The organism is Iningainema tapete BLCC-T55 (genome assembly GCF_014698965.1).
Classification (GTDB): domain Bacteria; phylum Cyanobacteriota; class Cyanobacteriia; order Cyanobacteriales; family Nostocaceae; genus Iningainema; species Iningainema tapete.
In genome coordinates, this window is sequence record NZ_JACXAE010000111.1 from 1 (window position 1) to 57671 (window position 57671).

Consider the following 57671-nt stretch of genomic DNA (forward strand, 5'->3'; position numbering starts at 1 on the left):
AAGCAATCTGGCTTAAAGTCACGGAAAAATTTCTTTTATATATTAGATAAACTTATCACCAATTAATCTGAAGACCCCAATTGTTTACAGCAGTTTTCACTTATTTAAATCACATTTTTTAGCGTTCTTCTTAGCGTCTAGGCGTCTAGGCGTGAGACAAAAGCTGTAATAAGCTATTTATCATCTATTTAATGAATTAATATGAGAAAATGACAGAATTACTTCGCCAAGTCATTGCAGAAATTGAAAAACTCCCAGAAGATCAGCAAAATGCAATTGCTTCTCGTCTTCTAGCTGAACTAAAACAGGAGCCAGAAAACTTACTGCTACAGCAACTGGCATCGACTGAAGCAGTTGTGTGGTCACCTTATGAGGCATATGAGGCAGCTCAAACATTATCTGAGCTTTTAGCAGCAGCAAAGCAGGAAGACAATGCTTGAGGGTAAGAGGTTTGCTTTTATCGAACGTATAAATAGTCTCGGCGTTTCCAGTAGTATGCCATACTTACCTTTGACGCTGACCTACAGAAACCGCTCTGTGGAAGTTATGGCTTTACTGGATACGGGTGCGAGTGTCAACGTATTACCTTATGATATTGGTCTGCAACTAGGCGCAGTTTGGGAAGAACAAACGACCTCAGTCAGGCTGAGTGGAAATTTGGCTCGTTTACAAGCACGCGGCTTGGTAGTATCAGCCATAGTTGACGAGTTTTCACCTATCCTGCTTGCATTTGCCTGGACAGAATCGAGGGAAGCTCCGTTGATACTGGGACATGTGAATTTTTTTGCCGAGTTTGACGTGTGTTTTTATCGCTCCGATTTAGCTTTCGAGATACGTCCAAGGAGAAAACCTGTGTAAGCGTGAAATTTTGGTCGTGCTACCTTTGGGTTCAATGATCGCTTACCGCCAAAATTAGCTGATCGTCATAGTCAGCCCTATTACTGGGCATCTTTCATTTTAATGCACAGTATGTCACAAAAGGCACACTATCTCATCTTTTGTAAGAAAAGGACTCTTGGCTGAATCCAAAACTCAGAGTTTCCACCACATTGTTTGGTTAGTTCATCCAGAATTGTTAATTAGTTAGCTATTTGAGGGAAATATATAAATAGTAAAAGATATGTTCCTCAAACCAGTTTGACTCAATTAGGAGTGTTGGATGCCTGTAGGACTACCTGAATTCGCCGTAAATCCTGAGAATCGCGTCCCTGTAATTCTATTGCTCGATACATCCGGCTCTATGTCGGGTGAGCCAATTCAGCAATTGAATCGAGGCATTGCTGCTTTTAAAGAAGACATACTGAAAGACACCCAAGCCTCATTGAGTGTGGAAGTTGCTATTGTCACATTTGGTCCGGTGCAGTTAATTCAAGATTTTGTGACGATTGACAACTTTACACCACCGAGGCTAGAGGCAGAGGGCGTAACCCCGATGGGTGAAGCGATTGAGTATGCTTTGTTGGAATTGTTGGAAGACCGTAAAGCCACCTATAAAGCTAACGGTATTCAGTATTATCGCCCTTGGGTATTCCTAGTCACTGATGGAGCACCAAGTGATAACTGGCAAATGGCAGCGCAGCGCGTGAGAGAGGCAGAGGCAAATCGCCGACTCTCTTTCTTTGTGGTTGCCGTTGCTGGTGCCAACATGGAGATTCTTAGACAAATTGCTCCATCTGAACGCCCACCCGTTCTCCTCAATGGTTTAGATTTCAGATCCCTGTTTGTCTGGTTAAGTACCTCGATGAAACGGGTTTCTAGTGGCAAGGTCGGAGAAGTTGTGGCTTTGCCGCCTGTGGGATGGGGTCAAATCACCACTTAGAAACTGAGGAAAATTCGTGGTTTGGAAAGCAATAGCACGTTCTTCAATAGGAATCAGCCACAAAAAGCAGCAGATACCCTGTCAAGATTACGGAGAGTATCGCATCTTGAAAAATGTAATCGTGGGAGCAGTTGCAGATGGGGCTGGTAGTGCCAAATTCGCTGATATCGGTGCTAAGTTGGCAGTCAAGACAGCACTTTCATACCTTTGGGAGTTCCAAAAGGACAAACCCTATTGGCAAGAGCGCTGTAGACCTCGTTCTGAGCAGCCAGTCAGAAAAATGTTTGCCAAAGCAGTCAACAAGGTAGTTACTGCTTTGCAAACAGAAGCTGCAAATGGGGGTTACTCCTTCCAGGACTTGGCTTGTACGCTACTGGTATTTGTGGCGACACCCCATTGGGTTGCAGCTATGCAGATTGGGGATGGATTTATAGTGGTGTGTTCTCAGCAAGGAAATCATCAATTGCTATTTCCGCCAGATAAAGGAGAATTCATCAACGAGACAACATTTGTCACCTCAGCAAATGCCTTAAGTGAAATGCAGGTGTGCGTGCTACCCGGCAAGCAGAAGTTTATTTGTGCGTCAACAGATGGACTGGAGAGAGTGGCAATTCATATGAGCAACTGGACACCTTTTCCACCCTTTTTTAAGCCCTTGGAAGAATACTTGTGGGAAAGCAGTAATCCAGAACAAGAGGACGAATATATTAGGAACTTCCTAGAATCTGACAAACTTAATGCCCGTACTAATGATGATAAGACATTGCTTTTGTGCCTTTACAACCGCTAGTAAAATTTCATGACTATTCTATTTTGTGGCAGTACAGGTGAACAGATAACCTTAACTAATCAAATTAACAGCAGTGGTGAAGGCACTGTTTGGCAAACCGATCGCACTGGCTATCTGGCAAAAGTTTATCACTTCCCAGACCACGAACGGGTTGAAAAGTTAAAAGTGATGGTGGCAAACCCACCTAAAGAGCCAAACTCACACCTTAATCACATTTCGTTTGCTTGGCCCAAGTCCCTGCTCAAAGATAGTAATGGTTGGGTTTTGGGCTTCTTGATGCCAGCAATCACCGGGAGCTTGGAACTCCTCAATGTCTACAACTCAAAGCGTCGCATGGATCTGGGGCTTGGAGTTCATTGGTATTTTCTGCATACAGTAGCCCAAAATATAGCTTCAATTATTCAGGCAATTCATGCTGAGAGCTATGTTATAGGTGACATCAAACCACAGAATATTCTAGTTAATAATCGCGCCCTGCCTTCTATTATTGATACTGATTCCTTTCAGGTTCGCCATCCCCACAACGGTCAAGTGTATCGCTGTTTGGTTGGCTCTGATGGCTTTACCCCTGTTGAACTGCTAGGGCAAGATTTATCTACTGTAGAACAAACTGAAGTTCATGACTGCTTCCGACTAGCAGTTATTATTTATCTATTGCTATTTGGAGAACACCCCTTTAAAGGACAGTGGACAGGTAAGGGGGACTCACCAGAACCAACAGAATTACTCCGCAGAGGTTTCTGGGCTTATGCTTCAAACAGCTTGATTCAACCAGGACCGCACACAATTCCCCTCAATGTTGTCCATCCAGAGATTCAGCAATGCTTTCTCAGATGCTTCAACGATGGACAGACACAACCCGATTTGCGACCTACTGCTCAAGAGTGGAAAAAAGCTTTGGAAGTGGCGCGTAACCAACTCATAGCTTGTAGTTCAGTCGATAGTCATTTCTATAGCCAAAGTTACGGAAGGTGCTATTGGTGTGAACGAGCAAGCAACCTGGGAGTTGATATTTTTCCGGGTCGTGCTATACCAATCCAAATGTCGGTTGTTAATGCACCACAATCGCAATCTAAAATCTTTGCAGCAGATAACGTATCAGAATTACTTAAAGAAAAAGGAAAAGAAATTACAGTAGAAGGAAAAGTTGTCACGACTAATACTCATCCTGATACTAACAAGTATATCCTAAATTTTGGTCGTAGATCACCTAACAGTAATTATGGATATTTTAGAATTGTTATCCTCTCTCCTAATATTCAAAGTTTATCTGAGTTTATTGGCATCCCACTCAATTCATTAACAGAGTTAGTAGGGCGAGATATTGAAGTCAGCGGCGATATCGAAATACGTCAACTCAAAAATCGTTCCTACCCTCAAATTGTTTTAACAGATCCCAAATTGCCGACAGAAAAAAAAGAGAGCAAGCCGATAGTAAATACAAAACGCACCAGAGTGTCTCATCAATATCCTTCTACAAATAAGGCGACAGCCGCTAATAAGCCATTGGCAAAAGTCAAAACGCACAAAACTCCTAATCAACCTTCTAATCAAGTAATAAATTTAGATCAAAACTACTATAAACAGGGTAGTGACTGTGTAAAATTAGGAGATTATCATGGAGCGATTCAATTTTATAATCAGGCAATAAAACTTAATCCTAATAATGCTTTATTCTATCGCCGTCGTGGTAATTCTTTCTTTTACCTCAAAGATTATAATATGGCTATTGGAGATTATCAAAGAGCGTTACATCTCGCTCCAAGTGATATTAAAGCAAAATCTAATTTAACTATAGCTCTGGAAAGATTACGGAATCAAAATAAAGGCAATTTATAATTTATATAAAATTATAAAATTAATAATGTTACTTTACATTTTTCTTCCCAACAGCCAAAGTTGCTGCCAATTATATTTCACACTTGTCACAGCCTCTGGATATCGATGGAAGGGACGACGTACATAACGAATATTGCAATTATTGCTAGAAACCTGTTCTGATTCAGGCACTTCCACCAAAGCTAATATAAAGCTATCTGGTTTATTCAATGCCGTGATTATTTCATTCCTCGTGACAGTCACACTACTTGCACCATAAATCCGACTCTTTACCTTAATGAAACGCAACTGACCTGTGTTTAAAACATGCGATTCTATATCGTAGCCACACCTAGATGCGCTCACATCTTTTGGCTCAAAACCCTGTCTTTTTTCATCTGCTATTACTGCTGCAATAGCCAGTTTCTCTACAAGCTCTTTTTCTCTAGCTAATTTGGTAAAATCAGCTAGATTATCACTTTGGAGACGCTGAATTAGACCACCCGGCACAATCAAGGTCCCTCCAACAATAACAGGCGGCTGAGCTAATAATTGACGCTCTTGTTCTAACTCTTGCAACCGTTTTTGCAATCGCCCTTTGAGTTCATCTACCCTGCGTTGAGCATTATCATAATTGAGTCTGGCATTCAACTTTCCTGCTTGTTCTTGTAGCTTCAGTTTCTCAGCTTTATTTTCCCAGTAGCTAATTTCTGTACTAAGCCGAGCTTCAACAGCATTTATTGTCTTTGTAATCCGCTCTCTCCGGCGCTGCTGTACTTCTTGGTAATGTTGGCGACCCAAATGATCGCTCGCATACCCCTGCGCCTGTTCCTCAATTCCTTTTTGTAAGATTGAGGAAGCCTCCTCGATTATCTGAGAAACTAATGATTTTTCCGATTCTTGTAACGGGCGATAATCAAGATAAGGAGAGTAACCTGCACTGTGGGCTTGACCTTGTGAATCAATTTCCACATACAGCATCTGCATAGATACTAATCGTAAATTACCAGCAGCGTCTTGACGAGCATCCCTAATCGCGTGTTCTAGGTAAACTAAAATGCGGACTGCATCACCAGGATCATTCTCATCTACAAGGATGCTTCCTTGTTTGAGGATATCGCGGTGAGGTTCCAAGGTTAAATCAATAGTGGCATCTAATAATGGATGACCAGGATAGACAAATTCAGCAGTAGATTTTCCCCTTACCTGAGTCTGTTGTTTATCAAAACAAATATGACGGTAAGATTTTGTTAATCGGTTACGAATATTAACTGGAATAAAACTAATTTCATAACGTCCAAATTCCTCTTTCTGTACTCTGCCCCCTAGCCGTTGAAACGCTTCTAGGAAAAAGTCAGATGTATAAAATGGTTGCAGTTTACGAGTTTCAGCCCGCTCCATTTCTTCACGGATTTGACGAATCTTGGAAACATCCATCGAATCATGGGTTAACGAGCGTTCTTGCAGTAATTCCTGAAGACGCTGAAGATTGAGTCGCTCCTCAATAACTTGTTCTAGTCGCCCTTGTACATCTGGACGCTCGCCATAGCGGATGGCATCGATCAACAAATCCTTTAGTTCTTCGCCATTTATAGCCTCTCCTAAAATATCAAATACCTTGCCTCCCAACGCTTTTCGTGCTTCTTCTAATTTTTCCAGTAGCGTTAAGTAAACATCCCCCTCTCGCGTTTCCTCTGCTACCAAGTTCCAAAGATGGCAAACTTCTGTTTGTCCAATTCGGTGAATGCGACCAAATCTTTGTTCTATACGATTGGGATTCCAAGGCAAGTCATAATTGACCATTAAATGGCAGGATTCTTGAAGGTTGATGCCCTCCCCCGCTGCATCCGTAGCCACCAGAATTTGTCCGCTTGGATTTTCATTAAATATCTTCTGTATTTGCCGACGCTGCTCTAGATTCATTTTACCGTGAATCGTCACTACCGCTTGTTCACCTATTATTTTCTTCAAACGATAGACTAAATAATCCAGTGTATCCCGGTGTTCCGTAAAGACAATTATTTTCCGTCTTTGCCCCTGGGAATTAAACATTTCGGCGTTATTTTGCAGTAGCTTTGAAAGTTCTTCTCGTTTCCTATCTATCCCACTGTCTAATACTTGCTGCGCTATAATTTCCAGTTGCTGTAAGCAATAAATCTCTTGTTGGAGTTCTGCAATATTGCGGGCGGCTGTTGCCCGATCAACAAACTCATCTTCTAGTTGTTCTAGTTCACTATTTGGTAAATCTTCTAACTCATCCCAATCTGGGCAAATTTTGTCTTTAAGTAGCTCCTCTTGCTGACGTAATTTATCTTCTAATCGTTTTCTTCGCCGTTGCAAGGACTGGTATATAGCTCCTGGAGAAGATGCTAACCGCCGTTGCAAAATCGTTAGGGCAAAACTAATACTCCTCTTGCGTCCTTCCTCTAGAGTTTCAGCCCGGTTGAATTCTTCCTCTACATATTTTGTTACTTCTTGATAAAGACGATATTCCAAATCTGAGAGACAATAGGTAACAGAATAGGCTTTGCGTTCTGGGAGTAGGGGTGTACCGTCTAACTTCACCAAATCTTCTTTGACCACACGGCGCATGATGTCGTTCGTGTCAGTGACTTGGAAACCATTGCGAAACTTTCCCTCAAAGCGATCGCGATCCAAAAGCGCCATAAAAAGTTGAAACTCTGGCTTTTTGCCGTTGTGAGGTGTAGCAGTCATCAGGAGGAAATGCCTGGTAATACCCGACAGTAACTGTCCTAGTTTGTAGCGTTTGGTTTGCTTCACCTCATTGCCAGAAAACGAAGCCGACATTTTGTGAGCTTCATCACAAATAATTAAATCCCAGTTAGTCTCCTTCAAATTTTGTTGGAGTTTTTTATCCTCGCTTGATTTGTCACGTTTTAATTTATCCACCCTGGCAATCAGTAAGGGCATTTTTTCAAAAACGTTTCCAGTGTTGGCTGTCTTGATGTGTTCGTTAGTTAAGACTTCAAAATCTAGCTGGAATTTTTCGTACAGTTCTAGCTGCCATTGCTCCGCTAAATTACCAGGTACGACAATCAGGCAACGCTGTAAATCGCCTCTAATCATTAACTCTTTAATCAGCAACCCTGCCATAATGGTCTTACCTGCTCCTGGGTCATCAGCTAGCAAGAAACGTAAGGGCTGGCGGGGCAACATTTCTTGGTAAACTGCCGTAATCTGGTGGGGATACGGATCAACGAGTGAGGTATGAATTGCAAGAAATGGATCAAATAAATGGGCCAGACGGATGCGCTGTGCTTCCGACACTAGGCGAAATAAAGCCCCGTCTGCATTGAACCGCCAACGAGATTTCTGTCGGACAATTTCCAACCTTGGCTCATCTGATCGATACAGCAAGCAACTACCTGGGCGACCGCTGTTATCTTCTGTATATATAACTGCTACAGCATCTGAGCCGGACCATCTAACATCAACCAATGTGACCGCCCCGTTCGGCAGAATCCCTCTAAGCTTAATGCCACGAATTAGTTCCTGAAGTTGAACCATGATTAGGAGTATCTGCTCCCTCATTAAAATTGAAAAAAAATGTATCTAATTATAGATTTTCACTCATTTAATGTTAATTGCCCACAGAGAAAAACTTTGATTTCAGTTAATAGTGAAGCGCTTACTTACCTTAGTAGCTGCGTTTAGTTTGACACTCTGTTTCCCAGAGGATGTGAACAAAGAGAGTGGCGGTTGTGCTGATGCGTAAAATGGAAATACTACGCCTGCCAGAATAAATGCTGCTTTAATATCAGCTTTTGCTGCCGGAACAACAATGACTTGGTACTTCATTCCTCATGAGAGCGATTTCACGATCTCATTGAATGCTTGATGCGCAGGCTCTCCTTTTCCTGCCTTCATCTCTTGGATCGCCACCCTTACTGCTTCAATGGTTTCAAGCCTTTCAACAAGCTCTAGAAGCTTTTGGTACGACTCTACACCTTGCACCACAAGCTCAGCTTTACCATTGACGGTTAGAACTATGGGCTGTCCCGTCTCCCGTAGCTGCTCCATGAACTCTGTAGTGTTCCGCTTGAAGTTTGAGAGGGAATTAATATCCCGGCTGATATTCAACACATTACCTCCTATGCACGTTCATGCAATCAACTAAATTTGATGCTAATTTAGTGTACATTTACCACAAGTGTAATGCATCGATAATACCCGCATCAACAGTACAGTCCCGACAAAGTTTCCTTATTCTGGCGATATGAGGTGAGTTAAAATCCAACAATGATAGACTGGGAAGAATCTCCTAAAAATTGCGATCCTTATGAGAGCTATGGAAAATAGAGAAGGTCTATCAATGCCCAATGATTCCGATCGCACTCATATTCGCTTGCTATGTAAACAATTGGATGACATTTATCAAGTCATGAAAGCAGAGCGTAGAGCGATCGCTTGTTGGGAGGAAGAGCAAGATTTCTCGATTTTGGGCGTGAGCGAGTTATTTTCAACAGACATTCAGGGTTATGCCGAACAGGTGCTGTTTAATGATTCAAGCGTATCCTTTAACAGTAACAGCGTGAATCATCTGCGACAACTGAATGTATTTAACATTGACTACTTTACAGGGTGGTATTTCAATAACTTAGAGATGTATCCCTATACTAAAGAATATATTGAACAACTTGACCACTTACGTTTATTGCTAATTGAGTACATTAGTCAGCGATCGCTGAAAGTTGCTGCATAAACTGTTGCTTATTCCTACCCCTTCCTCATATCCATGACAACAACCACTGACATCCTCAGTCACCTCAACCCCAGTCAACGCCGCGCTGTTGAACATTTTTGTGGTCCCTTACTAGTTGTTGCTGGTGCGGGTTCCGGTAAAACACGAGCGCTGACTTATCGGATTGCTAACTTGATTGTGCAACACCGTGTCGATCCAGAAAATATCCTGGCGGTAACATTTACTAACAAAGCCGCACGGGAGATGAAAGAGCGGATTCAGAAACTATTTGCCGAACAGTTGGCAATGACACAATACGAGCAGCGTTTTGATTTATTGCCAGAATACGACCAATTGCAGTTGAAATCACAAGTTTACAAAACTGTGATTAAAGACTTGTGGTGTGGTACTTTCCACAGTTTGTTTTCTCGCATTCTCCGCTTTGACATTGACAAATACCAAGATGAAAAAGGACGCCGTTGGAATCGGAATTTTTCCATCTTTGATGAATCTGACGTGCAAAGTGTGATTAAAGAAATTGTCACTAAACAGCTAAACCTGGATGACAAGAAGTTTGAACCTCGTTCAGTGCGCTACGCTATTAGTAACGCCAAAAACCAAGGTTTATCGCCTAAAGATTTTGAGAGAGAACAACCAAATTATCGCGGACGGGTGATTGCAGAAGTATACAATCACTACCAAAATAAATTAGCAGAAAACAACGCTCTTGATTTTGATGACCTCATCCTTGTTCCTGTCAAACTGTTTCAGCAAAACGAGCAGGTATTGAGTTACTGGCACAGCAAGTTTCGTCATATCCTTGTAGATGAATACCAAGATACTAACCGTACTCAATATGACCTCATTAGTATATTGGTTACGAACGGGGAAAAGAAAAAGAGTGAGTGGGATTGGCGCGATCGCTCAGTATTTGTAGTGGGGGACGCTGATCAATCGATTTATTCATTTAGAATGGCTGATTTTACCATATTGTTGAATTTTCAGCAAGACTTTGGTGATGGGTTGCCAGATGAAGATACCCAGACTATGGTGAAGTTAGAAGAAAATTATCGCTCTTGCGAAAACATTTTGCAAGCAGCTAACGAACTGATTGAAAACAACACTCAACGCATTGATAAAATCCTCAAGCCTACACGCGGTGCTGGTGAGGAAATTTACTGTTACAGAGCAGATGATGAAATTGCCGAAGCAGAATTTGTCATCAATCAAATTCGGACTTTAGAAAACCAAAATCCAGAGTTAAACTGGGGAAGTTTTGCCATACTTTATCGTACTAACGCTCAATCTCGTCCATTTGAAGAATGTTTGGTACGCTTGGGAATTCCCTACAATGTTGTGGGTGGATTAAAGTTTTATGACCGTAAAGAAATTAAAGATATACTCGCATATTTAAGAGCTATTGCTAACCCAGCAGATACGGTAAGTTTGTTACGAGTAATTAACACTCCCCGACGCGGTATTGGTAAAGCGACTATTGATGCTTTGGTTAACGCTTCCCAACAATTAGGTACAACTGTGTGGGAAATTCTTAAAGACGAGACATCAGTTAATACCTTAGCAGGAAGATCGGCTAAAGCTGTCAATGGTTTTGCCCAGATGATTAACCGTTGGCTAGAACAAGTAGAAACGGTTCCAGTTTCGGAAATTGTACAAGCAGTGCTAGACGAATCTGGTTACGTGCAAGATTTGCAAACTCAGAGTACAGATGAAGCCGAAGACAGATTGCGCAACGTGCAGGAATTATTTAACGCAGTACTGCAATTTCAAGAAGAAAGCCAAGATGTTACTTTGCAAGCTTTTCTTTCTAGTACCGCCCTCAGTTCTGATTTGGATAATTTGAAAGAAGGGCAAACAGCAGTTTCGCTGTTGACTTTACATGCTTCTAAGGGGTTAGAGTTTCCCGTAGTGTTTTTGGTAGGGATGGAACAGGGATTATTTCCCAATTACCGCAGTCTCAACGATCCAAAGTCGTTGGAAGAAGAACGTCGCTTGTGTTATGTAGGTATTACTCGCGCTCAAGAACGGTTGTATTTAACCAACGCCCGTGAACGTCGTCTTTACGGTTCACGGGAACCAGCAATGCGATCGCAATTCCTCGACGAGTTACCAGAAGAATTGATTACTACTCCACACATGAATGTTCGCTTTATGAGCAAAGCTTCTTCTCCTGCCCGTAGCAAACAAGGTGGTGGTGAGAATTGGCAAGTTGGTGATAAAGTGTTACATAAAACTTTTGGTGTCGGTGAAGTTACTCATATTTTTGGTTCTGGTAATAAAGTCTCTGTGGCTGTTAAATTCGCTAGTATGGGGCAAAAAATCATCGACCCCAAAATTGCTCAGTTGCAACGAGTGGAGTAGGGGCAATAAGGTTCAGATAAGATAATTTACATACAGATAAATCATGTAGAGACGCGAAATTTCGCGTCTCTACACACCAGAAATTTTCACAAACAACCTTTAACCGAACCGTATTGGGAGCTTACAAAAATAGCGCAGGTGAGACATGGAAAAATTCTCCTAGTGCTTTTGCCTGACTCTTGCTAATTCCTCTTTTACCATTTACCACTTCAGAAGTAATACCCTTAGCTCCAAAAATTTCAAGTAAGTCTTTTTGTTTTAACCCTCGTACCAGCATCAATTCATTCAATATCTCATGAGGAGTTGCCGCTTGCAGTTGATAGTGTTCATCTTCATACTGCTCAATTAGTATTGCTAGAAGCTGTAACACTTCAGCTTGTTCTGCTGTCAGGTTCTCTCCCAAAGCCATCAGTGTTCTCGCCTCTTTGAGTAAGCGTTCATACTCTTGTTCTGTGTCAATGACTCGTGGCAAAGTTTCAGCCAGCAGCCTAATGTATTCCTCTATGTTCTCATTTTGAAAACTTTTTGTCAAGTTCATGTAGGGTCAGACCCCTCACAGCAACCAGAGGCGGAGCCTCCAGAATGGGTTCCCAGTCAGAGACTGGGAACGAGGATACAAGGATATTAAGGATAAGAAAAGCGATAATTAGCTAATTTCAGGTTTTTCATTTAACAGTAACCAGTATAAATTAAGGTTTTGCACAACATCAATTAAAGGGTTAAGACCTACAGGTTTAACTAAATAAGAATTAGCCCCTAAATCATAGGCTTGATTAATATCGTTGTTTTGTTTAGAGGAAGTTAAAATAATTACAGGTAAGCGCTTGAGTTCTGGTTGCTGACGTAACCATAACAAAATTTCATGTCCAGAACGACGCGGTAGTTTTAAGTCTAACAAAATTAGCATTGGAAAGGGATAACGATCGCGATCGGCATAATCCCCTGTACCACTTAGGTAAGCAACAGCAGCATCCCCATCAGTGACAACTTGCAGTGCAGTGTTGATTAAATTCGCTTTGCGAAAGGCACGTTGGGTAAGCAGAATGTCATTAGGATCGTCTTCTACTAGCAGAATCGTGTTTGCTGCACTCATGGTAAGTCTAACGTCCGGGTTGCACAAAGTATCAATAATAGTCTCACGTAAAGGTGCTGTAGAGACGCGAAAGTTGAGCCAGCGCTGTAGGAGGGTTTCCCTCCGTAGGCGACTGGCGTCGCGTCTCTACGATTTCAACTCAATCCAAAATCTGCTTCCTTGTCCTAGTTGCGATTCTACTCCCACTTGTCCCCCCATGCGCTCTATGCCTTTACGGACAATTGCTAACCCAATACCTGTACCAGGATAACTTTCCTGTCCGTGCAAACGCTCAAAAACGCGAAAAATACGTTTTTGATGTTCGGGTGCAATACCAATACCATTATCACTTACCCACAAACGTACCCACTCACCACGTATTTCTGCCCATACTCGTACTTGTGGTTTGACATCAGCTTCGACAAATTTAATCGCATTGGAAAGTAAATTGGTGATAATTTGGATTAATGTGAGACGGTGAGCGATCGCGTCTGGTAATGGTGATTGAATTGTGACTTCAGCCTGTTGTTCCAATGCTTGAATCTGGTTCATCGCCTCTGAGACAACAGATGTCAAACTTATGCGTTTAAGAGATAACTCTGTGCGCGAAAGACGGCTGTAAGTCAGCAAATCCTGAATCAAATCTTCTAACCGCACGGCAGAAGTGACAATGCGTTGGGCGTATTCTTTACCTAGTTCATCGAAGTTGTCGCCGTAGTCTTCTAGCAAAGCTTCTGCAAACCCTTGCATTGCCCTTAAGGGAGCGCGTAAATCATGGGAAACTGAATAGGCAAAGGCTTCTAGTTCTTCGTTGACGAATTGCAATTGCTGAGTGCGTTCAACTACCCGGTTTTCCAAGGTTTCATTAAGTTTTCTAATTTCCGCTTCTGCTTGTTTGCGCTCTGTGATATCATTAATCATACCTGTCATCTGAATAGGGCGACCTTGCTCGTCACACTGGAACCGCCCAAATGCAGTTACCCATCGTAAACTTTGATCTGGCAAAACAATCCGATACTCGGCATGGAAATCTTGCACATTATTCATTGCTGCAAGCACAATCGCTTCAACTTGTGGTAAGTCTTCGGGATGAACCCGCTCTGCCCATTCTTTGTAGCTGCGATGAGGGTTTCCTGGCTCATAGCCAAAGATAATTTCGTGATATGGTGTCCAAAAACTCTCATTAGTAGCAATATTCCAATCCCAAGACCCCATTTTACCAGCATCCATTGCTAAAGCTAGTCGCTGATTATATTGAAGTAGCTTTTCTTTTTCTTGCTCACTTTGCAAATGGTTACGTCTAAATAAGTAGTAAACTAAAGCTAGTAGTGCTAAATTAACAGCATTGGCGAACAAAAATGTGAGTAAAGTTTGTTGAGTGCTTGCTTGTGACTCTTTAGCCCGTTGCTGCAAAAGGCGATTTTCTTCATTTTCCATAGAAGCAACTAAGGCACGAATATTATCCATAATCTGCCTGCCAACATCGGTACGCACTACTTGTTCTGCTGCTGTAAAGCCCTGTTCGCGACGTAATTTGATAGTGTTTTCTAGTTCAGCTAGTTTAGTCGCAATAGCTTGCTCTAGGGTACTAATTTTTCGCTGTTGATTGGGATTATCTGTAGTTAATTTTTTGAGTGAATTGATGTTTTTGGTAATATTGGAGATAGCACTGCGATAAGGTTGTAGATATTTGTCATCGCCTGTAATTAAGTAACCACGTTGTCCTGTTTCTGCATCTTTTAAAGTGGAAAGTGTCACTTCTAATTCAGCTATCACCTGATGGGAATGGCTGACACTCCGCTCATTTTCTATTAGCCTACGGATGTTGTACAAAGATACTATAGCATTGGCGATTAACAGCACCAATGCTATCCCTAGCCCAAGTGTAATTTGTTGTGCAAGCGGTTTTTTCATAACGGTAATGTAGAGACGCCCCGTCGGGGCGTCTCTACAACAATTATCTCGTTTGCTGCGACCAAATGCGAGTGGGTAGTCCCCAAACGTAGATAAAGCCTTCAGCCGCCTTATGGTCAAATTTATCATCAGCGCCGTAGGTTGCCAAGTCGGGAGTGTAGAGGGTATTTTCCGAACTACGTCCGACTATGAAGGCGTTTCCTTTGAACAGTTTCACCCGCACGGTTCCACACACGCGCTCTTGTGTCTTTTGAATAAAGGCATCAAGGGCTGCTTTAAGTGGACTATACCACAAACCGTTGTATACTAATTGACTGTATGTTTCTTCGATTCCGCGTTTGTAATGAGTTAAATCCGCTGTTAAAGTAAGGCTTTCTAAATCGCGGTGTGCTTGAACTAACACTGTCATGGCGGGAGCTTCGTAAATTTCCCGTGATTTGATACCTACCAAGCGATTTTCGATCATGTCGATGCGCCCAACACCGTGATTCCCCGCTATCTGGTTGAGGTGTTCGATTAGCTCAACTGGGTTTTTGTATTCACCGTTGAGGGTGGTGGGAATTCCTCTGTTGAAACCTATCTCAATATATTCTGGCTCGTTAGGGGTGTTGGCGATCGCCTTTGTCATCAGGTAAATTTCTTCTGGTGGTTCGATGGCAGGATCTTCTAAAACACCTGCTTCGATGCTACGACCAAGAAGGTTACGATCTATGCTGTAAGGAGAAGATTTTTTTACTGGTGAGGGAATGCCGAATTTTTCTCCATAGGCAATGGTTTCTTCACGGCTCATGCCCCATTCCCTTGCTGGTGCTAATATTTTGAGATGGGGGTTCAACGCGGCTACAGATACATCAAAGCGTACCTGATCGTTACCTTTACCAGTGCAACCGTGAGCGATCGCATCAGCTCCATATTTTTCTGCTGCTTCTACTAATACCTTGGCAATCAGCGGACGAGCAAGGGCAGTACCCAAAGGATAGCGATTTTCGTAGAGGGCGTTGGCTTGAATGGCTGGAAAAGCGTAATCTTTGACAAAGCTTTCTTTGACATCCGCTACCAATGATTCTTCCGCACCCGATTTTAGAGCTTTTTCTCGGACTGGCTCTAATTCATCACCTTGACCTAAATCTGCCGCTAGCGTAATTACTTCTTCCACACCCCACTCTTGCTTAAGGTAAGGAATGCATACAGAAGTGTCTACTCCGCCAGAATATGCTAGAACAACCTTTTTTGCGCGCCCCATGTATTTATACGTTTCTTGAAAACAACGAATTAACCGACTATTATCTAACTTATCGACGAGATTTCTAGTCTATAATTGTACATATTTTAATATTTGTAAATTATTGGTAACGTAGAGACGCCCCGCCGGGGCGTCTCTACATGCGGGATAACATGGAGAATAAATCTTGGTTAAATAAAGGATGGATGGGCGCGGCAGTGCGGCTAGTTAGCTGCAAGGTGGTTTCTGTAATCCCCATTTGCTTGAGATGAGTTTGCAACTGCAACACTAGGCGATCGCGTTCCTCAACAGTGGTGCAATCTACGGTAAGATGAGCGCACAACATCACCTGATTGGAGCTAATGCGCCAGATATGGAGTTTTTCTACTTCAACAACACTCTGGAAAGATTTGAGAGAAGCCTCCACCGACTTTGGCTCAATGGATAAAGGAGCATACTCTAAAAGAATATTCAGACTTGCTTGTACTAGTGGTATGGCACTTTGGAACATAAAACCTGCAACCACTACACTCACAGCAGCATCCGCCCACAACCAATCCCAAAGGTGAACCATGATTGCAGCTAGAATCACACCAACAGAGCTAGCAGTGTCGGCGATGAGGTGAACTAATGCGCCTTGCAAGTTTAAGTTGTTGTGAGTGTGGGGATGAAGCAATGTAATATTGAGTAGATTGACGAGCAAACCCAACGCGGCGATCGCTAACATTGGTAAGTCTAAAATTGTTTCTGGATGGGCAAAGCGGTGAATAGCTTCCCAACAGATAACAACAGCAATTAACAGTAAACTTAAGCCATTTATCAAAGCAGCGATAATTTCGATCCGGCGATGTCCAAATGTTGCTTTACCCGTAGCTGGTTGTTGTGCTAACCAAGTGGCAAAGAGTGATATTCCTAACGCTCCTACATCAGAAAGAATGTGTCCCGCATCTGCCTGTAGAGATAAGCTGTGACTCCATAAACCCACACTCCACTCGGCGACAAAAAATGCCGCAAGTAAACCGATGATCCACATTAAATGCGTTTTTTGCCGACTACGAGCCATGACAATATTATCTGCACACTCGCATTCGCACTGTTGAGCTAAAAGCATGATCTAAAATCAACCCTGTTTCAACCACATTTGTAGCATATGCAATGCCAATTGTAAGTTGATTGATGGACACTGCTTGAGAAGTGACGCGCTTAATTGCTGTGCAAGTTCCTCGTTTTTCAACTTGAATAGATTATTGAACCGCCTCGGCGCTGAGAACGCAGAGGAAGAGAGAATGAGGAACTTTCTTGGAGTTGTTGGTATTTTAATCTATATTTTCACGTTTTATCAAAAATTTATGGTAACTATTACGTATTTTCACGTAAAGTCACAGAAATTTTATATGTTACCTCTGAATTTTTCCTTATTATTTTGGATAGGACACACTTTTGTCTGATAATTCAGTAATTTTATTTAGATAATATAAGTAACTTATGCTACGCAAAAGTCTTGCTTGGCTTGCTCCATTAGCTTTAACTTTAGTCGGTGTTGGGTCGAATTTACAAAGTGTATCTGCACAGAGTACTGATGATGGCTATGATTTGAAGGAGTTTAGCATTACCTATGATGTATTGGCTAACTTTGGTCCTGTGATCAATCCGCAGTTAAACGTTCTCAATGTTGAACTTACGGGTGAAAGTATTGGTAATGCCCCTTTTGGATTAACTAACTTTATTAGCAGGAATTACGGCAGGTTTGAGACTCGTGGAAGCCAGATCTTTGGCACGTTTGATGCAAATCCAGCCGTTTTTGGCATAGAAGGTGAAATACGTGGCGACGTTTACTTCAGCAATGATCCCAATAATCCTAATCAGTTATTTGGAAGAGCCAGTGACACCGCTTTAATTGATTTGGAGCAAAATACTATTAGGGGTGGTGGTACAATAGCTATCTTTGATGGAGCAGGTGTATTTAAGAATGCTACAGGTATTATAACTTTTACCCAAGAAGACACACTTACTCCAGGTTCACCTGAAGGACCTTTATCCTCTAGAGGAGAGGCTACACTAAATTTCTCTATACGGGTTCCTCGTCAGGTTCCAGAACCAACTGCTACTACAACTTTAATCGCTATGGGTGTAACTGGAGCAGGTTTAGTGCTGCGCCGCAAAGGTACTTTTAACTAGAACTACCCCTCCCTCATCCCCCTCGTCCCCCTCGTTTCCACCTGGGAATGCCTAAGTCGAGGCTCCGCCTCGCATTGCCGCACTATGGAGGCGGAGCCTCCGTGTGGGCATTCCCATGCAGAGCATGGGAACGAGGACGAGGACGAGGAACAGTGGTAGCGTGTAAGCTGTCCTATCCTGGAGATGGGTAGTTGTGTTGTGGGTGAGTTGTGTTTTTTAGCGTTGTTATTCCTACTTATAATCGTCAGCCAATTTTGTCCAAGTGCCTCAGAGCTTTGGAGGCGCAGTCTGTAGAGACGTTGCCTGCAACGTCTCTACAAGGTTACGAGGTTGTTTTGGTGGATGATGGTTCTACTGATGGTACTTTGGAGTGGTTGGAAGCACACAAAGACGAGTTTCCCCATGTGCGCACTTTTCGGCAAAATCATGCAGGACCAGCTGCGGCGCGGAATTTGGGAGTAGAACAGGCGTTGGGTGATACAATTATTTTTATTGATAGTGATTTGGTGGTGACGGAAAGTTTTTTGCAGGCTCATGCTGATGCGCTTGTGGAAGGACAAAAGAAGTTGGGGAGCGATCGCTTCTTCACATATGGTGCAGTGATTAATACCTGCAATTTCGACCATCCAACTTCTGAACCCTACAAATTAACAGATTTTTCTGCTGCTTTTTTTGCTACGGGAAATGTGGCAATTCCTAAACACTGGCTCAAAGAAGCTGGACTTTTTGACACTTGTTTTCAACTCTACGGATGGGAAGATTTAGAACTAGGTGTCAGGCTGAAAAAGCTGGGTTTAAAATTAATTAAATGCCCAGCAGCAGTTGGTTATCATTGGCATCCACCTTTTAGGTTGGAGCAAATTAAGAGCTTGATTGATAAAGAAATTCAACGCGGACGGATGGGAGTTTTATTTTATCAAAAGCACCCTACATGGGAAGTGCGGATGATGATTCAAATGACTTGGTTACATCGCTTATTATGGGGAATTCTTTCTCTAAATGGCGTTTTGAATGAACAAACAATGGCTCCATTTTTACGTTGGTTGATTAATTTAGGTAAACCCCAATTAGCTTTAGAAATAGCCAGAATTTTTCTCAATTGGTATAACGTAAAGGGAGTTTATGCTGCTTATTTTGAAGCTAAAGAACCCCCCAACCCCCCTTTACAAGGGGGGCACGGGGGGATCTGACATCAACCGTCAACTGTGTTTTTTCTTTAATTAAGGTGGGCATTGCCTACTATTAACCATTAACAATTGACAATTTTATGTGTTATGCTTAAAGGGTTGTCTAAACTCGCACATCTAGGAGTTCGGGTGTTTCCAGTAGTGGAAATACGCCTAGATGGAGGTTTAACCCGAATAGGAGTAAAAATATGCCAGTTGTTTCATTGGCTCAGATGATGGAGTCTGGGGTTCACTTTGGTCATCAAACCCGTAGATGGAATCCAAAGATGTCTCCGTACATTTATACCTCCCGCAACGGAGTACACATTATCGACTTGGTGCAAACAGCCCAGTTGATGGAAGACGCATACAGTTATATGCGTACACAAGCAGAATCAGGTAAGAAGTTCCTATTTGTTGGTACTAAGCGTCAAGCAGCAGGAATTATTGCTCAAGAAGCAGCTCGTTGTGGTTCTCACTACATCAATCAGCGCTGGTTGGGTGGAATGCTCACCAACTGGACGACGATCAAAACCAGAGTAGATCGTTTGAAAGATCTAGAACGTCGCGAGGAAAGTGGCGCTTTAGATTTGTTACCAAAAAAAGAAGCCTCGATGCTACGTCGGGAGATGACTAAACTGCAGAAATACCTGGGCGGTATTAAAACCATGCGGAAAGTTCCCGATGTGGTGGTAATTGTAGACCAGCGACGGGAGTATAACGCAGTTCAGGAATGCCAAAAACTAGGAATTCCCATTGTGTCCATGTTAGACACAAACTGTGATCCAGATGTAGTAGATATTCCCATCCCAGCAAATGACGATGCCATCCGGTCGATTAAGTTAATAGTCGGCAAATTGGCGGATGCGATTTATGAAGGTCGTCATGGTCAATTGGATGTGGAAGAAGACTATGAAGATTACGAAGGCGCTGAGGAAGAATATGAATACGACGAAAGCGATTATGCTGACTCGTTTATTCCCGACGACGAAGAAGAAGAATAAATAGAAGAGTGGTTAATGGTTGATGGTTAATTGTTCATGGCAATCAACAATTAACCATTAACCATGATCAATTTTGGTAAACTCGTGAGCAATTACCACTGACAGTTCAGTACGACCGGAGGCAATATGGCGGAAATATCTGCAAAAATAGTCCAAGAACTACGCCAAAAAACTGGTGTGGGCATGATGGACTGTAAAAAGGCGCTGAAAGAAAATGAAGGCGACATCGAAAAATCCATAGAATGGCTCAGAAAAAAGGGTATAGCTAAAGCAGATAAGGGAGCAGGACGCATTGCGGCAGAAGGTCTAGTAGATAACTATATTCAACCTGGTGGTCAGGTTGGTGTACTAATAGAAGTAAACTGCCAAACTGATTTTGTTGCCCGTAATGATGCTTTCAAAGCTCTAGTTCAGAATTTGGCAAGGCAAGCAGCAACTGTTGACAGTGTTGAATCTCTGTTGACTCAACCCTACATTGAAAATGAAAGTGTGACGGTTGATCTGTTTATTAAGCAAACCATCGCTCAATTGGGTGAAAACATTCAGGTGCGTCGCTTTGTGAAGTTTGCACTCCCTGAAGGCACACAAGGAGTAGTAGATAGCTATATTCATACTGGTGGTAGAGTTGGTGTATTGGTTGAACTAAACAGCCAAAGTGAATCAGTGGCTGCAAGTGAGCAATTCCAAACCCTTTCACGGAATGTCGCTATGCAAATTGCGGCTTGCCCTAATGTTGAGTACGTTAGTGTGGATGAAATTCCCGCTGAAATTGCTCAAAAGGAAAAAGATATTGAAATGGGGCGCGATGACTTGGGCAACAAGCCACAGAATGTGAAAGAAAAGATTGTTCAAGGACGGATTGACAAACGCCTCAAAGAAATGACTTTGTTAGATCAGCCTTATATCCGTGACCAAAGTACTACGGTGGAAGAGCTAGTGAAGCAAAGTGTATCTCAACTAGGTGAAAATATTCAAATCCGTCGCTTTGTTCGCTACATTCTGGGTGAGGGCATTGAGAAGCAGGAAAGCAACTTTGCTGATGAAGTAGCTGCACAAATAGGCAGCAAGTAATTAGTCATCTGGTGAAAAACAAGCTCAGAGACGTTCCGCCGGAACGTCTCTACACTTTAATCTGTGTTTTAGCAGTTTGAATTGTGAACGATTTGATATTGCCTTCTTTGCCCCAGATGAATGAAATCTGGCAGCAGACGCTTAATTGGCAACCAACGCAAAAACAACAGGAGCAATTTCAGCGGTTTTATGAGTTAATTCTGGATGGTAACCGCCAGATGAATTTGACTCGTATTACCGAACCTGTGGAGTTTTGGGAAAAACATCTGTGGGATTCTTTGCGGGGAGTTGCGCTACTGTTTTGTTCTGCTGATGGGGAGACGTTCCAACGGAACGTCTCTACGGTGATTGATATTGGTACAGGTGCGGGTATTCCTGGTATTCCGTTGGCGATCGCTGTGACTGATTCTGTTGTTACTCTACTGGATTCCACACGCAAAAAAATTAATTTTATCGATACAATACTTACTAGACTTGAATTAGATAATGTCAAAACTATTACAAGTAGAGCGGAAGAAATAGGGCAAGATCCGCAGCACAGACAAACCTATGATCTGGCATTGGTTCGCGCTGTAGGAACTGTCACTGTCTGTGCTGAGTATGCTCTACCATTGCTCAAACAAAATGGTTTAGCTGTAATTTATCGTGGTAATTGCACAAAAGAGGAAACTACATCTCTAGAAAATGCTGTCCAACAGTTGGGTGGCGCTGTGGAATCAATTGAACAATTTACTACTCCCCTTAGTCAAAGTATTCGTCACTGTATTTATTTACGCAAGGTAGCAACCACACCTGCTAAGTTTCCCCGTGCTGCTGGTGTGCCGACACAAAAACCGCTTTAAAACTGATGAATTGCTAATGGTTAATTACAATTAACCATTGACAATTAGCCATTAGCATTTACTACGCAGTTTTACTTGCTGCAGCAAACCGCGTGTTAATCTCATCCCAGTTAAGTACGTTCCACCATGCATCTAAGTAATCAGTGCGGCGGTTTTGGTACTTGAGATAGTATGCGTGTTCCCACACGTCATTACCCATGATCGGATACTTTCCTTCACTTAGAGGAGTGTCTTGATTGGGTGTGGTTGTAATTTCTAGTTTGCCACCATTGTTGCGAGCCAGCCAAACCCAACCACTACCAAAACGTTTCCCACCAGCTTCGTTAAACTGCTTTTTGAAGTTGGCAAAACTACCGAAGTTTTGATTGATGGCAGTAGCGAGCGCTCCTGTTGGTTCTCCGCCACCTTGAGGCTTCATGATTCTCCAAAACATTGCGTGGTTTACATGACCTCCTCCATTATTGCGTACTGTTGTGCGAATATCTTCTGGAACGCTGTTGAGATTGCGCAACAAATCTTCAACACTTTTACCTTTGAGTTGTGGATGTTTATTTAAAGCCTCATTCAAATTTTTTACATAAGTTGCATGGTGCTTATCATGGTGAAACTGCATAGTTGCCCGATCAATATGTGGTTCGAGGGCTTCGTAAGGATATGGTAGTGGTGGTAGTTGTATAGTCCCTGCTGCGCCTTGAGTTGTCTGGTTTCCACTAGAGTTATTTTGTGCCAGCGCACAAGCATCTAAGGCAAAAGTACCTGCTCCTGCTCCCAGTATAAACAAGAAATGGCGACGATTAATAGTCATAAAAGTTACTACAGTCAAGTCAAATACTGTTTTTATTTTCTTAGATTTAGGTACAAATTATTGATCAATTTACTCGAATCATGACAGGGGAAGTACACTAACTTTGCCATAAACGTTGCACCGCTGTGCCCCCTAGCATCTGATGTGCTTGGGCAAGTAAGGCAGGAATTTTCTCCGCGTGGGGACTGCGGCTAAGACTTTGCCGTAAGTCTAAGTTGTGTAGGTTGTCGGCTTTGTTACCCGGAAACCAGTGACTACCATTGCCAAGTAGATTGTAGCGCATTTTGGCGTATTCTACCAGATCGTAGGCGAGTGCTAGATTTAACAGCCACAAAATTATGGGAATATTTACGAATCCAGGGGTTTGTTGAAAAGTTGGCAAATTGACGTGCCAGGTTTTTACCCAATCTTCGCCGAGAGTGGCGATCGCAACTTGATCTAATCTTGCCAAAATAGGTAGCAAAATTTCTGATGCATTATCCAGCAAGTCTAAAGTTTTTAAATGTTCGTCAAAGTCTTGTGGTTTTGCTGCCCCTAAACTTAAGGTATGCACTTGGGAATGACTTAGACAAAACAAGTCATTAAACACCATCGGAGATAAGGGAGCGCAAAGATTAACTAATTTTTGCGGTGGTTTATATAACATCCCTCCTTTGTCAGATGGACTAATGATAAAAACTCCCATATCGTGATGAGTAGCCGCTTCGATTGCCGCCCAATTAAATTGGTTAATGTAATACCAGTGCAAGTTAACGTAATCAAATTGGTTAGTATTAATTGCCTGGATAATAGTATCTGTTGCTCCATGCGTAGAAAAGCCAATAAATTTAACTTTTCCCTGTGCTTGTAATTTTTTTGCCACATCCAAACAGCCTCCAGAACGGATGCTGTGTTCTAAAAACTCAGAATTGTTGATGCCGTGCAACCCTAGTAAATCAACATAATCTAAGCGGAGATTTTTGAGTGATTTTTCAAAGTTACTTTGAAATTCTTTCGCATCTGCCTTAGGACTTACTTTAGTTTGCACAATTAACTTTTCACGGTTAAATTTTGGTAAAATCTGCCCTAACTGCATTTCGGAACTGCCATAACCACGAGCGGTTTCAATATGATTAATTCCTAATTCTACTGCCCGTCGAATCGTCGCTTCTAAGTTTTCCTGGTTTTTGCGGGGTATTAGCCATTGCGGTACATCCTGCCATTTATATTGGTATCTCATCCCACCGCAGGAAAAGACTGGCATTTGTAATTCTGTACGTCCGAATCGTCTGTATAACATAAAATTTATTTTAGATAATGGCTAATGGCTAATGGTGTTTTACAATTAGCCATTAGCCATCATCAATTAACAATCATCAATTAACAATTAGCTCTACTCTAAAATTGCTACAATTCTCTCACTAGTGGCTGACCGTCTTTGACTTCGCCAACCAAAACTAAATCTACGCAATTGACAAAGATTCCATTTTCCAAAACACCGGGAATGTTATTCAGTGTTTTTTCTAAATTTCCCGGCTCATCGATAGTAGCAAATTTTACATCAATTACCATATTACCTTGGTCGGTAATTACTGGACCTGCTTTTTTCACACCCATACGCAGTTCTGGTTTACCACCAAGTTTTTCAATGATCTGCATTACAGGGGATATCGCCATTGGTATAACTTCTACAGGTACAGCGAAAACTGAGCCGAGTCTGTCAACTAGTTTACCGCTATCTACCACAACGATAAATCTATCTGCTAGGTAATCTACTACTTTTTCGCGGGTATGTGCGGCACCGCCACCTTTAATTAAATTCTTTTGTGGGTCTACTTCATCTGCGCCATCAATGGCAATATCAATGTGGTCAATAGCGTCTAAGGTGGTGAGAGGGATGGAATACTGCTTCGCCAACACTTCTGCTTGAAATGAAGTGGGTACACCAACGATATCTTTGATTTCGCCAGACTTGAGGCGATCGCCAATATACTCGATAGCATAAGCGGTAGTTGATCCTGTACCCAATCCCACAATCGAACCTGATTGTACCAAGGCGGCGGCGGCTTTGCCAACTTCTTGCTTCATCACCTTTACCGGATCTGCTGCTGTCATTCCCACTACTCCAAAAAAGCTAACTATGTCAATAGTAGAGGTAGATGACACCAACACCTCATAAATTAAGTATTGTGAGGGAACTTTATCAGTGTATGTAACTACTTATAATTATTGAGAAAAATAACTCATCAATAGTTATGCGTCAGCTTCTTGGTGGTCTTTTCTTAGTGATATTACTGCAATATCCAGTAACTGTTTATGCTCAGGTACAACCATCTGATGCGATCGCACAAGTGGTTGCTGCTAAGTTGATGAATAATTATCCAGATGGTAACTTTTATCCAGAAAGGTTTATCAGTCGTGCAGAATTAGCCTCAATGATGGTGAAAGCATTTCGACTTGATAAACGACTTGCTGTGAAGAAAGAAAATTTAGTAGTTCCAGATGTACCTTCTTCGCACTGGGCATATAATGATATCCAAACAGTTTTGAAAACTGATATAATGAGAGGTTACAGAGGTAAACTTTTCTTCCCCAATCAAAGAGTGACAAAGGCAGAAGCTTTAGCAATATTTGCCCAAGCTTATGGTGTATTCCAGTTTCCCGATGAGACAGTTAATGAAATTCTTGCCCCATATCAAGATGCAGCGTCTATCCCAACTTGGGCAAGAAAAGCGATCGCCACAGTCGCAAGTGAAGGATTTATCAAACCAGACACACAAGGTAATATTTCTCCTTTACAACCAATGACTCGTGGAGACATGGCTTACGTACTAAGTAAATATTTGCAAAGACAACAGCAACAACCGCAAACACCAGAAGCACCAGCTGCGCCGATTAATCCAGAGAATAGATAGAAGAGTGGGGGAGAGAGGGAGTGAGGGAGAAAGGGAGTAAGCAGATTCAAATTCTCCTGTGCCCCCCTACTCCCCTACTTCCCTACTCCCCTACCCCCTAATAAATATAAGGTGCCCAAACTGGCGTACCTACCTGGAGACTCCCAGCTTCTTGTTGAGTGAAATTGGGACCATCGGGATACTTTTGCAGTCGCCACCATTGACTAGAGTCGCCGTAAGCATCTTGAGCTATATTAGACAGATAGTAGTTACGAGCAATGTAGTACCATTCTCCTGCTTGATTGCCATTATCACCGCCTTGACCACAATTATTAACTAGGTCAAATTTGTTAATATACTGTCCTCTGAGAACCCTGGGTTGTAGTATGCCCACATAATCTCTATCTCTGACATCATTAACGTCAATGAATACTGTACTACCTGTACGCATGTAAATCCCTTGATTGACGAAATCAGAAGGATAAATTGGGGTAAAGATGGTGGAATTATTTGGTCCTCTTTTCACTGTGCGACATGCACCCAATGCTTGAGTGGTTTGAGAAAGCCGAGGCTCAAAACTCCTGGTATGTAAAGGTGCTATTGTCGAAGTTGGCTCGTGCTGCTCTATAATAGAGTTTGAACTACTTGATGTAGAAATACTGTCAGCTAACCGAGAAATACTGTCAGCTAGTTTAGAAAACGCTTCTACTAATGGAGAATCATTTTCAGACTGAGATGGAATTGATGGTGAAACCTGCGCTACATAGGGGGCTGTTGTAATTGTGGTAGCCCTTGCGGGCATGGGTAAACTGCATATTGTGCTTAACAATACAGCTACAGAAGCAACAAAGGCAAGTATTTGTTGCCAGCGACATACTTTGAACATAACCTCTCCTGATTTATTCTCAAAAACAAACACCGATCCAAAACCGTTTCTACTTAATTGGTGTTCTCCCTGATGACGAAGTTATATTTATACATACCCAATAATTTTTATACCAAAAATTATTGGGTATGCATCGTGGTTTCAACCTTTAAAAATAGCAAAGAGCGAAACTTTACTGTCCTATGCCTCGTATATTCTACCAGGCAATTTAGTAACTTTATAAATTGATAAAAATACAGCTGGCGATAATTCAGCTGACGACCCCACCTACCGTGAGACAATCAAAATAGAATTAAAGAAGAGAGGAAAACTCTATAGTATGCACTTGAGTGAAATCACGCATCCCAACCAGTTGCACGGTTTGTCAATTCGGCAGTTGCAACAGATTGCCCGTCAAATTCGGGACAAGCATCTACAAACTGTAGCAGCAACCGGGGGACACCTCGGACCAGGGTTGGGTGTTGTAGAGTTAACACTAGGGCTTTACCAAACACTAGATTTAGATCGTGATAAAGTCATCTGGGATGTAGGACACCAAGCATATCCGCACAAACTGATTACAGGGCGATATAGCAATTTTGATACTTTGCGGCAAAAAGATGGAATTGCAGGTTATCTCAAACGTTGTGAAAGCAAGTTCGATCACTTCGGTGCGGGACACGCTTCCACCAGTATCTCAGCCGCGTTGGGTATGGCTTTAGCGCGAGATTTGAAAGGGGAAAAATTCAAAGTAGCCGCCATTATTGGTGATGGTGCGCTCACAGGTGGTATGGCATTAGAAGCAATCAACCACGCTGGACATATGCCCAAAACGAACCTGTTAGTTGTCCTCAACGACAACGAGATGTCAATTTCCCCTAATGTTGGCGCGATTCCGCGTTACTTGAACAAAATACGCCTCTCGCCACCAATGCAGTTTCTCACGGATAACTTTGAGGAACAGTTTAAGCAAATTCCCTTTGTTGGCGAATCTTTTTCTCCCGAATTGGGACGGATCAAAGAAGGTATGAAGCGCTTAGCTGTCCCGAAAGTGGGCGCAGTATTTGAAGAACTTGGCTTTACCTACTTTGGACCGGTGGATGGGCATAATTTAGAGGAATTAATTGCTACCTTCCAACAAGCACATCAAATACCAGGACCGGTTTTGGTGCATGTAGCAACGGTGAAAGGTAAGGGTTATGAAATTGCCGAGCTTGATAAAGTAGGTTATCATGCCCAAAACCCATTCAATGTAGCAACTGGCAAAGCGCTGCCATCTAGCACGCCCAAACCCCCAGCTTACTATAAAGTCTTTGCCCACACCCTAGTAAAACTTGCTGAACAAAACCCAAAAATTATTGGCATTACAGCCGCAATGGCAACAGGAACAGGGTTAGATAAATTACAAGCAAAGTTGCCAAATCAATATATTGATGTGGGTATTGCTGAACAACATGCTGTTACCTTAGCTGCGGGACTGGCAACTGAAGGGATGCGCCCCGTAGTTGCTATTTACTCAACCTTCCTGCAACGTGCCTACGATCAAGTAATTCACGACGTGTGTATCCAAAACCTACCAGTGTTCTTCTGCATGGATAGGGCAGGAATTGTTGGTGCTGATGGTCCTACTCACCAAGGCATGTACGATATTGCTTATCTACGTTGCATTCCTAACATGGTACTGATGGCACCCAAGGACGAGGCAGAACTACAACGCATGGTGGTGACTGGTGTTAATTATACTGATGGTCCCATAGCAATGCGCACACCTCGTGGTAACGGTTACGGTGTTCCTTTGATGGAAGAAGGCTGGGAACCTTTAGAAATTGGTAAAGGAGAAATTCTCCGCCAAGGTGATGATGTGTTGATGGTAGGCTATGGCACAATGGTAAATCCTGCAATGCAAGCTGCGGAAATTCTTAGTGAACATGGCATTGAAGCCACTGTGATTAATGCTCGTTTTGCTAAGCCTTTGGATACCGAGTTGATTCTCCCCTTGGCGAAGAAAATTGGACGTGTTGTCACTTTGGAAGAAGGTTGTGTCATGGGCGGTTTTGGTTCTGCTTTGGTAGAAGCTTTGTTAGATGCTGATATCGTGGTTCCTACCAAGCGCATTGGTGTGCCAGATGTTTTAGTCGATCATGCTCAACCAAATGAATCTAAGGCAGAGTTAGGTTTGACTAGCCCTCAAATAGCTCAAAGAGTTATGCAAGCTTTCTTTAAACAACTTTCTGCTGTGGGTTAAATCACAACAAGATCCCCGACTTCTTTAAGAAGTCGGGGATCTAGGAACGCTACGAAAGCTATAATACTGTCAAATTTAATAAAATCAAATTCCATGAATTCTCTCACAAACCAAGTATATCCAGTTATTTGGCACAATGACGAGGTTTTACTAATTGACCAAACCCGCTTGCCACATGAGTACGCATTTGTGGAAATTCGCCGTAGCGATGATATGGCGCGGGCAATCAAAACCATGATCGTTAGAGGTGCGCCAGCAATTGGTGTGGCAGCAGCTTACGGAATGTATCTTGGTGCAAGGGAAATTGAGACAGACAACCGCGATGAGTTTTTAACCCGCCTCGAACAAGTAGCCGAACAGTTGCGTTCTACTCGCCCTACAGCAGTAAATTTATTTTGGGCGATCGCTCGCATGTTGAAAATTGCCTACGAAACTCTGGGAACTGTAGACGAAATTAAACAAACTCTTTTCCACACTGCCCAAAATATCAACGCCGAAGATCTTCAAACCTGTCAGGCGATCGGTGATCATGGTTTAACAGTTTTACCCAATACCCCAGAAAAACTTACTCTTCTCACCCACTGTAACGCCGGAGCATTAGCAACCGCAGGTTACGGTACTGCTTTAGGAGTAGTACGTTCAGCTTTTCGCGAAGGGCGTTTAGAACGTTTGTTTGCCGACGAAACCCGCCCTAGACTGCAAGGTGCAAAACTCACTGCTTGGGAATGTGTCCAAGAAGGCATTCCAGTAACGGTAATTACTGATGGGATGGCGGCACACTGCATGAAACAGGGATTGATTCATGCGGTGGTTGTAGGAGCCGATCGCATCGCCGCCAATGGAGACGCAGCTAATAAAATAGGTACGTATAGTTTAGCACTCGTAGCCAAAGCACACAACATCCCCTTCTTTGTCGCCGCACCCCTTTCTACAGTAGATTTCTCTTTACCCAACGGCAGCAAAATCCCCATTGAAGAGCGTAATCCAGAGGAAATATACAAAATAGGCGACACCACAATCACACCAACAGGAGTAGAATTTTACAACCCAGCTTTTGATGTTACTCCAGCCGAGTTAATTGCCGCAATTATTACCGAATATGGTGCATTTGCTCCTGGTGAGTTAAAACATTACCAGGAAAAGCAACTTGTTTAGTAATAAAGTGAAGGTTACATATTCTTGGTATGTAGTAGCGCTTTAGCGCTTTTTAGACATCAGCGTAGCGAATTCAATAATTTTACATTTCGTTACACAGTTGTGTTTTTTCTCGCCTATCTAAATTATGATGAACCTTTTTTGTCTCACGCAAAGTCGCCTAGACGCAAAGAAGAACGCTAAAAAATATGTAAATAGCTGCTGTTGTACAAGCGCTGCATAAGTAACGCACCGATTATTGGTGCGTTACTGCTGTAAGCCATGACCTTACGCCATCCGACGTATACTCAGCTATGCGCTCCACTTATGAGTTACACTTATAGCATAAAACACGCACAGCCTACTAAATATTTATCATCCATGACTCGTTGGTTTAATACCGCAGGTCCTTGCCAAGCCGACATTCACTACATGGTGTCGCCAACTAGTCGATTACCAGACTTAAAGCAGTTGATTGAACAACGTAGCTATTTTGTCATTCATGCGCCGCGTCAAACAGGTAAAACTACGGCAATGCTAGCGCTAGCGTCCGAACTTACAAGTAGTGGACGCTATACAGCAGTTATGGTATCAGTAGAAGTGGGGGCACCTTATAGTCATGACCCAAGTGCCGCAGAACCGCCTATTATAGACAGTTGGTGGACAAGTGCCCGGTTAGATTTACCTTTTGATTTACACCCCCCGAATCAATGGAATGAAGGGCAGCCAGGAAGAAGAATTCAAGCTGCTTTACAGGCTTGGGCACAAGCAACGAAGAAACCATTAGTATTATTTATAGATGAAATTGACTCTTTACAGGATGAAGCGCTAATTTCATTTCTGCGCCAATTACGTGATGGCTATCGTGGGCGTCCTAAGAACTTTCCGTTGTCCGTAGGGTTGATTGGCTTGCGAGACGTGCGTGACTATAAAGTCGCTTCCGGTGGGAGCGATCGCTTAAATACAGCGAGTCCTTTTAATATCAAAGTACGTTCCCTAACATTGAGAGATTTTAATGTAGCTGAGGTGCGAGAACTATACCAGCAACATACCGACGATACAGGGCAAGTTTTTACAGAAGAAGCTATCGATATGGCGTTTGATTTGACTCAGGGACAGCCTTGGTTAGTAAATGCATTAGCCAAAGAAATTGTCGAACAGATGGTAAAAGATACAAATGTAGCAATTACACATGAACATTTTTTAAAAGCTAAGGAAATACTGATAGCACGTCAAGACACTCATCTTGATTCCCTTGCTGAAAGACTTCGAGAACCAAGAATAAAAGCAATCATCGAACCAATACTAGCAGGGTTGGAACTAGGGGATGTGCCTAATGATGACATCCAGTTTGTTATCGATCTGGGTTTATGTAAAATGGACCCGCAAGGTGGGTTAACCATTGCAAATCCCATTTACCGGGAAGTCTTACCCAGAGTATTAACAGTTACACCGATGGCTTCTTTGCCTAAAATTGCACCTACTTGGTTAACGAAAGAAGGTGAGTTGGATACTAAAGCTTTACTGCAAGCGTTTCTAAAATTCTGGTGTCAACACGGTGAACCGTTACTAGGTAGTACGGTATACCACGAAATTGCCCCCCATCTAGTACTAATGGCATTCTTACATCGCGTCGTTAATGGCGGTGGAACTTTAGAACGTGAATATGCGATTGGAAGCGATCGCATGGATATATGTTTAAAGTATGGAAATGTAATATTAGGAATCGAATTAAAAGTTTGGCGGGATAAAAAAGGAGATCCACAATCCAATGGTCTTGAACAATTGGACTCTTATTTGGCACGCTTAGGATTAGATTCTGGCTGGTTATTTATTTTTGATCGCCGTTCAAAGGCGCTACCAATCGAAGAACGCTTATCAACACAAATTACAACCACAAAAAGCAAACGTTCTGTCACCGTTATACGTGCTTAGTTAAGAGAAATGTCGTGAGTAACCAGCAGATTAGCACTACCCTAAATATTGTTGAGAGTACTGTCAGGTTCCATGCCAATAATATTTTCGGCAAGCTGAACGTTAGCGATGTCTGACGACAAGCCGCTGACGCTCGAAGACTCGCTACCGCTGACGCTCGAAGACTCGCTAACGCTAACGCGTCTACGCACACAAGCGGTGGTGATTGCCGTGAATCGGGGGATGCATAAATATCGTATCCAGTTTTACCTTTTTTAATATATTATTAATGTCTGCCGGAAAACGGGTCGCGCTCTTCAATAACATTATTAGGTTGCAAATCCAATTGAGTGCGAAAAACCTTTCCCTCTTCTAAAAGGCATTCTGGAGTGTCTGATTCTGATTCCCAATATGGAACTTCACCCACATGCGATCGCAGCATACCTTTTTCATCGAGACTCACACGATATTGGCAAGGGAATTCCGTAGTGTCAGAAGGTTTGCGTATTTCACCAATTCTAACCCATTTTTGCGCCTGTGTTTGGGGATCGCGGATATAAAACGTGTGCTTGCCGCTTTCGGGAAAATCAGGCAAAGGTTTGCTAATTAAACCGTTTATTGGCGGCTGGTTGCTGTCGCTGCTATAGCGAAACTTTTTGAACTGAGTATCATCCTTGGTAGCTGCAAAGACTAAATCATAAGCATTTTGCTGATCCACAGAGCTTGACTCTAACACATTGACAGCAATATCCTGATGATTCAATTTTTCTGAAGAAAATAGCGCTTGTTTTTCTGTTGTTACTTGTGTCACATCAATGCCATTATCATCACCCTCGCCAATTAAATAATGAGGTTGTTTTCGACAAATGAGAATGCTGATATTCAGCGTAGAGTCAATTTCAAACTGAATTTGAATTGTCGTTTCAAACGTTTTTTCGTTCAGTTCTGGTTGCCATTGCTTAAGTTCTTCCAATAGATTGTTCCCATCGAAGCTACCCCAAAGTTGTAGTTGCCCACTCTCGTAGTCTTGACGGTAAATAATGTTGAACAACTCGATTCTTAACCAATCATTACGAACCTTTGCTACCTTATCATTGGGAGAGATTTGATAAAGTTCTTGTCCAGCTTTAAATATCTCTAAAAAATATTCACTTGTTTGAGTTCTACGTTTAAAGTTGCAGGGCAAATAAAAAGACAAGTTTTGAACATTAATACGTAGTTGATTAGCTCCCTTACGTAGCAATGATTTAGCTTCTTCCGGGCTGAATTTCAATTGTCTCATCTTTTCAGCGTAACAAGCTCCCGCAGAAGTAGCTAGCTTGGCAAATTCTGGAGCAAAGGTAATACGCTCTGGATTCCACACAAAGTAATCAGACTTGCTAAATTCTTGGTAGATTTCCCGTTTAACTATGTCGAGATTGCAAGTTTTTCCCGACAAAATAAACCAATCAACTTTCTCTTTTTCCGTGTCATAATTATCTTCAGTATTGTCCTCTCCACTCAAACGACTTTTCATCAGTCCCGACGCAATGCCAATTGCTTCTGTAATCACTGAAAATGCCGCCCTTTCAAGTTGCTCGCTGTGGAGGGTGACGGAAAAGTTATTAAACTTTTTTTGCTCTTGGATGTCTTCAATTCCAGTTTGTCTGAGTAGTTCGGAAATTTGCTGCTCAGAGAGAGTAAAGGTTAAGGAAGAACTTTTTCCTAGTGTGATTTTGGCATCCTCAGCATAATCCCAGAGAGTATAAAAGGTTTGCAAGCGTTGCGGAGCAGCTTTCCAACGGGTGGGTAACACTTGCTCTGCCGTATCTAGAGCATCTTTGTATGCCGCAGGTTCACGTTCTGGATATTGTTTATCTATACATTTTAAAAGTGAGCCTTGCTTGTATTCATCTTTTTCGAGAAAGCGCACATTGAGGTTAGGAATTAAATCCTTGAGTTTGTCACTTTGCAACTTATTTGTGGCGATCGCACTCAGCAGACAATCAACGATTGCCACCTTCAGCAATCGAAACATTCGCAGATTCAGAAGGCAGAAGGCAGAGGGCAGAGGGCAGAAGGAAACCCACGCTTAAAAGCGTGGGATTAAATAAGGACGCCGTTTTTCTTCTTGTGGCGCGTCTTGAAAAACATCTTCTTTTTTAGTGGGCTTTAAACCCACAACTAAAGTTTTTATTAATATTTCTTACATGCTGCCTTCTGCCTCCTGCCCTCTGCCTTTCTTTGTAATTAATTCTCCACCCAATTGTAAATGACCCGAAGAGCCTAACAATTTGGGCGTAATTTGATAATACCGTCCCCCAAGACCCCGATCTTTACTATCTTTAAAACTGGGAGTTATATCTTCTAAAGTCAGTTTAATCAAGGCTAAGTCAGTGGTTCCCTCATCAATATCCAAAACGAGGACATTTTGTGACCAATTGCGACCTTCTCGGCGACAACGGGTTTTGAAGTACTCCATGTCGATATTTAACCCATCCCAAAACTCTCGCAAAAGGTGGAATATTACCACAGCAGTAGCTTCGTCAATTATTTGCACCTCTTTAATACCAAGGTCTTCGACAAGCTGCTTCACCTGTTTGCGAACAAGTGGTGGTGCGATTGTGGGATAAGCGACTACCACCTTTTGGAACTCTCCTTGAGAAAATTTACGATTTGAATCTTTGCGATAGTCATCGGTTAGCTTAATTAAATGATCCCAAGCAGCTTGGATCAAATGGTTGGCTGTAATTTTTTCTTGTTTTCCATTTACAGTCACTAAAAATTCTCTTTCTTGACCAAGGTAGCGTTTAGGTGAATGATGAAACCTGCTGATAATTTCTTCTAAGGGTAACTTTTCACTCTCCCCCCTCTCAACAGAAGTTAAGAAGCAGCGGAAATGGGTAGGGGTAAAATGCCCTTACGGTAACTGTATGATTAACCTTAGCTACTGATGGTAACGGAATAGCATCTGGTGACAAAAAACACAAATATAACAATAAGTTATGGGAGCAACGCGAAAAAGTTGGATGGTAAAAATTTAGGCGATCGCGCTCATAGCGTAATTCAGTATTTTTATAATATTTAATACATTAAATTTATCTGAATCTTCAAATAAAGTGTTACAAAAAGCGTAGGCAGCAAGCAATCTTTCCCCAGCATTTCCAACACTCGCCCACAACGAGCGAGCAATAATCCTAAACTATCGACTATAGTTTGGCGTTTCCTTCTCTTGACTAGTTTGCCACCATCAAAGCCGTATACTCACGCTTCGGTTCCCATCCCACTGCAACACTTAACGAGAAAGGATGTCATCTAAACGAAGTTGGAGACGAGGCAAAAGTAGCGAGTTAATTAGTTGATTTAGTCGGTATTGTTGTTGAATATAAGTGTCTTCAACCAATTGACAAACGGTAAACGTAGGTTGTTTGGGTTTACCAATAAATGCTACACCGCCCAATCCTCGATAATCTACAATCCAATATTCCGGGATGCCTAACAGGGCATATTCCTCAACCTTCCGAGCATAGTCGGTTTCCCAGTTGGTGCTAACAACTTCCACCACTAGTTTAATTGATCGCCCCAGCGTAATTACGGGTTCTCGCTCCCAAAGAGGTTCACGATCAAGAACGGTTTCATCAAGAACTACGACATCAGGACGACGAGCTGTAGCAGCATCGGCAAAGGGGTAAATTAAACAAGTGCGAGGAATAAACCAGGGGAGTTGTTCGGCAACAAGGTAGATCCCAACTTGAGTTGCAAGTTTACCACTTACAGTTTCATGAGGACCAGTAGGTGACCTGTCAATTAGTTCTCCGTCTGCCAATTCATAGCGGGGATTGTCTCGGTATTGGGAAAGAAAATCTTCTAGGGTGAGGGTTTTTGGGGAGATATATGTCATGGTGTTAATCTCTTAAGTTATGGCTGAATTCCAGGAGAGTTTTTTGATGTCTCTTGCCTACTCACCCCTTATAATAGTAAGTCCTACTTTCTATTTCTAATACGCCGAAGGTCTTCCCAAAACTCAACTCTAGTTACTTTATCTAGAAATTCTTTTCTTTTTTGTGTATAGTCACCGCTACCCGATCACGCTTTCTGGTAAGCAATTTTTGATGCCGATTGTACAACACCTAAGAATACTGACCTGCCCAAATTAACCTTGAACGCTCTTGTAAACGCTCTAATTGATTAAATTGCAGAATTTCAACAGTTACTCGCCCAACTGCAGTCAATGGTACGATCGCTGCTCCATCAAGCTGAAAGTGATCGCTCCATTTTTGAGTCCTGGGATTGAAAAAGGGTGTTAGTTTCCCGGTTTCCGGATCGATTGACGCCAAATCAGTACCCTTTGCACGATTACAGTATGGGCAGGCAAGAGCTAGATTTTCTGCCTCAGTCTTCCCACGATGTTTTTCGGCAATGATATGTTCCATCTCAAAGGTAAGTAGTGCAGCACTTTGAGGAAACAAGCAATATTCACACCTTTCCTTTGCTCGTTCAATTACGAGTTGCCGCAACTGGGCTGGCACATAAGTCATGGGTTTTGGCGTAATTGCTCAAATGCATGGGCTTTTGCCATCCGGACAAGGTGTTCTATAGTCAGATAACGTTCTAGCTCGGCAACGCCAGTCGCGCTCAAGTTTCCGGCTTTACTTTGTGCTAGCAAATCACTAACACGAGTCTGGAATTCTGGTGAGGGTCGAATCGCCAAAATTTGCTCTGGTGTGGGCTGACTCGCCAACAACGCAATAATCTCCCTCTCATCGACAAAATTGCTAGATTGTTCGCTCAGCAACTCCATTAGACCGCGTTCTACTACCTCTGGCAAGCGGTCTTGAAACTGCTGTAATTGCTGCCCTAGCTCCTGGGATACCTCAACAGTGATTTGCATTATCTAGCCTTGTTGCTCTGATAACGTGTTCCATTAGCTTAAGTCTAACTACAAATATAGCATTTAGGGAAATGGAAACACGGTATTTTCATCAGTATTGTCACGCCGTATTGTGCTTTGAATTCCGGCGAGTACCTTAACAAATTGGGTTAATGAGCGCGATCGCCTCCTCCACGGAGGATCGCACTACTCAGTTGCTCCCCTTGTTGAATTATAATATAAAATCATGAGTGAATCATATCAAATATTTATACTTATACCAAATGGCATTCAGGCAGACTAAAGTTAAAACAATAGGAGCAAGAAATGCCTGCCAAAGACATTTATCACGATACAGTTAAAACAGCGCTAGAAAAAGATGGATGGAAAATTACCAACGAACAGCTAAAATTAACTGTTGGTAACCGTTCTGTATACGTTGATTTGGGAGCAGAAAAGCTATTTACAGCAGAAAAAGAAGGACGCAAAATAGCAGTTGAAATCAAGAGTTTTGTCAGCCCTTCTCTAGTTCGTGATTTAGAAGAAGCTATAGGTCAGTATGTTCTTTACTCCAACATTCTAGAGGAGCTAGATCCGCAACGTTTCCTGTATCTAGCAGTACCTATAGTTATATTTCGCGATTTCTTTTCGGAAACGATTTGTCAATTGCTATTGAGAAAAATATTAATTAGATTAATAGTATTTGACCCTCAGAAAAAGGAGCTTTCTGAATGGATACATTAACAAAATATCGAGAAAGTATTTACCAAATTCTTAAGTCTCATGCTGATATCCCCTACTCTTATGGTGAAATTAAATCTGATGTTGTTGTCAGCCAAGATCAAAATCACTATTTGCTGATGATTTCAGGTTGGAACGGTAATCTACGGATTCATGGTTGTGTAGTTGATGTCGAAATTATCAATGACAAAATTTGGATTCAGCGCGATGGAATTGAGGATGGAATTACCGATGATTTGGTAGCCGCTGGTGTACCTAAAGATAAGATTGTTCTAGCATTTCATCCGCTTGAAGTTAGACCATATACTGGTTATGCAGTTTTTTAGATAGTATTGGTTTGCCTACAACGCTTCGGAGTTACCTCTCATCGACAAAATTGCTAGATTCAACGCTCCGGATGTATTAAAAAATACGAGAAAAGAAAAATATATACCACTGATAAATTTTTCTTTTTCTCACTCATGTATAAAAATACTTTTAATCATCACTCCAGCAGTGGGTTCACGCTGCTGGAGTCACTGGTAGTAATTGTCTTTATTGGTATATTAAGCGCGATCGCACTCCCCAATTGGCTAGCTTTTGTCGATATTCAACGCCTTAATACAGCCCAAGACGAAGTTTACCAAGCCATGCGTCAAGCTCAAAGCCAAGCAATCAAGCAAAAATCTACTTGGCAGATTAGCTTGCGCGAACAAAATAACGTTGTACAATGGGCAGTTCATCCAGCCGACGCGGAAAAATTTATTCCTGATGCTGTCAGTGCCAACGATCATCTATGGCATAATCTTGAGCAAAATATTCGCATCGATCAACAAACAAACAATAAAGGTAAATACGAAACAACTTTTTCAAAACAAACTTCACCCTTAATCTGGCGGCTAATGTTTAACTACCAAGGTTGTCCCGTATACAAAGTTGGAAATGAGTGTACCCAAACATCACTAAGAACACTTGGACAAATCACCTTTAAAAGCCAAAACGGTGGTAAAGATAGACGTTGTATCTACATGTCTACAGTATTAGGTGCAATCCGCACAGGAAAAGATCACGCAAAAGCTAATAAAAACAACAAATATTGCTACTAGTACGTCGGGCGCGTAAATAGAGCAACCATTTAAAATCGCTAAAAAGCCCATTCCATAATACTTTTGACTTTTGACTTTTAACTTTTGACTTTCGCGCAGCGGTGCTAGGGTGTAAGGGGGAGTATTTTCAATGAAATTACCACAAATCGCCAAACAACACTTAATTATTTTCACTCGCTATCCAGAAGCGGGTAAGACAAAAACCCGGTTGATACCAGCATTAGGGGCAGAAGGGGCGGCTTCACTTCATCGTCAAATGACTGAACACACCTTATCTCAAGTTCGACAGTTACACATTGATCCCCCACACGGGGGGTTCTCTTTTGAAGTGCGGTATGCAGGTGGTGACTTGCAACTCATGCAAGATTGGTTGGGAACTGACTTAGTTTACCAGTCTCAAGGCGAGGGAGATTTGGGACAAAGGATGGTGCGATCGCTCGTAGCATTTGAATCTGGTACAGAACAAGCAGTGATCATTGGTAGTGATTGCCCAGGCTTGAATACTCAAATTTTAGCACAAGCATTTAAGCATTTATATTTACACGACCTTGTACTTGGTCCAGCATTGGATGGTGGTTATTACTTAATCGGTTTGCGATGTTTAATTAAAGAATTATTTACTAATATTGACTGGGGAACTGCTAGAGTATTGCAACAGACTATAGATGTTGCTCAGCAACTTAATCTATCAGTTGCTGACTTACCGCCTTTAGCTGATGTTGATCGACCAGAGGATTTGCCTATATGGGAAAAAATTGTTAATTCCAACTCTAACTTGGTATAGTCCTACACTAGGAATTTTCTGAGGACAAGCTGACTTACAGATGATAATGTAGTATAAATAAAAACTAAAACAAAAAATCATTCTTAAGTAGGGTCATCAGAACAATCTTACATTAACTTGAAATATGATCGTTACTCTTATTGATCACGAGATGAAACACAATGAATAACCGTTTTATGACTGTAAATGCTTCCCGCACGTTGAAAGTGGTGGGAGTCATCTTGCTTTTATCCTTCTTGCTGGACTTTTTAATTCTGTTGTTTCCCTTTCAACCGACTAATAGGGCATGGCAAATCGATCTAGCTACAGCGCTAGTTGATCGCGGAATTGTACCTATGGTAGGATTGGGTATGCTATTTGCTGGACATTGGATTGATAGTACCGATGACAGCATTCCACAGGGTATAGATCTGCGATTCCCGGCGCTGATTCTTTCTAGTATTCTCGGTTTTTTGTTTTTGGTGATTTTTCCCTTACACCTAAATAACGTTCGCCAAGCTAGCGCTCAAGCGGTGACTCGAATTTCTACAGAAGCTGATCAAGCAGAAACCCAATTGAAAAATCAGCTTTCGCAAGTGCAAGCTCAACTAGGCAATGATAAAGTCAAAGCAGCACTAGAACAGCAGAAAGCTCAATTTAAAGCTCAGTTTACCGACTTACTCAAAGATGAGCAGCGATATAAGCAAGCACTAGAAAATCCTAACCTCCCCGCAGCACAGAAAGATCTACTCAAGAAGTTCAAAGCAAATCCACAAGAGCTAGATAAATTTATTGCTCAGCAAAGCGATCCCCAGCAACTTGCTAATCAAAGATTGAGCCAAATTCGTGAAAGTAGAGAAACTGCTGAGCAACAAGCTAAGGATAGAGCTTGGAAGTCTGGATTAAGAATCGGTATTAGCAGTCTGCTACTATCCATCGGCTACATTATCATCGGCTGGACAGGATTGAGAAGTATGGGTGCTGTACAAGGCGCTCGTAAAGCACCTGCACGCTAATTTACACGGGTACACGTAGATGAATTCTGTAGAGACGTTCCGCCGGAACGTCTCTACCACCGAAAAATTTATCACAACTAATTTATGTTTTCAATTTACATATTGACGTATAACGAAGAAATAGATATAGCAGCTTGTATTGAGTCAGCGATGCTATCAGATGACATTATTGTGGTAGACTCATGCAGTAGCGATCGCACTGTAGAAATTGCCAGTGGTTATCCAGTACGTGTAGTGCAACATGCCTTTGAAAGCCACGGGCGTCAACGTACTTGGATGTTAGAATCAATTCCCCCCAAGCATGAGTGGGTTTATATTCTGGAAGCCGATGAAAGAATGACACCAGAATTGTTTGCCGAATGCGACTTAGCAATTCAAAATCCACAATACATCGGCTACTACGTTGCTGAACGAGTCATGTTCATGAACACTTGGATTCGGCGCAGCACCCAGTACCCCCGTTACCAAATGCGTCTTTTCCGTCATGGTAAAGTTTGGTTTACAGACTACGGTCATACTGAGCGTGAAGTTTGTAATGGTGCAACCAGTTTCATCAAAGAAACCTATCCCCATTATACCTGTAGCAAGGGCTTGAGCCGCTGGATTGAAAAACACAACCGTTACTCTACTGATGAAGCCAAAGAAACTCTTTATCAATTAGAAAGTGGAAGTGTTGACTGGCGGGATTTATTTTTTGGCAAATCAGAAGTTGAACGACGCCGCGCTCTCAAAGACTTGTCTTTGCGCTTACCAGCAAGACCTCTGCTACGCTTTTTCTATATGTACTTTATTTTAGGTGGTTGTTTAGACGGACAAGCTGGCTTTGCTTGGTGTACACTACAAACTTTTTATGAATACCTAATCTTGCTCAAAGTCTGGGAAATGAAGCATATGCCCAAACCAGCAACAAATTCACAAGTTCTTTTAGATAAAGCCACAACCACCAAACCGTAGAGACGCTCCAGCGGAGCGTCTCCTGTGGTATAATAAAATTTGTGGAGTAATTCACCCAAGTCTTAGTACAAGAATTCATAAATTCCTATCCTCAGAAGACAAAACCAAAGGTAAGTAGTTGCGCTATCTTCCTGCTCAGCGCAGCCACTTACCTTTACGCTATGACATAAAAAAGGAGAATTGAAATAACGCACCAGTTTGATGACAGTGCGTTATACTAAATCCGCTATTAACCCGATTGTGTAGAGACGCTCCGGTGGAGCGTCTCTACAGATTTCACACGCTTTTAAATTTATCCGATCAACTAAACAACAATTACTTTAAACTTTTATGCAAGAACGTAAACCTCGTCAAATAGCTCGCGAATTGGCACTGTTAAGCCTGAGCCAGCTACCAGTAAACCCCAAGAAATTGGTTAATTTGCCGCAGGATCAACTAGTGCCTAAATTGGTACTCGCTGCAGTGCGCACCCTGAGAGCAGAAGTGCAAGATACCCTAGATAATGCAGCAGCAGAATTGCAACGCAGTAACGATCGCATCTTAACTAGCCAAACTCGCGCCAACGACATCAACACTGCTAGAACAATGCTAACTGAAGCGATCGCCTACACCCAAACAGCAATTAACCAACTAGGTGCAGCCGTCGAATTTCCCGAACTAATTCAGCTAGCCAACCAAGACAAACAAGTTCGTGAGTATGCCAAAGACATCATTATTACTGTCAGTGAAAACCGTCAGGAAATAGATGAGCTGATTTCGGCTGCTTTAGTTGATTGGCAAGTAACCCGCCTTGCCCAGATTGACAGAGATATTCTCCGCATTGCTGCAGGGGAAATGAAGTTTCTTGACGTTCCACAAAGCGTGGCAATCAACGAAGCTGTAGAATTAGCCAAACGCTACAGTGACGAAGACAGTCATCGCTTCATCAACGGTGTTTTGCGCCGAGTGACTGAACAATAAATATCCTGATAAATTTATGGTATTGGAATATATTTAGTAAAATTATGGTTTTTAATTGGTTTCGTCGTCAATATAATGATTCTCCTTCATCTCAACCAGAACAGGAAGACAAGAGCGCACAACCACCTCAACCAGAAACAACCCAAACCTCAACACCAGATGCCACAGCCGATTTATTAGCGTTTGCGAAAGCGGCATACAAAAATATCCAAGAAAAGCAACAACCCCAGCCCACAGAAACCCCAACTAATGATGCTGTAGAAGTAGTTGAAGCAACCGCTGATGAACCAGATCCTATAGATGAAGATACCCAAACAGCAGTGGCAGCAATTGCTGATGAGCCGGATGCAGAAATTGAGCCAGAACAAGTACCAGAATCTACTGAAGTGTCTGTTATAGAGGAGACAGTAACAGCGCCAACTACTTTATCTTTCCTGGAAAGAGCAGCCGCCGCTCGCCAAGCTAAGCAGGAAAGATTGAATCAAAATGCAATTGAAGTATCAGAACCAGAAGTAGCACAGCTAGTCACTTCCACAGAATCAACACGAATTCCGGAAGCCTTGGATGAAGGATTTTTGTGGTCAACTTCCGTGATTGCTGGACAGGGTAGGCGTCCGGAAGACGTTTCTATTGAAGAAATAAATTGGTTAAAAAAGCTACGCAAAGGTTTAGATAAAACTCGCCGTAATATTGTTAACCAATTGAAGGCGATTGTCGGTCAAGGTCCACTCAACGCGGATGCAGTGTCGGAAATTGAGTCGTTGCTACTTCAAGCTGATGTGGGTGTAGAAGCTACAGATTACATTATCACTACTCTACAAAACAAGCTGCGCCAAGAAACCCTACCACCAGAAGAAGCGATCGCCTACCTCAAACAAATCCTCCGGGATATGCTAGACGAACCTGTCACAAGGTACAAAGGTACATTTGTACCAGAAAAAGAAAATTTAAATATTTGGTTAATTACTGGGGTAAATGGTGCTGGTAAAACTACTACAATTGGTAAAATTGCCCATTTAGCGCAAAAATCAGGCTATAAATGCTTAATCGGAGCCGCTGACACCTTCCGCGCCGCTGCTGTGGAACAAGTGAAGATTTGGGGCGCAAGAAGCGGTGTAGAAGTAGTTGCCAATCCCGGAAAGAATACAGATCCGGCTGCAGTGGTGTTTGATGCGATCGCAGCGGCAACGTCACGCTCAACAGAATTACTTTTAGTAGATACCGCTGGAAGACTGCAAAATAAGAAAAACTTGATGGATGAACTCAGTAAAATCCGTCGAATTATCAACAAAAAAGCGCCAGATGCAAAAGTAGAATCACTGTTGGTTCTAGACGCCACTTTAGGGCAAAATGGATTGCGTCAAGCCGAAGTTTTTTCGGAAGCTGCCCAAGTTAGTGGTGTAGTCTTAACCAAGCTCGATAGCACCGCTAAAGGGGGTATTGCCCTTGCCGTTGTACGGCAGCTAGGTTTACCCATTCGCTTTATTGGTGCTGGTGAAGGAATGGAAGACTTGCGTCCTTTCTCTAGTTACGAGTTTGTTGAAGCTTTGTTAAGTGGTTAGTTAAGGGTTAAAGGGTAAGGGTAATTAGCTCCCTCCCTGACTCTCAACTAAAAACTGTATTTGATAGTTTTTATACCTAAAGGTATATGAATTAATCATCAAACTGTGTAATAATTACGAACCATTCCTGTAAATTAAAAAACTTATTGTTTTTTACAATTTGGTTTTTTAAAAAGAAATAATCTTACAAATTACTATTAACATTATCAAATAAAAGGAATAAATGTAAAACTTTCCAGACATTCATCTTACGTCTTTCTACTCTTGCTAAACTAACTATGTTTATCTCAATATAGTTTAGCAATGAAAAAATAAATATATTTTATTAAGTAATTTACAACTTACTACTCTAAATTGCAATCAAACCTGTGCCAGTGTCTCAACCGCCCTCTCAACCCACTGAAAGTAATAATAGTGCTATGACAGATGTCACTCCAGTTGTGGCGCTGAAAGAACTTGTAGCACGGCTTTCTCGGGAACAAAACAAAATTCAAGATTTGTTGAGTTCTTTAGGATTTGCCCTGAGGAGCTTCAACAATTTGAACCAGTTTTTGGAACTGATTCCGCTGATGGCGACAAGAGTAACAGATGCAGATGGTAGCGCTTTATTTCTCTACAAACCTAACGGACAAATCAGGTTAGAACAGCTACACTGGCAGGATAGCCGCCAGCGTAAGAATATACGTAAAGTACTAGAAACAGTCAGCAATCAAGTCACAATCGCCCCTAATGATAACCAAATAGCAACCCCCACAAATGTTTTAAATGACCAGATGCATCGCTATTTGGGACCAGATATGCAAGTCTTTGGTACGGCAATTCTCGTCAAGCATACCGAAAGGGGGTGGTTGTGTGTTTTGAGTCGATCGCCAGAATATACATGGACAGAAACTCGACAAAAGTTAGTTCGCCTAGTCGCAGACCAAACAGCAGTAGCAATTGAAAATGATGAACTTGCTGTAGAATTACGTAAAAAAGAACGCTTAGATCAAGAATTAGAAATTGGCGCGGAAATCCAACGACGGCTTCTGCCCCGGCAATGTCCTTTTATTCCTGGTGTAGCTTTAGCTGCACGTTGCCGACCGGCAAATCGTGTTGGGGGAGATTACTACGACTTTATTCCCACCAGTCATAACCAGATTATTCTCCAAAATATTCAAGATAACTCAGAAGAAGGTCGCTGGGGTTTGGTAATTGGCGATGTTATGGGTAAAGGAGTCCCCGCCGGATTAATTATGACGATGATGCGGGGTATGCTGCGTGGAGAAGTACTACATGGACACTCCCCAGGAAAAATTTTACAAAACTTAAACCGGGTGATGTATGCGGATTTGGAAAATTCTCACCGCTTTGTTACTATGTTCTACTCAGAATACGATCCGGAAACGAGAATTTTATCTTACAGTAATGCTGCACACAATCCTCCGTTTTGGTGGCACGCAGCAACGAAAACTGTGTCACGTTTGGACACTTTGGGAATGCTAATTGGTTTGGATGCCCATAGCGAATATGAAGATGCCCAAGCACAATTAGAACCAGGAGACATCATTGTGTATTACACTGATGGTTTTACTGATGCGGCAGCTGCTAGTGGCGATCGCTATGATGAAGAAAACCTGCTATTAGCATTTGACTGTGCTTGCAGACATTACAGCGATCCAGAGGAAATTCTTGATTACCTTTTTGATCAAGTGCAGGAGTTTGTTGGTAGTAATAAGCAAAACACTGATGATATGACACTGGTTGTTTTACAAATTACAGAGTAGTAGTTTATGGTTGATGGAAAAGGTAACCCGTCCCTACATTTTCAGAAATGGGCATAGATGCTGGTGAAGATACTAAATTAAATGGAAAATTATGCTTATGTGGAAAAAAATAATGGGATGTAGCAGCTCGCCATAAGTAAGCCTTGACTTATGTAAGGGTTGATAGCCGAAGTCCGTTAAAACGGACTAAATATATCTCCACTAAGCTGTGTTCTTACTTAAGCTATTAGCTTAGAAATTTATTTCTAGGCGGGTTAGCCAAGTAGGGTAAGCGTAAGAATTGAGCGCAAGCAATTTGAAACCGCAATAATTATTAAATACTAATTTAGTGGTTGTGAGCAGATTATCCATCAGACGATCATCTTCTCCTCTCGCTTCAAAAGCAAGACTCCACCAATGATTTTCTCTAATCATCAAATTAGTTAATTCCACACTACAACCGTTCTTAATATCTTCATCTGCTGATACAGGTTGTGGTAAAGAGTTAGGTAAGACTTGGTAAAGTTGCGAAGAGCGTATTTTATCAACCTTAATCCAAGTAGGATTACCTAAAACCTGGCTAGGCTGAAAACTTTCTTCCGTGGAATCACAACACAGCCACTTACCCCATTTCTCTACCTTACCCTCAACAAACTCGCTAAAACTGACTACACCTAATTCTTTTGTGCGCCATTTAACTTCCAGCCGCCCTTGTCGCAGTTTGATTCCCAAAAAGTCGCATTCTGGCGAGAACAGATATACATCTGAGCGTTCTTCTGCTTGTTGCTGTGAGTTGGCAAGACAATTTTGCTCAAACCAAAGTTTAATGTCTTCTGGTACACTACCAGGATAAAACCACCGTAGTTCGTAAGTTATGAGCATAACATGGGACAATGAAAATAAAAAATACGCTTGCTTTGTCTAGCTTCCAGCCTAAAGGATACTATTAACATGTGGAAACGAATTACATTGATTTTGCTGTTAGTGTTAAGCTTTTGCCTAAGTAATACTAGTGTAGCATCTGCTGTGGCTGGACTCAAGAGCTATGTAGACTCTACAGATGGCTACCAGTTCTTATATCCTAATGGCTGGGTAGAAGTTAGAGTTGCTAATGGTCCTGATGTGGTATTTCATGATTTAATTGAGGCAACTGAAAATGTTTCTGTGGTTATCAGCCCTGTTCCCGAAGGTAAAACTTTGGCACAACTGGGAACACCAACTGAAGTAGGATATAAATTGGGCAAAAATGCCCTAGCTCCAGAAGGTTCAGGTCGTCAAGCTGAATTAGTTAATGCTGCAGAACGGGAAGTTGGTGGGAAAACTTACTATATTTTAGAATATGCTGTTAAACTTCCTAACAACAAACAACGCCACAACATTGCCAGTGTTGCTGTTAGCCGTGGTAAAGTTTTTACTTTCAATGCCTCAATCCCGGAAAAACGTTGGCATAAAGTCAAAGGATTGATCGAAAACTCTGTAAATTCTTTTTCTGTATATTAAGGAGACAGGAGTCGTACAGACGTGATTAATCGCGTCTGTACAGGAGTTCAGAAGTTATAATCTATTATCCCTATGGGCATTCCACCCTTTATACTCGCCTCGGCGTCCTCAGCCCGACGCCGTTTATTACAATCAGTAGGGATTGAACCAATAGTTCGCCCTAGTGACTTTGATGAGTCACAAGTTCAATTAAGCGATCCCGGACAACTAGTACAAACTCTGGCACAGCGCAAGGCAGAAACTGTAGCTCCCCAGTTTGAATCTGCTTTGGTCATGGGTTGTGATTCGGTTTTAGCTTTAAATGCTAAAATCTATGGCAAACCAGCTAATGCTGAAGAAGCCTGCCAACGCTGGCAAGAAATGCAAGGAAATTTTGGCGATCTCTACACAGGTCATGCCATGATTGACCTGAAGCAAAATCGTACCTTGGTAAAGTGTCAGGTGACAAGAGTTTATTTCGCGCAGATGAGCGATCGCGCAATCAAAGCCTATGTCGCCACGGGTGAACCTTTAAAATGCGCTGGTTCCTTTGCCTTAGAGGGTTATGGTGGCTTATTTGTGGAAAAAATTGAAGGTTGTCACAGCAACGTTATTGGGCTGAGTTTACCTCTACTGCGGCAAATGTTAGCAGAACTGGGGTACGATGTGACTGATTTTTGGCAGTAGAGACGCGAAATTTCGCGTCTCTACAGATTTCCTATTTTCCAGCGTAGAAAAAGGCAACTTCTTTATCTTTGAGGGGAGCAAAACCAGCGTCTACAAGCATTTGATTGAGTTCCTCTTGGGGAATATGTTTCGCGCCAATGCGTACAATGCGCGATCGCATGGTATTGGATACACCACTGCGCTGTCTATTTTCTTCTAATGCCATGACTTTTTGATAAAGTTCCAGTTTGGCTTTAGGAATGGGAGAACCGTCAAAATCAATTCCCTGTGCAATTGCTTCGTCAACAGCATCAGCACCTGTAGTGGTTTGAGTCCCTGGTTTATTTTCAGCAGTCATGGCAATTTAGTATGACAGTTACGGAAAAATTTTACCAAATATTGGATCTTCGCTTCATGCACTTGCCACCGGGGGAGTTTTTGGTTTAATGTCAAACCAACGGTGTAGCAAATAGGTGATGCTATGTCTGACCCTCTGACTCCTCACAATAAAGATCGCGCCCTAGAAAAAGCTCTGACGAACAAAATCATAGATGATTACTTTGAAAACTCAGAAAGCTGGTTACGCGCCATTTTGCGGATGTGTTTCTTCTCACTGGGGCATGTAGAAGGACAACCAGTGCTTATCGTCGAATGTCCCAACCAAGCCGTAGCTAAACGGTTGAGCCGCAAAACTAATGCTTTTAGAGGAATTGTATACTATTTAACTGACGATTTTAATGCAGGCGATCGCTCTTTATTTTGTTATCAGGAACGTACTGAAGGAACTTGGCGTTGTTTTGATACTTATTACAATTCTTGGCGAGTATTAAACAATACACACAAGCCCACTGCACCTGCAGACGGCTAGCAAGAACTAGGGGAGTAGGGGAGTACTCCCTTTCTCCTACTCTCGGCGTGTCATCAAACCACTAAAAAACGCACCCAAAACAGTTCCTGTCCATAATCCTGTTGTACTACCTTGCCAGATAGCCCCTGGTGTTTCCCAGGCGTGACACATTTGTTGAACGCCCCAAGGTTGGTTTTGACATTTTTGAGTATGTATACTTACAGCAATTTGCCCACCAACATAACTAGCAAAAAATCCTGACAATAGTGCCAGGAAGGAACAAGTGAGAACTCGTTTAGCCATGAGTCAATTATTAATTGTCAATTGTTAATTGTCGATTGTTAATAGCTAATTGCCAAGAGTTTTTTACAATTAGCAATTAGCCATTAACCTTCAACCAGTATTTCTCATTCCAGCAGCAATACCATTAATTGTCAACAATGCGCCGCGTAACAACTCACCCTTACTATAACGAGAGTGGATAATTCCAGAATTGACAACATTTTTAGACTGGCGTAGACGCTTCAGCAGAGCAACTTGTATGAACCCTAGTGGTACAATTGTGCCATTGCGTAATTGGATGGAGCGTTGCAAAACAAGATCGCCATCTAAGAGTCGTTGATGCCCTGTGATTTTGAGAACTAAATCTCGTGTTAATTGGTATTCGCTTTTTATTTGTTCAAACACCTTTTCAAAACGGGGTTTGTCTTCCGGATTCGATAATTCCTGTACATATTGTCGTGCCATTTGCAAGTCTACTTTTGCTAAAGTCATTTCGGCTTTAGAAATTACCATCTTGAAGAAGGGCCATTTAACATAAAAATAGCAAAGCAAATTCATGTTTTCTTCTGGTTCTTCATTCAAGAATTCTTGCAAAGCTGTACCCATACCGTACCAAGATGGGAGCAAAAATCTGGTTTGTGTCCAACTAAATACCCAAGGGATTGCCCGCAGACTACTTAAATCTTTTTTACCAGATGGACGCCTTGCCGGACGAGAACTAATTTGTAACTGACTAATTTCCTCAATTGGAGTTACTTGATGAAAGAAATCAATAAAATCTGGTTGTTCGTAAATGAGGTTACGATAGTGGGAACGTGATCGCGCTGCTAGTTCCTCCATAATCTCATTCCAGGGTTCAATATCATCAAACCCTGTACGTAGTATACTAGCTTGAATGACAGCAGTAGTGATAGTTTCTAAATTGTACAAAGCCAAGTCTCGCAAAGAGTATTTAGAAGCTAACACTTCGCCTTGTTCTGTAATTTTGATCCTGCCATTAATGCTATTACCTGGCTGAGCTAAAATAGCTTCATAAGCAGGACCACCACCTCTTCCTACAGAGCCGCCTCGTCCATGAAATATTCTCAGATCTATACCATACTTTTCAGCTATTTTCTGTAGAGATTTTTGTGCTTTATGAATTTCCCAGTTACTGCTTAAAAATCCCGAGTCTTTGTTACTGTCAGAATATCCCAGCATTACCTCCTGTAAATTTGGCGTCAAGGGGGACTGAGGGAGTTTGTGAGTGAGGGAGTTCAAATTCTCCCCTACTCCCTTCTCCCCCTGCTCCCCTGCTCCGCTACTCACAGGCTCCCCTACTCCCCTGCTCCCCTGCTCACAGGCTCTTACTTCATAGCCTCCCGCCAACAAAGCTCGATACAAAGGTATTTCAAATAACTGTTGCATCACGCTTTTTGAGCGAAGTAAGTCTTCGACAGTTTCAAATAGAGGAACTACCAGGATACTACCAACTGCAGTACCGGGATCGTAAAGTCCTGCTTCTTTTGCTAGGAGCAAAACTTCCAGTACGTCGCTAACTTCACGGCACATACTAATGATGTAGGTTTGGCAGATGTTAACACCAAACTCCTGTTGGAGCGATCGCACTATCCGTAAAGTTTCAATTACATCGTTAGTTTTTTCCGAAAATGGTAGTTGAGCGGGGATTAACGGGCGACGGGTTTGTAATTCTTCTACTAACCAAGTGACTCGCTCTGTTTCTGACAGCTCGTTGTAAGGTCGAGGTAAGATTTTTAGATATTCTAAAATCTCATTGATTGTATCACTGTGGCGGGTAGATTCTTGACGGACATCTAGCTGTGTCAGGTTAAAACCGAAAATTTCTACCTGGCAGATGAGATTTTCCAGTTCTTTACAACTTAAACCCGTTTCTGTCAAGTTCCGTTCAATTAAGCGTAGTTCTGCTAAAAACTCTGCTCCGGAACGATAAATTTGGCTATTGTCATTTTTTGGGATTTCTCGCTTGGATAAAGAAGAATTGCGATCACGTGTATTTTCCAGTCGCTTCAGTACATAAGCCAACTTGAGCCGATATGGCTCTTGGCGGAAACGTAGAGCTTGGGCATCATATACTTCACTGAGTTGAGACTGCTCTAATTCTAGTGATTCAAGCAAATCAGGCAATACATCACTCCAGTGCAGCGACAAACTTAACAAGTTAATCAACCGCTTCACTGATTGAATATACTTTTCTAAAACTAAGTTGCGTTGATAACAAGCTGTTTGCCAAGTAATTTCTGGTGTTACTGATGGGTTCCCATCTCTATCTGCTCCTACCCAAGATCCAAACTTGCAAAAATTGTTGCTCGGCGGTTCTAATCTCGGGAAGGTTTGAGATAAAGCATACTTAAAGCGTTTGTACAAGTGGGGAATACCGTCAAATAGGACTTCTTGAAAGTAGTGCAGGGAATAGTCTACTTCATCCAACACACTTGGTTTGAACTGATGTAGTTCATCTGTACGCCACCACAAGCGGATTTCTTCGAGTAATTGTTCACGTAATTCCTCTGCTTCCCAAGCATTGAGTCCATTTCCTGAACGATTTTCTACTAGATCGAGTTGTTGCAATATTTTTACAACTCGACGCTGTTTATCACGGATTGTATGCCGAACAATTTCTGTTGGGTGAGCTGTAAATACTAATCTGACATCTAACTGTGAGATCAGGCGTTGAATTTGCCCTGGTGGTACATTTAATTTATTTAAGTAGGGGAACAAACCAGCAAAAGTGCTTTTTTGTTTTTCGTTCGGTTTATCTTGCCCAGTACTGTCATTTTGTAATGGATTGATGACACAGACTTCTGCCTCTGCCTTATTTGAAGAATAAACTATAGTGGGGTGAGTTTCCTTTGCTGACTCAAATCCCTCTTCATAACGACTTAATTGCTGCCGTTGCTCATAATCCTGCTCTATGATATTGATCAACTGGAAGTACAAAGCAAAGGCACGAGCTGCTCTAATTGCCTCGTTGATGTTGAGTTGTTCAATCAACTTGAATGTTGATGATGCTTGTTCCGGCGTTGCTTGTCCTTCTGGGGAACATAGATCCCTTAGTTGGCGTAGGAGATCGACCATATTTTGGCCGCATTCTTGCCTGAGAACAGTCTCCCACAGTTCTTCCATCACCTGGAGGCGATGGTGTAAAAATAAGTCTGAGGTAGGGTAGATGTTCGTAGCCTGATGGGAAGAGTATGAAAGGGAGCTCATATTCTAAATTTCTTTAATGCCGATTAATGTTGACAATCTCAGCTTGAGTGTGTAACAACAGTCATGAAATTTGCGATTGATTTGTTCAAATTAAAAAGTATTTTTGTTAACTTTGTTGTAATTTATTATGGTCAGGAAAGTCGAGAATGGGCAAGCGCTCGCCTCGAAACAATTCTTCACTTGCTTCCCCTATTGTTTTTAGGGTTTCTACGGTAGCGTTCTGGGCTAGAACTAGCATTAGGATAGACGCTGTACCTGTTTGCAAGAGTAGAGATTGAGGAATCGTGAAGAAATTCATATCTAATCCTTGATGGGGTGATGGTGTGGATGAAGATCAAAAAACAGAAAAGTAAAAAGTGCCTAAATTGATAACTATATGGTCTTAGTTTACAACTCAGGGCTACTATCCCCCAATACTAGCGGACAGTAAAGTCAAGTTCACATGAAAACAGTGCCATCAGATAGCCAACAATCCATAGAACAGTGGGTAAGTCAAGCAACAGGGATCAACACTCTTGGTGTGAAAGTTCAGTTGCGCGGAAATGATCTACACATTCTTTGTGAAGCTTCAGAATGTCCTCAGCGTTGGCGTACTCTGTTTGATTTACTGCAAGCGCTACAGCAAACAGATTTGGATGTCCTGACAAACAGCGATAAATCCTCAATATACCAAGTATTTGTCTACGGACGCAAAAAAGGAGAACTTGAACCCCAATGGTGTCATCGGGTTTACTTGAATCAACTAGAACAGCATCTTGCACAAGCAAAGGAAGCTCTTTTAGAAGATGCAGAAAAATCAAGTAGACCTGGCGGAGCGCTGATCGTCTCTAATGAAAGTTTGGCACAAAAAGGGGACCCAGAAGCGATCGCTCGCTATTTAAGTGAAACACTTTCATCTTTGGGTGTAGCAGTAGAGGTTCAAGTTAAAAAGCAATCATCCACTCAGAACAAAGAACGTTTGTGGATATTTTGCCAATCTTCTTATCACCCCGATCCTTCCCTAATTGCTGAACCAGTGGCGTTTAAGTTAAGAGAACTTAAACTTTCTGGCTATGAAGATGCAGTGATTGCATCTGTTGTTAAAGGTGAAACTACATATGACTGGCTACTAAGGATTGATTTAACACCAAAAGAAGAAATGCTCAAACAATGGGCAAGATGGGGTGATGTACAAGCGATCGTGCGATTGTTAAATCTAGCTTTGGCAAATTCTCGTGTATCAGTAGAAGCAAATCTCAAAGAGTCAACGCTACATATTTTTTGTACTCATGCGGAAGCTACTTGTGAACCAGAGAAAACAGCTTGCTTAGAGGTAATTGCACCTCAATTAGAAGCCATCGCGCCCCAAGGTATTCTTCGCGCCGCTGTCTACGGACAAAAAACTAATCAACACCAGCCTAATTGGATTGATTGGCAATATTTACCTGGTAGTGAGCATCAAGCCTTGTCTCTATCTACACTAGAGTTGGCAAGTGGTGGTGATGAAGAAGCGTTGGTCTTTTTACTTGAGCGTTTACTCAATCCTAACCTAGATTTGCGTTTGAAGACAGGAGGTATTCGTGTACTTGTCTTGCGCAAAGAAGATTTGTTACACATAATGTGTGATGCTCCTGTTTGTCCAGCAAGAAAACAAGTATCACACTTAGTCACTGAGTTTATCCGTTCTTTGCATATGAACGGTGTTGCTGGAGTAAGGGTTTATGGGCGTCGCGCTGGGAATAAGGAACCTTTTTGGCATCATGGCGTCGATCTCAAACACCGCCAACGATTAGTACCAGAAGCTACTCCAGAATTTGCTGCTACTTGTGCTTATGTAGGCGAACTTCTCCCATCACCAACGAGTGAACCAGTGTTGCGCCCTCGCTTAACCTCTCAAGAAGTTCACAATGTTGTCACAGCAGTGGCTCAAGATTGGGGTGGGGGGGCGAAAAAACTTTTATTAGAAACACAGTTATTAGTTGAAACTGATTCTGCATCGGAGCAAAAGAGTGATTATCATAGTCTAAAAGTTGAGAGCGATCGCTCAGAACAAGCAAAAAGCGCTGGAGGTTTTAAAGTTGCTTTGGTTTGGGGTGCATTGGGGCTATTGCTCACTCTACAAATTGATTGGGTTTTGAGTCAAATTGTGACTAATACAACATTATCAAAGCCAATAGCAGCATCTGCCAAGAATCAAAATCAGAGAAATGCATTTTTTGCTAATACTGCTAAGCAAAAAGTTGCCCGTGATAGTACATTTAATGCTTCTAACTTTACGTCTACAGATGATAATAGTCCAGCGACAAATTTAACAGCTACTCCACTAAAACAAAAAGCAACTGCAACAGCTATTCTTCTGTCAGCCCGTTCCCGTAATGGTGCAACAGCCAAGATGCCTAGTTTTAACACAAGGCAACTAGATGAGCAATTGGCGCTATACAAACAGCGGTTGGCAAAAACTGGTAGTCCCCCACAAGTATTAATTATCGGCTCTTCTCGCGCTTTAAGAGGAATAGATCCAGTAGCGCTTTCTCAAGGTTTGGCTACTCAGGGTTATGCAAATATTGATGTATTTAATTTTGGTATTAATGGCGCTACAGCACAAGTTGTAGACTTTGTGATTCGCCAAGTTCTTCAACCATCAGAATTACCTAAAATAATTGTTTGGGCAGATGGTTCTCGTGCTTTTAATAGTGGTAGAGAAGATATTACTTTTAATGCGATCGCTGCTTCCCCTGGTTATAAACAATCTCTCCAAACCACAAATGTTGATGTTCTTAATTCCGCTTCAACAACTAAAAAACAAATCAAATCCGAACAGCAACAAGATAGCTACAAAGCTTTAAATCAATGGTTAAATCAAGCTTTAGCGAATGTTTCTCCTGCTTATCAAAAACGCGATCTTCTTAAGAACTTGCTTAATCAGCAACTCAATAATTTTCCGCTCATTGGTAATCTCAATTCTTCTATTAAAACCCCAAAAAATCAAGTAGACACAGAAGATGCTGGACAACAAGCTGTTGATTTCGATGGCTTCTTACCTTTGTCTGTGCGCTTTCAACCTGTAACTTATTACCAAAAACATCCTAAAGTTTCTGGAAGTTTTGATAATGACTACCAGTCCTTTAACTTACAAGGAGAACAAGAAATAGCCTTACAAACACTGCTTGAATTCACCACCTCTCGAAAAATTTCTTTAGTATTTGTCAATATGCCTCTAAGTAGAGACTACCTAGATCCAGTCCGGACAAAATACGAGCAAGAATTTCAGCTATATATGTCAAGTTTAGCTGATAACCCTAACTTTATTTATCGTGACTTAAGCCAATTCTTATCAGAACTAAATGATTACTTTTCTGATCCCAGTCACCTGAATCGTTATGGTGCATACAAAGTCTCGAAAAAGTTAGCTAATGATCCAATGATTCCTTGGTCTATGAAGTAAGAAAAAGCTAATTGCTAATAGTATAAATTAGCAATTAGCAATTAGCAATTAACCATTAACAATTAACAATCAGATGAACTTTATCTCAATTTTATACGGACTATTCTTATTAATTTTACTCTTAATGTATTGGTATGCACAACAGCGGTTAAGGTTAATCATACTGCTTGCAGGTAGTGTAGTATTTTATGCTTCTTTGTCTGGACAAATTCAATATGTTCCTCTCTTGCTGGCACTAATATTTGTTAATTTCCGTATTGGAAAAGAAATTGGGGAAAATACTGCCGAACTTTCGCAAAAGTGGCAAATTTCTAACGAAGAGTGGCATTTTGCTCGTGCTGATTGGAATCGTCAACGTTTTAAGTTATTATGGCTAGGAATAACTTTAAATGTTTTACTTCTTTTCGGTTTTAAGTATCTACCACCAATATTAGGTTTTACTTTTTCAGAACAAGCTTCTTTTAAATTAATTGCACCTTTAGGAATTTCATTTTTTACTTTTGAATGTATTGCTTATTTAGTAGATATATATCGAGGTGCGCCAGCTGCTAATGATTTACTTCAATTTGCTACTTATAAATTTTTCTTTGCTAAACTTATATCCGGTCCCATTACACGTTATCACTACCTAGCAAATCAATTCAATAATTTGCGCTTACCCACACCTGATAATGTGGCAGAGGGATTATGGCTAATCGCTTTAGGAGCAGTGAAAAAGGGTGTCTTAGCAGATCACTTGGGCATTTTTGTCGATTTATCTTTTGGCAATCTTCAAAGAGCAGGTAGTAGTGATTTATGGTTAGCTACTTTTGCTTACGGTTTACAGTTATATCTTGATTTTAATGGATATGTAGATATTGCTCGTGGTACTGCGTTGTTATTTGGTTTGGTGTTACCAGAAAATTTTGATTTTCCCTACTTCAGTACTAGTATTGCTGACTTTTGGCGGCGCTGGCATATGACTTTAGGTAGCTGGTTGCGTAACTACCTTTACTTTCCTTTGGGTGGTTCTCGTCAAGGGTTAGATCGTACTTGTTTCAATTTAATGCTCGTGATGCTGATTGCTGGTATTTGGCACGGTGCAGCATTAGGTTTTTTAGTTTGGGGGGCATTACACGGTTTGGCTTTGGCTGTACATCGGTTTACAAGTGCCATTTGCCATCGCTTCGAGGATCTAGAAAACTTTTGGCAAACACCAGTGGGAGTGGCGATCGCTTGGTTATTAACACAATCAATGGTTTTCACATCTTGGATTTGGTTCCGCCTACCCAACCTTCAAGATTCTTCTTTAGTAATTCAGCATCTCTGGGGGCATCCGGCTGATACCCAATTTAATCAAAAAGTCTACGTTGAAGCTTTGAATCTTAGCCAGTACCAGATGGCAGTAATACTGGGCGCTATATTTTGCTGTATGAGTATCGTATTTACCTTTGAACGTGGATTCAAGTTACGGTTCAATTGGCCAGTCAAGCTAGTATTCGTACCTCTTTGCCTCTACGCTGTTTGGTTGCTAGCTCCTGAAGGTAGTTTACCTTATATATACTTCGATTTCTAATTAGGTTTAACTAGTTAAGCTCGTCCTTTGTCCTCAGTCATCTATCGCGGTCTTCCCGGATCATAGCGGTGCTATCTGGCCACTCTATATCAGTTGGAAGCTGCTCACGACGGCGACGACTTTCCTCTAAAAGTTTTGGTACCATCTTTCGTCTCTCGTCTAGCTCTACCTCTATTAGCAAGGCTTTCTCTAATAAGAGAATAATTTGGGTGTTAATAGATATGTTGTGAGCTAAGGCAAGCTTTTCTAGTTTTGCATATAACTCATCAGGTATATCCGCATTAAGGGTAGCCATTACCTTACTCCCCAGTAGAAATTATTGGCAATGGTAACATGATACGACCAGTGCGGGGTTGGATGGGGAGAACGGGGGCGCGATCGCTCGTCATAATGCCCACCCAATAAACTACAGAACTTATCATAATGCTAGCACAATGCAAGCAGATGCATTGTGAGAGTTAGAGAGGGTGCGTAGACGCTGCGCGAACACGTCTACGCTTTGGCTTTGGTAAACCTGACTGCTGTTGCGACTCTGTCCAAAAGCAGTCAGGTTTACAACTCCATTTTGGAAACCGTAAGTTTTCCCGACAGGGGATCGAGTTGTTTAGGTATCAAGCGTTATAAGTAAAGTAAAGAAGCTGTAAGCTTTAAGAGTTTTTTGCTTATTTTTGCAGCTAAACTGTATCAGGGCTAGCTACGACA

Annotated in this window: 52 protein-coding genes and 4 pseudogenes; 31 read left to right on the forward strand and 25 right to left on the reverse strand. The window is 41.9% G+C overall.

Translation table 11 applies throughout. From position 1 onward, the window contains the following. Window positions 1–209 precede the first annotated feature (209 nt). The 5 genes from ICL16_RS37595 to ICL16_RS37615 all read left to right on the forward strand — a co-directional run bounded on the left by ICL16_RS37595 (window position 210) and on the right by ICL16_RS37615 (window position 4448). Window positions 210–440 (forward strand): hypothetical protein, encoded by a 231-nt coding sequence (locus ICL16_RS37595; protein ID WP_190836742.1) that lies wholly within the window; start codon window positions 210–212, stop codon window positions 438–440. Then, a complete protein-coding gene (locus ICL16_RS37600) occupies window positions 433–858 on the forward strand; it encodes a pepsin/retropepsin-like aspartic protease family protein (RefSeq protein WP_190836680.1) in 426 nt (141 codons plus the stop codon). Before ICL16_RS37595 ends, ICL16_RS37600 begins: the two co-directional genes overlap by 8 nt. Window positions 859–1159: 301 nt before the next feature. After that, the gene (locus tag ICL16_RS37605) at window positions 1160–1819 is read left to right on the forward strand and encodes a vWA domain-containing protein (protein WP_190836681.1); all 660 of its coding nucleotides are present in this window, start codon (window positions 1160–1162) and stop codon (window positions 1817–1819) included. Between the two features lie 16 nt (window positions 1820–1835). Then, on the forward strand, window positions 1836–2609 hold the full coding sequence (locus tag ICL16_RS37610; protein ID WP_190836682.1) for a protein phosphatase 2C domain-containing protein: 774 nt from the start codon (window positions 1836–1838) through the stop codon (window positions 2607–2609). A 9-nt stretch (window positions 2610–2618) separates the two neighbouring features. Beyond that, a complete protein-coding gene (locus tag ICL16_RS37615) occupies window positions 2619–4448 on the forward strand; it encodes a tetratricopeptide repeat protein (RefSeq protein ID WP_190836683.1) in 1830 nt (609 codons plus the stop codon). A gap of 33 nt (window positions 4449–4481) precedes the next feature. On the opposite strand, the gene ICL16_RS37620 is transcribed toward ICL16_RS37615, so the two are convergent. From ICL16_RS37620 to ICL16_RS37630, 3 genes are all read right to left on the reverse strand, one after another. Continuing rightward, window positions 4482–7955 (reverse strand): helicase-related protein, encoded by a 3474-nt coding sequence (locus ICL16_RS37620; protein WP_190836684.1) that lies wholly within the window; start codon window positions 7953–7955, stop codon window positions 4482–4484. Between the two features lie 102 nt (window positions 7956–8057). Next, window positions 8058–8246, reverse strand: a complete 189-nt coding sequence (locus ICL16_RS37625) for a hypothetical protein (protein ID WP_190836685.1) — start codon at window positions 8244–8246, stop codon at window positions 8058–8060. Between the two features lie 3 nt (window positions 8247–8249). After that, window positions 8250–8531, reverse strand: coding sequence for a type II toxin-antitoxin system prevent-host-death family antitoxin (locus tag ICL16_RS37630; RefSeq protein ID WP_190836686.1), 282 nt, complete (start codon window positions 8529–8531; stop codon window positions 8250–8252). A gap of 229 nt (window positions 8532–8760) precedes the next feature. Between ICL16_RS37630 and ICL16_RS37635 the strand changes: the two genes are divergently transcribed. Both ICL16_RS37635 and pcrA read left to right on the forward strand, forming a co-directional pair. Further along, window positions 8761–9150, forward strand: coding sequence for a hypothetical protein (locus ICL16_RS37635; protein ID WP_190836687.1), 390 nt, complete (start codon window positions 8761–8763; stop codon window positions 9148–9150). 33 nt (window positions 9151–9183) lie between these two features. Continuing rightward, window positions 9184–11508: a DNA helicase PcrA gene (gene pcrA, locus ICL16_RS37640; RefSeq protein ID WP_190836688.1), complete on the forward strand. Its 2325-nt coding sequence runs from the start codon at window positions 9184–9186 to the stop codon at window positions 11506–11508. A gap of 121 nt (window positions 11509–11629) precedes the next feature. On the opposite strand, the gene ICL16_RS37645 is transcribed toward pcrA, so the two are convergent. From ICL16_RS37645 to ICL16_RS37665, 5 genes are all read right to left on the reverse strand, one after another. Then, window positions 11630–12046, reverse strand: a complete 417-nt coding sequence (locus ICL16_RS37645) for a helix-turn-helix domain-containing protein (RefSeq protein ID WP_190836689.1) — start codon at window positions 12044–12046, stop codon at window positions 11630–11632. A 108-nt stretch (window positions 12047–12154) separates the two neighbouring features. After that, the gene (locus ICL16_RS37650) at window positions 12155–12601 is read right to left on the reverse strand and encodes a response regulator (protein ID WP_190836690.1); all 447 of its coding nucleotides are present in this window, start codon (window positions 12599–12601) and stop codon (window positions 12155–12157) included. Between the two features lie 126 nt (window positions 12602–12727). After that, complete coding sequence (locus ICL16_RS37655; RefSeq protein ID WP_190836691.1) at window positions 12728–14494, reverse strand: sensor histidine kinase; 1767 nt, start codon at window positions 14492–14494, stop codon at window positions 12728–12730. A gap of 43 nt (window positions 14495–14537) precedes the next feature. Next, window positions 14538–15737 carry an argininosuccinate synthase gene (locus ICL16_RS37660; protein ID WP_190836692.1) on the reverse strand — a complete coding sequence of 400 codons (1200 nt, stop codon included), beginning with the start codon at window positions 15735–15737 and terminating at the stop codon, window positions 14538–14540. Window positions 15738–15873: 136 nt separating this feature from the next. Continuing rightward, window positions 15874–16827 (reverse strand): cation diffusion facilitator family transporter, encoded by a 954-nt coding sequence (locus ICL16_RS37665; RefSeq protein WP_190836693.1) that lies wholly within the window; start codon window positions 16825–16827, stop codon window positions 15874–15876. A gap of 374 nt (window positions 16828–17201) precedes the next feature. Here ICL16_RS37665 and ICL16_RS37670 point away from each other — a divergent pair, with 374 nt between their 5' ends. From ICL16_RS37670 to rsmG, 5 genes and pseudogenes are all read left to right on the forward strand, one after another. After that, complete coding sequence (locus tag ICL16_RS37670; protein ID WP_190836694.1) at window positions 17202–17894, forward strand: hypothetical protein; 693 nt, start codon at window positions 17202–17204, stop codon at window positions 17892–17894. A 183-nt stretch (window positions 17895–18077) separates the two neighbouring features. Continuing rightward, window positions 18078–19084, forward strand: a pseudogene (locus ICL16_RS37675) (glycosyltransferase family 2 protein). 185 nt (window positions 19085–19269) lie between these two features. Then, window positions 19270–20064, forward strand: coding sequence for a 30S ribosomal protein S2 (gene rpsB / locus ICL16_RS37680; protein ID WP_190836696.1), 795 nt, complete (start codon window positions 19270–19272; stop codon window positions 20062–20064). Between the two features lie 126 nt (window positions 20065–20190). Beyond that, window positions 20191–21135, forward strand: coding sequence for a translation elongation factor Ts (gene tsf, locus ICL16_RS37685; protein WP_190836697.1), 945 nt, complete (start codon window positions 20191–20193; stop codon window positions 21133–21135). A 116-nt stretch (window positions 21136–21251) separates the two neighbouring features. Continuing rightward, complete coding sequence (rsmG, locus tag ICL16_RS37690; RefSeq protein WP_202895918.1) at window positions 21252–21977, forward strand: 16S rRNA (guanine(527)-N(7))-methyltransferase RsmG; 726 nt, start codon at window positions 21252–21254, stop codon at window positions 21975–21977. A 61-nt stretch (window positions 21978–22038) separates the two neighbouring features. Here the strand turns inward: rsmG and ICL16_RS37695 are convergent, their stop codons facing one another. From ICL16_RS37695 to rpiA, 3 genes are all read right to left on the reverse strand, one after another. Next, on the reverse strand, window positions 22039–22782 hold the full coding sequence (locus ICL16_RS37695; RefSeq protein ID WP_190836698.1) for a superoxide dismutase: 744 nt from the start codon (window positions 22780–22782) through the stop codon (window positions 22039–22041). A 97-nt stretch (window positions 22783–22879) separates the two neighbouring features. Then, window positions 22880–24061 carry an aldo/keto reductase gene (locus ICL16_RS37700; RefSeq protein WP_190836699.1) on the reverse strand — a complete coding sequence of 394 codons (1182 nt, stop codon included), beginning with the start codon at window positions 24059–24061 and terminating at the stop codon, window positions 22880–22882. 107 nt (window positions 24062–24168) lie between these two features. Further along, window positions 24169–24876, reverse strand: coding sequence for a ribose-5-phosphate isomerase RpiA (gene rpiA / locus ICL16_RS37705; protein ID WP_190836738.1), 708 nt, complete (start codon window positions 24874–24876; stop codon window positions 24169–24171). A gap of 140 nt (window positions 24877–25016) precedes the next feature. On the opposite strand from rpiA, the gene ICL16_RS37710 reads away from it, so the two are divergent. Then, a complete protein-coding gene (locus tag ICL16_RS37710) occupies window positions 25017–25676 on the forward strand; it encodes an S-layer homology domain-containing protein (RefSeq protein WP_190836700.1) in 660 nt (219 codons plus the stop codon). A 97-nt stretch (window positions 25677–25773) separates the two neighbouring features. Here ICL16_RS37710 and ICL16_RS37715 read toward each other — a convergent pair whose 3' ends face one another. Beyond that, a complete protein-coding gene (locus ICL16_RS37715; protein ID WP_190836701.1) occupies window positions 25774–26541 on the reverse strand; it encodes a hypothetical protein in 768 nt (255 codons plus the stop codon). A gap of 319 nt (window positions 26542–26860) precedes the next feature. On the opposite strand from ICL16_RS37715, the gene dxs reads away from it, so the two are divergent. The 4 genes from dxs (at window position 26861) to ICL16_RS47495 (ending at window position 31950) form a co-directional block, all read left to right on the forward strand. Next, window positions 26861–28765, forward strand: coding sequence for a 1-deoxy-D-xylulose-5-phosphate synthase (gene dxs / locus ICL16_RS37720; RefSeq protein WP_190836702.1), 1905 nt, complete (start codon window positions 26861–26863; stop codon window positions 28763–28765). Window positions 28766–28858: 93 nt separating this feature from the next. After that, window positions 28859–29920 carry an S-methyl-5-thioribose-1-phosphate isomerase gene (gene mtnA, locus ICL16_RS37725; RefSeq protein WP_190836703.1) on the forward strand — a complete coding sequence of 354 codons (1062 nt, stop codon included), beginning with the start codon at window positions 28859–28861 and terminating at the stop codon, window positions 29918–29920. 360 nt (window positions 29921–30280) lie between these two features. Next, complete coding sequence (locus tag ICL16_RS37730) at window positions 30281–31834, forward strand: AAA family ATPase (protein ID WP_190836704.1); 1554 nt, start codon at window positions 30281–30283, stop codon at window positions 31832–31834. A gap of 14 nt (window positions 31835–31848) precedes the next feature. Continuing rightward, on the forward strand, window positions 31849–31950 hold the full coding sequence (locus tag ICL16_RS47495; protein ID WP_337907199.1) for a LuxR C-terminal-related transcriptional regulator: 102 nt from the start codon (window positions 31849–31851) through the stop codon (window positions 31948–31950). Between the two features lie 149 nt (window positions 31951–32099). Here ICL16_RS47495 and ICL16_RS37745 read toward each other — a convergent pair. From ICL16_RS37745 to ICL16_RS37770, 6 genes and pseudogenes are all read right to left on the reverse strand, one after another. Then, window positions 32100–33836: pseudogene (locus tag ICL16_RS37745) on the reverse strand (molecular chaperone); the annotation flags it as partial. Between the two features lie 201 nt (window positions 33837–34037). Then, a pseudogene (locus tag ICL16_RS37750) lies at window positions 34038–34640 on the reverse strand (molecular chaperone); the annotation flags it as partial. Between the two features lie 261 nt (window positions 34641–34901). Beyond that, window positions 34902–35056 (reverse strand): annotated as a pseudogene (locus tag ICL16_RS37755) (IS5/IS1182 family transposase); the annotation flags it as partial. Between the two features lie 31 nt (window positions 35057–35087). Beyond that, window positions 35088–35693 carry a Uma2 family endonuclease gene (locus ICL16_RS37760; RefSeq protein WP_190836708.1) on the reverse strand — a complete coding sequence of 202 codons (606 nt, stop codon included), beginning with the start codon at window positions 35691–35693 and terminating at the stop codon, window positions 35088–35090. A gap of 229 nt (window positions 35694–35922) precedes the next feature. Next, window positions 35923–36330, reverse strand: a complete 408-nt coding sequence (locus ICL16_RS37765) for an HNH endonuclease (protein ID WP_190836709.1) — start codon at window positions 36328–36330, stop codon at window positions 35923–35925. After that, a complete protein-coding gene (locus ICL16_RS37770; protein ID WP_190836710.1) occupies window positions 36327–36683 on the reverse strand; it encodes a hypothetical protein in 357 nt (118 codons plus the stop codon). The genes ICL16_RS37765 and ICL16_RS37770 overlap by 4 nt, the downstream gene beginning before the upstream one ends. 306 nt (window positions 36684–36989) lie before the next feature. Between ICL16_RS37770 and ICL16_RS37775 the strand changes: the two genes are divergently transcribed. From ICL16_RS37775 to ICL16_RS37815, 9 genes are all read left to right on the forward strand, one after another. Beyond that, on the forward strand, window positions 36990–37406 hold the full coding sequence (locus ICL16_RS37775; RefSeq protein ID WP_190836711.1) for a XisH family protein: 417 nt from the start codon (window positions 36990–36992) through the stop codon (window positions 37404–37406). Then, the gene (locus tag ICL16_RS37780) at window positions 37394–37729 is read left to right on the forward strand and encodes a XisI protein (RefSeq protein WP_190836712.1); all 336 of its coding nucleotides are present in this window, start codon (window positions 37394–37396) and stop codon (window positions 37727–37729) included. The genes ICL16_RS37775 and ICL16_RS37780 overlap by 13 nt, the downstream gene beginning before the upstream one ends. Window positions 37730–37864: 135 nt before the next feature. Then, window positions 37865–38488, forward strand: a complete 624-nt coding sequence (locus ICL16_RS37785; protein ID WP_190836713.1) for a pilus assembly FimT family protein — start codon at window positions 37865–37867, stop codon at window positions 38486–38488. A 130-nt stretch (window positions 38489–38618) separates the two neighbouring features. Further along, window positions 38619–39272 carry a TIGR04282 family arsenosugar biosynthesis glycosyltransferase gene (locus tag ICL16_RS37790; RefSeq protein ID WP_190836714.1) on the forward strand — a complete coding sequence of 218 codons (654 nt, stop codon included), beginning with the start codon at window positions 38619–38621 and terminating at the stop codon, window positions 39270–39272. Window positions 39273–39433: 161 nt separating this feature from the next. Next, window positions 39434–40267 (forward strand): hormogonium polysaccharide biosynthesis protein HpsJ, encoded by an 834-nt coding sequence (gene hpsJ-B / locus ICL16_RS37795; protein WP_190836715.1) that lies wholly within the window; start codon window positions 39434–39436, stop codon window positions 40265–40267. Window positions 40268–40351: 84 nt separating this feature from the next. Further along, on the forward strand, window positions 40352–41221 hold the full coding sequence (locus ICL16_RS37800) for a glycosyltransferase family 2 protein (RefSeq protein WP_190836716.1): 870 nt from the start codon (window positions 40352–40354) through the stop codon (window positions 41219–41221). 330 nt (window positions 41222–41551) lie between these two features. Beyond that, complete coding sequence (gene nusB / locus ICL16_RS37805; RefSeq protein ID WP_190836717.1) at window positions 41552–42181, forward strand: transcription antitermination factor NusB; 630 nt, start codon at window positions 41552–41554, stop codon at window positions 42179–42181. 44 nt (window positions 42182–42225) lie between these two features. Beyond that, window positions 42226–43743 (forward strand): signal recognition particle-docking protein FtsY, encoded by a 1518-nt coding sequence (gene ftsY, locus ICL16_RS37810; RefSeq protein WP_190836718.1) that lies wholly within the window; start codon window positions 42226–42228, stop codon window positions 43741–43743. A gap of 368 nt (window positions 43744–44111) precedes the next feature. Continuing rightward, window positions 44112–45509, forward strand: a complete 1398-nt coding sequence (locus ICL16_RS37815) for a GAF domain-containing SpoIIE family protein phosphatase (RefSeq protein WP_337907200.1) — start codon at window positions 44112–44114, stop codon at window positions 45507–45509. A gap of 231 nt (window positions 45510–45740) precedes the next feature. On the opposite strand, the gene ICL16_RS37820 is transcribed toward ICL16_RS37815, so the two are convergent. After that, window positions 45741–46370 carry a hypothetical protein gene (locus tag ICL16_RS37820; RefSeq protein WP_190836719.1) on the reverse strand — a complete coding sequence of 210 codons (630 nt, stop codon included), beginning with the start codon at window positions 46368–46370 and terminating at the stop codon, window positions 45741–45743. Between the two features lie 69 nt (window positions 46371–46439). On the opposite strand from ICL16_RS37820, the gene psbP reads away from it, so the two are divergent. Both psbP and ICL16_RS37830 read left to right on the forward strand, forming a co-directional pair. Continuing rightward, complete coding sequence (psbP, locus tag ICL16_RS37825; protein WP_190836720.1) at window positions 46440–46988, forward strand: photosystem II reaction center PsbP; 549 nt, start codon at window positions 46440–46442, stop codon at window positions 46986–46988. 72 nt (window positions 46989–47060) lie between these two features. Beyond that, window positions 47061–47654 carry a Maf family protein gene (locus tag ICL16_RS37830; RefSeq protein ID WP_190836721.1) on the forward strand — a complete coding sequence of 198 codons (594 nt, stop codon included), beginning with the start codon at window positions 47061–47063 and terminating at the stop codon, window positions 47652–47654. 31 nt (window positions 47655–47685) lie between these two features. Here ICL16_RS37830 and ICL16_RS37835 read toward each other — a convergent pair whose 3' ends face one another. After that, a complete protein-coding gene (locus tag ICL16_RS37835; protein WP_190836722.1) occupies window positions 47686–47991 on the reverse strand; it encodes a small RNA NsiR4-regulated ssr1528 family protein in 306 nt (101 codons plus the stop codon). A 123-nt stretch (window positions 47992–48114) separates the two neighbouring features. On the opposite strand from ICL16_RS37835, the gene ICL16_RS37840 reads away from it, so the two are divergent. Further along, complete coding sequence (locus tag ICL16_RS37840) at window positions 48115–48501, forward strand: hypothetical protein (RefSeq protein ID WP_190836723.1); 387 nt, start codon at window positions 48115–48117, stop codon at window positions 48499–48501. 36 nt (window positions 48502–48537) lie between these two features. Here ICL16_RS37840 and ICL16_RS37845 read toward each other — a convergent pair whose 3' ends face one another. The 3 genes from ICL16_RS37845 to ICL16_RS37855 all read right to left on the reverse strand — a co-directional run bounded on the left by ICL16_RS37845 (window position 48538) and on the right by ICL16_RS37855 (window position 52288). Further along, entirely contained in the window at window positions 48538–48783 is a 246-nt protein-coding gene (locus ICL16_RS37845; protein WP_190836724.1) for a hypothetical protein, read from the reverse strand. 90 nt (window positions 48784–48873) lie between these two features. After that, window positions 48874–51990 carry a phosphoenolpyruvate carboxylase gene (locus ICL16_RS37850; protein ID WP_190836725.1) on the reverse strand — a complete coding sequence of 1039 codons (3117 nt, stop codon included), beginning with the start codon at window positions 51988–51990 and terminating at the stop codon, window positions 48874–48876. A gap of 106 nt (window positions 51991–52096) precedes the next feature. Beyond that, entirely contained in the window at window positions 52097–52288 is a 192-nt protein-coding gene (locus ICL16_RS37855) for a hypothetical protein (protein ID WP_190836726.1), read from the reverse strand. 144 nt (window positions 52289–52432) lie between these two features. On the opposite strand from ICL16_RS37855, the gene ICL16_RS37860 reads away from it, so the two are divergent. Next, the gene (locus tag ICL16_RS37860; RefSeq protein ID WP_190836727.1) at window positions 52433–55414 is read left to right on the forward strand and encodes a DUF1574 domain-containing protein; all 2982 of its coding nucleotides are present in this window, start codon (window positions 52433–52435) and stop codon (window positions 55412–55414) included. Window positions 55415–55487: 73 nt separating this feature from the next. After that, on the forward strand, window positions 55488–56969 hold the full coding sequence (locus ICL16_RS37865) for an MBOAT family O-acyltransferase (protein WP_190836728.1): 1482 nt from the start codon (window positions 55488–55490) through the stop codon (window positions 56967–56969). Between the two features lie 37 nt (window positions 56970–57006). Here ICL16_RS37865 and ICL16_RS37870 read toward each other — a convergent pair whose 3' ends face one another. Further along, window positions 57007–57264 (reverse strand): hypothetical protein, encoded by a 258-nt coding sequence (locus ICL16_RS37870; RefSeq protein ID WP_190836729.1) that lies wholly within the window; start codon window positions 57262–57264, stop codon window positions 57007–57009. Window positions 57265–57268: 4 nt separating this feature from the next. Next, window positions 57269–57391, reverse strand: a complete 123-nt coding sequence (locus tag ICL16_RS47050; RefSeq protein ID WP_273039907.1) for a hypothetical protein — start codon at window positions 57389–57391, stop codon at window positions 57269–57271. Window positions 57392–57671 lie beyond the last annotated feature (280 nt).

What these genes read in the sequence shown, in the direction of transcription:
- ICL16_RS37595 (WP_190836742.1), top strand. Translation starts at nt 210, where the DNA reads ATGACAGAATTACTTCGCCAAGTCATTGCAGAAATTGAAAAACTCCCA.
- ICL16_RS37600 (WP_190836680.1), top strand. Translation starts at nt 433, where the DNA reads ATGCTTGAGGGTAAGAGGTTTGCTTTTATCGAACGTATAAATAGTCTC.
- ICL16_RS37605 (WP_190836681.1), top strand. Translation starts at nt 1,160, where the DNA reads ATGCCTGTAGGACTACCTGAATTCGCCGTAAATCCTGAGAATCGCGTC.
- ICL16_RS37615 (WP_190836683.1), top strand. Translation starts at nt 2,619, where the DNA reads ATGACTATTCTATTTTGTGGCAGTACAGGTGAACAGATAACCTTAACT.
- ICL16_RS37620 (WP_190836684.1), bottom strand. Translation starts at nt 7,955, where the DNA reads ATGGTTCAACTTCAGGAACTAATTCGTGGCATTAAGCTTAGAGGGATT.
- ICL16_RS37625 (WP_190836685.1), bottom strand. Translation starts at nt 8,246, where the DNA reads ATGAAGTACCAAGTCATTGTTGTTCCGGCAGCAAAAGCTGATATTAAA.
- ICL16_RS37635 (WP_190836687.1), top strand. Translation starts at nt 8,761, where the DNA reads ATGCCCAATGATTCCGATCGCACTCATATTCGCTTGCTATGTAAACAA.
- pcrA (WP_190836688.1), top strand. Translation starts at nt 9,184, where the DNA reads ATGACAACAACCACTGACATCCTCAGTCACCTCAACCCCAGTCAACGC.
- ICL16_RS37645 (WP_190836689.1), bottom strand. Translation starts at nt 12,046, where the DNA reads ATGAACTTGACAAAAAGTTTTCAAAATGAGAACATAGAGGAATACATT.
- ICL16_RS37650 (WP_190836690.1), bottom strand. Translation starts at nt 12,601, where the DNA reads ATGAGTGCAGCAAACACGATTCTGCTAGTAGAAGACGATCCTAATGAC.
- ICL16_RS37655 (WP_190836691.1), bottom strand. Translation starts at nt 14,494, where the DNA reads ATGAAAAAACCGCTTGCACAACAAATTACACTTGGGCTAGGGATAGCA.
- ICL16_RS37660 (WP_190836692.1), bottom strand. Translation starts at nt 15,737, where the DNA reads ATGGGGCGCGCAAAAAAGGTTGTTCTAGCATATTCTGGCGGAGTAGAC.
- ICL16_RS37665 (WP_190836693.1), bottom strand. Translation starts at nt 16,827, where the DNA reads ATGCTTTTAGCTCAACAGTGCGAATGCGAGTGTGCAGATAATATTGTC.
- ICL16_RS37670 (WP_190836694.1), top strand. Translation starts at nt 17,202, where the DNA reads ATGCTACGCAAAAGTCTTGCTTGGCTTGCTCCATTAGCTTTAACTTTA.
- rpsB (WP_190836696.1), top strand. Translation starts at nt 19,270, where the DNA reads ATGCCAGTTGTTTCATTGGCTCAGATGATGGAGTCTGGGGTTCACTTT.
- tsf (WP_190836697.1), top strand. Translation starts at nt 20,191, where the DNA reads ATGGCGGAAATATCTGCAAAAATAGTCCAAGAACTACGCCAAAAAACT.
- rsmG (WP_202895918.1), top strand. Translation starts at nt 21,252, where the DNA reads ATGAATGAAATCTGGCAGCAGACGCTTAATTGGCAACCAACGCAAAAA.
- ICL16_RS37695 (WP_190836698.1), bottom strand. Translation starts at nt 22,782, where the DNA reads ATGACTATTAATCGTCGCCATTTCTTGTTTATACTGGGAGCAGGAGCA.
- ICL16_RS37700 (WP_190836699.1), bottom strand. Translation starts at nt 24,061, where the DNA reads ATGTTATACAGACGATTCGGACGTACAGAATTACAAATGCCAGTCTTT.
- rpiA (WP_190836738.1), bottom strand. Translation starts at nt 24,876, where the DNA reads ATGACAGCAGCAGATCCGGTAAAGGTGATGAAGCAAGAAGTTGGCAAA.
- ICL16_RS37710 (WP_190836700.1), top strand. Translation starts at nt 25,017, where the DNA reads ATGCGTCAGCTTCTTGGTGGTCTTTTCTTAGTGATATTACTGCAATAT.
- ICL16_RS37715 (WP_190836701.1), bottom strand. Translation starts at nt 26,541, where the DNA reads ATGTTCAAAGTATGTCGCTGGCAACAAATACTTGCCTTTGTTGCTTCT.
- dxs (WP_190836702.1), top strand. Translation starts at nt 26,861, where the DNA reads ATGCACTTGAGTGAAATCACGCATCCCAACCAGTTGCACGGTTTGTCA.
- mtnA (WP_190836703.1), top strand. Translation starts at nt 28,859, where the DNA reads ATGAATTCTCTCACAAACCAAGTATATCCAGTTATTTGGCACAATGAC.
- ICL16_RS37730 (WP_190836704.1), top strand. Translation starts at nt 30,281, where the DNA reads ATGACTCGTTGGTTTAATACCGCAGGTCCTTGCCAAGCCGACATTCAC.
- ICL16_RS37760 (WP_190836708.1), bottom strand. Translation starts at nt 35,693, where the DNA reads ATGACATATATCTCCCCAAAAACCCTCACCCTAGAAGATTTTCTTTCC.
- ICL16_RS37765 (WP_190836709.1), bottom strand. Translation starts at nt 36,330, where the DNA reads ATGACTTATGTGCCAGCCCAGTTGCGGCAACTCGTAATTGAACGAGCA.
- ICL16_RS37770 (WP_190836710.1), bottom strand. Translation starts at nt 36,683, where the DNA reads ATGCAAATCACTGTTGAGGTATCCCAGGAGCTAGGGCAGCAATTACAG.
- ICL16_RS37775 (WP_190836711.1), top strand. Translation starts at nt 36,990, where the DNA reads ATGCCTGCCAAAGACATTTATCACGATACAGTTAAAACAGCGCTAGAA.
- ICL16_RS37780 (WP_190836712.1), top strand. Translation starts at nt 37,394, where the DNA reads ATGGATACATTAACAAAATATCGAGAAAGTATTTACCAAATTCTTAAG.
- ICL16_RS37785 (WP_190836713.1), top strand. Translation starts at nt 37,865, where the DNA reads ATGTATAAAAATACTTTTAATCATCACTCCAGCAGTGGGTTCACGCTG.
- ICL16_RS37790 (WP_190836714.1), top strand. Translation starts at nt 38,619, where the DNA reads ATGAAATTACCACAAATCGCCAAACAACACTTAATTATTTTCACTCGC.
- hpsJ-B (WP_190836715.1), top strand. Translation starts at nt 39,434, where the DNA reads ATGAATAACCGTTTTATGACTGTAAATGCTTCCCGCACGTTGAAAGTG.
- ICL16_RS37800 (WP_190836716.1), top strand. Translation starts at nt 40,352, where the DNA reads ATGTTTTCAATTTACATATTGACGTATAACGAAGAAATAGATATAGCA.
- nusB (WP_190836717.1), top strand. Translation starts at nt 41,552, where the DNA reads ATGCAAGAACGTAAACCTCGTCAAATAGCTCGCGAATTGGCACTGTTA.
- ftsY (WP_190836718.1), top strand. Translation starts at nt 42,226, where the DNA reads ATGGTTTTTAATTGGTTTCGTCGTCAATATAATGATTCTCCTTCATCT.
- ICL16_RS37820 (WP_190836719.1), bottom strand. Translation starts at nt 46,370, where the DNA reads ATGCTCATAACTTACGAACTACGGTGGTTTTATCCTGGTAGTGTACCA.
- psbP (WP_190836720.1), top strand. Translation starts at nt 46,440, where the DNA reads ATGTGGAAACGAATTACATTGATTTTGCTGTTAGTGTTAAGCTTTTGC.
- ICL16_RS37830 (WP_190836721.1), top strand. Translation starts at nt 47,061, where the DNA reads ATGGGCATTCCACCCTTTATACTCGCCTCGGCGTCCTCAGCCCGACGC.
- ICL16_RS37835 (WP_190836722.1), bottom strand. Translation starts at nt 47,991, where the DNA reads ATGACTGCTGAAAATAAACCAGGGACTCAAACCACTACAGGTGCTGAT.
- ICL16_RS37840 (WP_190836723.1), top strand. Translation starts at nt 48,115, where the DNA reads ATGTCTGACCCTCTGACTCCTCACAATAAAGATCGCGCCCTAGAAAAA.
- ICL16_RS37845 (WP_190836724.1), bottom strand. Translation starts at nt 48,783, where the DNA reads ATGGCTAAACGAGTTCTCACTTGTTCCTTCCTGGCACTATTGTCAGGA.
- ICL16_RS37850 (WP_190836725.1), bottom strand. Translation starts at nt 51,990, where the DNA reads ATGAGCTCCCTTTCATACTCTTCCCATCAGGCTACGAACATCTACCCT.
- ICL16_RS37855 (WP_190836726.1), bottom strand. Translation starts at nt 52,288, where the DNA reads ATGAATTTCTTCACGATTCCTCAATCTCTACTCTTGCAAACAGGTACA.
- ICL16_RS37860 (WP_190836727.1), top strand. Translation starts at nt 52,433, where the DNA reads ATGAAAACAGTGCCATCAGATAGCCAACAATCCATAGAACAGTGGGTA.
- ICL16_RS37865 (WP_190836728.1), top strand. Translation starts at nt 55,488, where the DNA reads ATGAACTTTATCTCAATTTTATACGGACTATTCTTATTAATTTTACTC.
- ICL16_RS37870 (WP_190836729.1), bottom strand. Translation starts at nt 57,264, where the DNA reads ATGGCTACCCTTAATGCGGATATACCTGATGAGTTATATGCAAAACTA.
- ICL16_RS47050 (WP_273039907.1), bottom strand. Translation starts at nt 57,391, where the DNA reads ATGATAAGTTCTGTAGTTTATTGGGTGGGCATTATGACGAGCGATCGC.